The organism is Micromonospora alfalfae (assembly GCF_022230925.1).
In the GTDB taxonomy this organism is placed as follows: Bacteria; Actinomycetota; Actinomycetes; order Mycobacteriales; family Micromonosporaceae; genus Micromonospora; species Micromonospora alfalfae.
In genome coordinates this window covers 1-57,671 of sequence record NZ_JAKKFH010000013.1, presented here as the reverse complement: position 1 = coordinate 57,671, position 57,671 = coordinate 1, and the positions used below count along the sequence as shown (strand labels likewise).

47 protein-coding genes and 2 tRNA genes (1 of these 49 running past the window's edge) are annotated in these 57,671 nt (G+C 69.0%); 17 read left to right on the top strand and 32 right to left on the bottom strand.

The features are described 5' to 3' along the window. Together MED01_RS13725 and MED01_RS13720 are read right to left on the bottom strand one after the other, a co-directional pair. Positions 1-1,279 carry the 5' portion of a purple acid phosphatase family protein gene (locus tag MED01_RS13725; RefSeq protein ID WP_238668955.1) on the bottom strand. Its footprint begins 695 nt before the window's first position, so 1,279 of the gene's 1,974 nt are visible here — the first part of the coding sequence; it begins with the start codon at positions 1,277-1,279; its stop codon lies beyond the left edge, outside the window. Between the two features lie 144 nt (positions 1,280-1,423). Then, the gene (locus MED01_RS13720) at positions 1,424-2,482 is read right to left on the bottom strand and encodes a HupE/UreJ family protein (protein ID WP_238668954.1); all 1,059 of its coding nucleotides are present in this window, start codon (positions 2,480-2,482) and stop codon (positions 1,424-1,426) included. Positions 2,483-2,822: 340 nt separating this feature from the next. Here MED01_RS13720 and MED01_RS13715 point away from each other — a divergent pair, with 340 nt between their 5' ends. Next, the gene (locus tag MED01_RS13715; protein ID WP_238668953.1) at positions 2,823-3,485 is read left to right on the top strand and encodes a type 1 periplasmic-binding domain-containing protein; all 663 of its coding nucleotides are present in this window, start codon (positions 2,823-2,825) and stop codon (positions 3,483-3,485) included. Positions 3,486-3,555: 70 nt separating this feature from the next. Here the strand turns inward: MED01_RS13715 and MED01_RS13710 are convergent, their stop codons facing one another. From MED01_RS13710 to MED01_RS13700, 3 genes are all read right to left on the bottom strand, one after another. Further along, positions 3,556-5,205: a glucuronyl esterase domain-containing protein gene (locus MED01_RS13710; protein ID WP_238668952.1), complete on the bottom strand. Its 1,650-nt coding sequence runs from the start codon at positions 5,203-5,205 to the stop codon at positions 3,556-3,558. A 228-nt stretch (positions 5,206-5,433) separates the two neighbouring features. Further along, positions 5,434-6,123, bottom strand: a complete 690-nt coding sequence (locus MED01_RS13705) for an RICIN domain-containing protein (RefSeq protein ID WP_238668951.1) — start codon at positions 6,121-6,123, stop codon at positions 5,434-5,436. After that, a complete protein-coding gene (locus tag MED01_RS13700; RefSeq protein WP_091396991.1) occupies positions 6,116-6,616 on the bottom strand; it encodes a sigma-70 family RNA polymerase sigma factor in 501 nt (166 codons plus the stop codon). Before MED01_RS13700 ends, MED01_RS13705 begins: the two co-directional genes overlap by 8 nt. A 181-nt stretch (positions 6,617-6,797) precedes the next feature. Here MED01_RS13700 and MED01_RS13695 point away from each other — a divergent pair, with 181 nt between their 5' ends. Next, positions 6,798-10,028 (top strand): S8 family peptidase, encoded by a 3,231-nt coding sequence (locus MED01_RS13695; RefSeq protein ID WP_238668950.1) that lies wholly within the window; start codon positions 6,798-6,800, stop codon positions 10,026-10,028. Positions 10,029-10,106: 78 nt separating this feature from the next. Here the strand turns inward: MED01_RS13695 and MED01_RS13690 are convergent, their stop codons facing one another. Beyond that, a complete protein-coding gene (locus MED01_RS13690) occupies positions 10,107-10,862 on the bottom strand; it encodes an SDR family NAD(P)-dependent oxidoreductase (RefSeq protein ID WP_238668949.1) in 756 nt (251 codons plus the stop codon). A 302-nt stretch (positions 10,863-11,164) separates the two neighbouring features. Between MED01_RS13690 and MED01_RS13685 the strand changes: the two genes are divergently transcribed. Then, entirely contained in the window at positions 11,165-12,652 is a 1,488-nt protein-coding gene (locus tag MED01_RS13685; protein WP_238668948.1) for an MFS transporter, read from the top strand. Between the two features lie 110 nt (positions 12,653-12,762). Beyond that, complete coding sequence (locus MED01_RS13680) at positions 12,763-13,362, top strand: class I SAM-dependent methyltransferase (protein ID WP_238668947.1); 600 nt, start codon at positions 12,763-12,765, stop codon at positions 13,360-13,362. A 93-nt stretch (positions 13,363-13,455) separates the two neighbouring features. Here the strand turns inward: MED01_RS13680 and MED01_RS13675 are convergent, their stop codons facing one another. The 3 genes from MED01_RS13675 to MED01_RS13665 form a co-directional block, all read right to left on the bottom strand. Beyond that, on the bottom strand, positions 13,456-15,000 hold the full coding sequence (locus MED01_RS13675) for a non-reducing end alpha-L-arabinofuranosidase family hydrolase (RefSeq protein ID WP_238668946.1): 1,545 nt from the start codon (positions 14,998-15,000) through the stop codon (positions 13,456-13,458). 522 nt (positions 15,001-15,522) lie between these two features. Then, positions 15,523-17,139, bottom strand: a complete 1,617-nt coding sequence (locus MED01_RS13670; RefSeq protein WP_238668945.1) for a serine/threonine protein kinase — start codon at positions 17,137-17,139, stop codon at positions 15,523-15,525. A gap of 199 nt (positions 17,140-17,338) precedes the next feature. Next, entirely contained in the window at positions 17,339-18,451 is a 1,113-nt protein-coding gene (locus tag MED01_RS13665; RefSeq protein WP_238668944.1) for a ricin-type beta-trefoil lectin domain protein, read from the bottom strand. 530 nt (positions 18,452-18,981) lie between these two features. On the opposite strand from MED01_RS13665, the gene MED01_RS13660 reads away from it, so the two are divergent. After that, positions 18,982-20,535, top strand: coding sequence for a hypothetical protein (locus tag MED01_RS13660; RefSeq protein WP_238668943.1), 1,554 nt, complete (start codon positions 18,982-18,984; stop codon positions 20,533-20,535). A 127-nt stretch (positions 20,536-20,662) separates the two neighbouring features. On the opposite strand, the gene MED01_RS13655 is transcribed toward MED01_RS13660, so the two are convergent. The 15 genes from MED01_RS13655 to MED01_RS13585 all read right to left on the bottom strand — a co-directional run bounded on the left by MED01_RS13655 (position 20,663) and on the right by MED01_RS13585 (position 35,782). After that, on the bottom strand, positions 20,663-21,289 hold the full coding sequence (locus MED01_RS13655) for a LysE family translocator (protein WP_238668942.1): 627 nt from the start codon (positions 21,287-21,289) through the stop codon (positions 20,663-20,665). Positions 21,290-21,293: 4 nt separating this feature from the next. Then, the gene (locus tag MED01_RS13650; protein ID WP_238668941.1) at positions 21,294-22,943 is read right to left on the bottom strand and encodes an amino acid adenylation domain-containing protein; all 1,650 of its coding nucleotides are present in this window, start codon (positions 22,941-22,943) and stop codon (positions 21,294-21,296) included. Then, the gene (locus MED01_RS13645; protein WP_238668940.1) at positions 22,940-23,809 is read right to left on the bottom strand and encodes a hypothetical protein; all 870 of its coding nucleotides are present in this window, start codon (positions 23,807-23,809) and stop codon (positions 22,940-22,942) included. Before MED01_RS13645 ends, MED01_RS13650 begins: the two co-directional genes overlap by 4 nt. A gap of 23 nt (positions 23,810-23,832) precedes the next feature. Further along, positions 23,833-24,918: an acyl-CoA dehydrogenase family protein gene (locus MED01_RS13640; RefSeq protein WP_238668939.1), complete on the bottom strand. Its 1,086-nt coding sequence runs from the start codon at positions 24,916-24,918 to the stop codon at positions 23,833-23,835. After that, positions 24,905-26,083, bottom strand: coding sequence for an acyl-CoA dehydrogenase family protein (locus MED01_RS13635; protein WP_238668938.1), 1,179 nt, complete (start codon positions 26,081-26,083; stop codon positions 24,905-24,907). The genes MED01_RS13640 and MED01_RS13635 overlap by 14 nt, the downstream gene beginning before the upstream one ends. Further along, on the bottom strand, positions 26,083-26,322 hold the full coding sequence (locus MED01_RS13630; RefSeq protein WP_238668937.1) for a phosphopantetheine-binding protein: 240 nt from the start codon (positions 26,320-26,322) through the stop codon (positions 26,083-26,085). Before MED01_RS13630 ends, MED01_RS13635 begins: the two co-directional genes overlap by 1 nt. After that, positions 26,319-27,593 (bottom strand): alanine racemase, encoded by a 1,275-nt coding sequence (locus tag MED01_RS13625; RefSeq protein WP_238668936.1) that lies wholly within the window; start codon positions 27,591-27,593, stop codon positions 26,319-26,321. Before MED01_RS13625 ends, MED01_RS13630 begins: the two co-directional genes overlap by 4 nt. Next, positions 27,586-29,061, bottom strand: a complete 1,476-nt coding sequence (locus MED01_RS13620) for a class I adenylate-forming enzyme family protein (protein ID WP_238668935.1) — start codon at positions 29,059-29,061, stop codon at positions 27,586-27,588. The genes MED01_RS13625 and MED01_RS13620 overlap by 8 nt, the downstream gene beginning before the upstream one ends. Continuing rightward, positions 29,058-30,164, bottom strand: coding sequence for a hypothetical protein (locus MED01_RS13615; protein WP_238668934.1), 1,107 nt, complete (start codon positions 30,162-30,164; stop codon positions 29,058-29,060). Before MED01_RS13615 ends, MED01_RS13620 begins: the two co-directional genes overlap by 4 nt. Next, positions 30,161-30,433: an acyl carrier protein gene (locus MED01_RS13610; RefSeq protein WP_238668933.1), complete on the bottom strand. Its 273-nt coding sequence runs from the start codon at positions 30,431-30,433 to the stop codon at positions 30,161-30,163. Before MED01_RS13610 ends, MED01_RS13615 begins: the two co-directional genes overlap by 4 nt. Positions 30,434-30,540: 107 nt before the next feature. Continuing rightward, entirely contained in the window at positions 30,541-31,779 is a 1,239-nt protein-coding gene (locus tag MED01_RS13605; RefSeq protein WP_238668932.1) for an ATP-grasp domain-containing protein, read from the bottom strand. Further along, positions 31,776-32,765, bottom strand: a complete 990-nt coding sequence (locus MED01_RS13600) for an EamA family transporter (protein ID WP_238668931.1) — start codon at positions 32,763-32,765, stop codon at positions 31,776-31,778. The genes MED01_RS13605 and MED01_RS13600 overlap by 4 nt, the downstream gene beginning before the upstream one ends. Before the next feature lie 109 nt (positions 32,766-32,874). Next, positions 32,875-34,026 (bottom strand): saccharopine dehydrogenase family protein, encoded by a 1,152-nt coding sequence (locus MED01_RS13595; RefSeq protein WP_238668930.1) that lies wholly within the window; start codon positions 34,024-34,026, stop codon positions 32,875-32,877. Further along, positions 34,023-35,072: a saccharopine dehydrogenase gene (locus MED01_RS13590; RefSeq protein WP_238668929.1), complete on the bottom strand. Its 1,050-nt coding sequence runs from the start codon at positions 35,070-35,072 to the stop codon at positions 34,023-34,025. The genes MED01_RS13595 and MED01_RS13590 overlap by 4 nt, the downstream gene beginning before the upstream one ends. A 14-nt stretch (positions 35,073-35,086) precedes the next feature. After that, a complete protein-coding gene (locus tag MED01_RS13585) occupies positions 35,087-35,782 on the bottom strand; it encodes a class I SAM-dependent methyltransferase (RefSeq protein WP_238668928.1) in 696 nt (231 codons plus the stop codon). A gap of 653 nt (positions 35,783-36,435) precedes the next feature. Here MED01_RS13585 and MED01_RS13580 point away from each other — a divergent pair. The 5 genes from MED01_RS13580 (at position 36,436) to MED01_RS13560 (ending at position 41,742) form a co-directional block, all read left to right on the top strand. Beyond that, on the top strand, positions 36,436-36,816 hold the full coding sequence (locus MED01_RS13580; protein ID WP_238668927.1) for a nuclear transport factor 2 family protein: 381 nt from the start codon (positions 36,436-36,438) through the stop codon (positions 36,814-36,816). 20 nt (positions 36,817-36,836) lie between these two features. Then, complete coding sequence (locus MED01_RS13575; protein ID WP_238668926.1) at positions 36,837-38,570, top strand: thiamine pyrophosphate-binding protein; 1,734 nt, start codon at positions 36,837-36,839, stop codon at positions 38,568-38,570. A gap of 62 nt (positions 38,571-38,632) precedes the next feature. Further along, positions 38,633-39,826: a methionine adenosyltransferase gene (gene metK, locus MED01_RS13570; protein ID WP_238668925.1), complete on the top strand. Its 1,194-nt coding sequence runs from the start codon at positions 38,633-38,635 to the stop codon at positions 39,824-39,826. Between the two features lies 1 nt (position 39,827). After that, positions 39,828-40,820 (top strand): carbohydrate kinase family protein, encoded by a 993-nt coding sequence (locus tag MED01_RS13565; RefSeq protein WP_308193467.1) that lies wholly within the window; start codon positions 39,828-39,830, stop codon positions 40,818-40,820. 49 nt (positions 40,821-40,869) lie between these two features. Continuing rightward, on the top strand, positions 40,870-41,742 hold the full coding sequence (locus MED01_RS13560; protein ID WP_238668923.1) for an alanyl-tRNA editing protein: 873 nt from the start codon (positions 40,870-40,872) through the stop codon (positions 41,740-41,742). A gap of 10 nt (positions 41,743-41,752) precedes the next feature. Here MED01_RS13560 and MED01_RS13555 read toward each other — a convergent pair whose 3' ends face one another. Together MED01_RS13555 and MED01_RS13550 are read right to left on the bottom strand one after the other, a co-directional pair. Continuing rightward, on the bottom strand, positions 41,753-42,775 hold the full coding sequence (locus MED01_RS13555; protein WP_238668922.1) for a 3-oxoacyl-ACP synthase III family protein: 1,023 nt from the start codon (positions 42,773-42,775) through the stop codon (positions 41,753-41,755). 37 nt (positions 42,776-42,812) lie between these two features. Beyond that, on the bottom strand, positions 42,813-44,129 hold the full coding sequence (locus tag MED01_RS13550) for an MFS transporter (RefSeq protein ID WP_238668921.1): 1,317 nt from the start codon (positions 44,127-44,129) through the stop codon (positions 42,813-42,815). 1,049 nt (positions 44,130-45,178) lie between these two features. On the opposite strand from MED01_RS13550, the gene MED01_RS13545 reads away from it, so the two are divergent. Next, positions 45,179-45,610, top strand: coding sequence for a carboxymuconolactone decarboxylase family protein (locus tag MED01_RS13545; protein WP_238668920.1), 432 nt, complete (start codon positions 45,179-45,181; stop codon positions 45,608-45,610). A 184-nt stretch (positions 45,611-45,794) separates the two neighbouring features. Here the strand turns inward: MED01_RS13545 and MED01_RS13540 are convergent, their stop codons facing one another. Next, positions 45,795-46,676 carry a helix-turn-helix transcriptional regulator gene (locus tag MED01_RS13540; RefSeq protein ID WP_238668919.1) on the bottom strand — a complete coding sequence of 294 codons (882 nt, stop codon included), beginning with the start codon at positions 46,674-46,676 and terminating at the stop codon, positions 45,795-45,797. Positions 46,677-46,882: 206 nt separating this feature from the next. Between MED01_RS13540 and MED01_RS13535 the strand changes: the two genes are divergently transcribed. Both MED01_RS13535 and MED01_RS36345 read left to right on the top strand, forming a co-directional pair. Continuing rightward, complete coding sequence (locus tag MED01_RS13535; RefSeq protein WP_238668918.1) at positions 46,883-47,755, top strand: SDR family NAD(P)-dependent oxidoreductase; 873 nt, start codon at positions 46,883-46,885, stop codon at positions 47,753-47,755. A gap of 177 nt (positions 47,756-47,932) precedes the next feature. Continuing rightward, positions 47,933-48,349: a transposase gene (locus MED01_RS36345; protein ID WP_372493660.1), complete on the top strand. Its 417-nt coding sequence runs from the start codon at positions 47,933-47,935 to the stop codon at positions 48,347-48,349. Here the strand turns inward: MED01_RS36345 and MED01_RS13530 are convergent. Beyond that, positions 48,315-48,387: transfer RNA gene (locus tag MED01_RS13530), tRNA-Arg, on the bottom strand. The two genes, MED01_RS36345 and MED01_RS13530, sit on opposite strands and share 35 nt — an antisense overlap. Positions 48,388-48,422: 35 nt before the next feature. Then, a tRNA-Ser gene (locus tag MED01_RS13525) sits at positions 48,423-48,513 on the bottom strand. A gap of 561 nt (positions 48,514-49,074) precedes the next feature. On the opposite strand from MED01_RS13525, the gene MED01_RS13520 reads away from it, so the two are divergent. After that, the gene (locus MED01_RS13520) at positions 49,075-49,923 is read left to right on the top strand and encodes a hypothetical protein (protein WP_238668917.1); all 849 of its coding nucleotides are present in this window, start codon (positions 49,075-49,077) and stop codon (positions 49,921-49,923) included. 4 nt (positions 49,924-49,927) lie between these two features. Here MED01_RS13520 and MED01_RS13515 read toward each other — a convergent pair whose 3' ends face one another. Then, positions 49,928-50,698, bottom strand: coding sequence for a CPBP family intramembrane glutamic endopeptidase (locus tag MED01_RS13515; RefSeq protein WP_238668916.1), 771 nt, complete (start codon positions 50,696-50,698; stop codon positions 49,928-49,930). 144 nt (positions 50,699-50,842) lie between these two features. Between MED01_RS13515 and MED01_RS13510 the strand changes: the two genes are divergently transcribed. Further along, positions 50,843-51,958, top strand: a complete 1,116-nt coding sequence (locus MED01_RS13510; RefSeq protein WP_238668915.1) for a globin domain-containing protein — start codon at positions 50,843-50,845, stop codon at positions 51,956-51,958. A 67-nt stretch (positions 51,959-52,025) separates the two neighbouring features. On the opposite strand, the gene MED01_RS13505 is transcribed toward MED01_RS13510, so the two are convergent. After that, positions 52,026-53,555, bottom strand: a complete 1,530-nt coding sequence (locus tag MED01_RS13505) for a peptide deformylase (protein WP_238668914.1) — start codon at positions 53,553-53,555, stop codon at positions 52,026-52,028. A 326-nt stretch (positions 53,556-53,881) separates the two neighbouring features. Here MED01_RS13505 and MED01_RS13500 point away from each other — a divergent pair, with 326 nt between their 5' ends. Then, positions 53,882-54,658 (top strand): IucA/IucC family C-terminal-domain containing protein, encoded by a 777-nt coding sequence (locus MED01_RS13500; protein ID WP_238668965.1) that lies wholly within the window; start codon positions 53,882-53,884, stop codon positions 54,656-54,658. A 189-nt stretch (positions 54,659-54,847) separates the two neighbouring features. Here the strand turns inward: MED01_RS13500 and MED01_RS13495 are convergent, their stop codons facing one another. Then, complete coding sequence (locus tag MED01_RS13495) at positions 54,848-56,683, bottom strand: DUF6311 domain-containing protein (RefSeq protein WP_372493659.1); 1,836 nt, start codon at positions 56,681-56,683, stop codon at positions 54,848-54,850. A gap of 212 nt (positions 56,684-56,895) precedes the next feature. On the opposite strand from MED01_RS13495, the gene MED01_RS13490 reads away from it, so the two are divergent. After that, a complete protein-coding gene (locus MED01_RS13490; RefSeq protein WP_238668913.1) occupies positions 56,896-57,606 on the top strand; it encodes a class I SAM-dependent methyltransferase in 711 nt (236 codons plus the stop codon). The last annotated feature ends 65 nt before the right edge of the window (positions 57,607-57,671 follow it).

Below are 57,671 nucleotides of genomic sequence, written 5' to 3'. Positions count from 1 at the left end.
AGTACTTGTTCGGGTCCAGCGGGTCCGGGCCGTTGCCACGGATGCCGGTGCCGGTGGTGTCCGGCTTCTTGATGTCGTAGTACTTCGAGCCGGAGGCCGAGTTGGCTGTCACGTAGATGACGCCGCCCGGGCCGGGGAACACGTCGGCAGCACCCGGCTGCTCGGCCGGGTTCTCCTTCTGGCCGTTCTTGATGGAGTAGCTGCGGGTGTAGCTGTGGTCGTGGCCCTGCAGGACCATGTCGACGCCGAGGTTGGAGAACGCGGTGGTGAAGTCTTCCCGCCGCTGCTTGTTGTCGGTGTCGGTCGCGTGGCTGGCCGGCGAGTAGATGGAGTGGTGGTAGACCAGCACCTTCCACTTGGCCTCGGAGCCGTGCTTGTTGATGACGTCGGTGACGTACGCGACGTGCGCCGCGTCGCCGCCGGCCGAGCCGTCCGCCGGGTTGACGTAGCTGTTGCTGTTCAGGTCGATGAACAGCACATCCTTGTGGATGAACCAGTAGTCGCCGCCGGACCGGGTCGCCTGGTCCCCGTTGTAGTACTGGGACGAACGGTCGGTGTTCGGGGTGAAGTGGTGCTGCTCGTAGGACTTGCCGCCGACGTCGTGGTTGCCGATGGTCGCGACGAGGGGAATCTGACGCAGCTGCTCGGGGGCCAGGAACGAGGTCCACTGACCCTCGTCGTTGGCGCTCTCGACGTGGTCGCCGGCGGAGACGAGCAGCTCGGCGTTCGGGTTGGCCGCGGTGGCGACCTTCAGGGTGTCCTCCCAGCCGGCCTGGTCCTTCAGCCGGTCCCCGGAGGAGCCGATCTGCGGGTCGCCGAAGAACAGGAAGTCGTAGTCGCCCTCGAAGTCCTGCGTCTTGAAGGCGTACGCCGGGGACCAGCTGCCCTCGGCGCCGACCCGGTACGAGTACGCCGTCTTCTCACGCAGGTTGCTGATCGTGGCGTGCCGGTTGAAGCCGGTGGTCGAGGTGTTCGCGGCACCGACGGCGTCGAAGCTGACCGCGCCGGCCGGGAACTCGCCGTTGACGATCTCGGCGGTCGGGGCGAGCTGGATCTTCTGCGCGGTGTCGGCGGAGGAGTACCAGCTCACGATGCGCTGGGTCTCGTTGGCGCCGACGCCGAGGACCACACCGGTGATCGTGGTGGACTCGGCCGCGCTCGCGGTGGCCATCAGGCCACTGCCGAGGGCCGCGCCCATTCCGAGGAAACCGGCTGCGACCCCGGCGACCAGGCGCCGCCGCACGAGCGCGGAGGCCCGTGTCGAGGTGCTCAATGTCATCGACATTGTTCCCTTTTCAAATAGAGAAATGGATTGTGCCTTCACCCGACGCTGGGGAAGCAGTTCCACGGTTTCGTCGCCCGATGAACCGATCATGAACGTGATCTTGCGAAAGACTGCACTTCACGAACTACTTAGCCCTGCTCATGATCCAGAAATGCGCTGCACAAACCAGATCAACCCCATAATGGACACCCCCGCAGAAACGGCCCCGGTCGCCCAGAGGCCGGCTTTCGGCGCACGACGGCGCAGCACGAACAGCAGCGGAAAGACGAGAGCGATAATCGTCAACTGAACGACCTCGATGCCGACGTTGAACACCAGCAACGACCACAGCAGGGTCCACGACCACGCCTCGTCGATACCCAACGCGCCCGCGAATCCGAGGCCGTGCACGAGGCCGAAGCAGAACACCACGCCGAGGCGGATCCAGCCGGCCTGATCCAGGCCGAAGTGGCCGCGCCCGGCCGTCTCCAGGTCGGTCGCGTGCTCACCGCGCCGCCAGATGCCCCACAGGTGCCAACCGGCGACGACGGCGATCGACAACGCGATGATCGGCTCCACGATCGCCCCCGGCACCTCGACCAGGCCGAGCGCGGCGAGCAGGAACGTCACCGAGTGCGCCAGTGTGAAGCTGGTGGCCGCGAGCACGATCTCCCGAAGCCGCCGAGACCCGGCGATGAGCGCCAGCAGGAACAGGATGTGGTCGATCCCGGTCAGCAGATGCTCGGCACCCAGGAGGAAGAACTCGCCGAACCGCTCGTACCAGGCCTGTGCGGTCGAGAAGGACGTGTTGGCGGCGTCCAGCGCCGCACTGCCCGAACGGCCGTCGATCTCGTAGGTGACGATCGTCTTCGTGCCCTTGACGTAGCCCTCGCCATCGGGAAAGAGGCCACTGCGCACCACGTGCTCGTCGACCCGCTCCGGGCAGGTCCAGTCGAGCAGCAGGTTCGCGTACGGCACGCCCTCGCGCTCACCGATCGTCGCGTCACCCACCTGCGTCGGCAGGCAGGCCGCACCCCGGGAACTCACCGCGAACCGGTCGGAGACGTACCGGAGAACCGCCGACGCGTGACCCTTCAGTGCGGCGGCCTGGGCGGCGGTGTCGCCCGCCTCGAACGCGGCGGTTCCCGCCCGGAAGAGCGGGTCGTCGTCGCCGGCATCCGCGGCGGAGACGACGAGGAGGTCGTATTCGAGCTCCACGCCGGTCCGAATGTGACCCTCATCTCCCGCTGCAATTTTCGCGTACACAGTCGACGAGAAGCCGTGCGCGGACGCCGGTGAGGTGCCCAGAAACGGAACAACCGCTGCGGCGAACCCGACAGCGGCGACGATAACGGTACGACGGATGCGGCCTGACATTCGACTCCCTCGGTTGGCCAGTGCACGTTGCATGTCGTGGGTGAACACCAACCCGCGCACCGACGAACCGCCGGAGAACAACTTCCCCGAACGACCGCCCACCGATTACCGGTGACCGGAATTGAGATAGGAATACGAAGAAGTACGTGCACTTTCCGCCACCACCCGGAGGACGATCACCTTGCGCCCCCCGCTTCGGGCCGTTGCCATGCTGGCCGCGACCGCCGCGCTGGTCACCGCCTGCAACTCCAGCGACGACTGGTCCGAGCCACGTCCGGCGCCCAGCGCCATCGGCACTCTCGGCAGCGGGTTCGTCGACCCCTCGACGAAGCCCGCGCCGGAGGCGACCATCACCCCGCAGCCCGGCTCGTGGGCCGACGTCCACCCGCCGAAGGACTACCGGGTCGTCCTGCTGACCAGCGGTGCGGACAACCCGACCAAGGCCCTCGTGACGGCGGTGAAGGAGTGGGCCGACGACGAGCACGTCGATCTGAGGACCATCGTCGTCGGCAATGCGCACGACGCCGTTCCCAGCATCGCCAAGGCGATGGAGATGGGCCCGGACCTCATCGTCAGCGCGGGCAACGACCTCATCGACGGGCTCGCGCTGGTCACCCCGAACCACCTGGACGAGAAGTTCCTCGTGGTCGGCGCAGAACTCGCCGAGCCCACCCACAACGTCACAGCTGTCGACTGGGACGGCGCGTCGTTCCGTGGCGAAGGGCTCGGGATGTCCTCGACGTACGACCCGAACTCGTTCACAGCGGACCGGTGCGCGGCGGCCATCCGGGCGGGCGTCGCCGCGGTCCTCAACGATCTGACCGGGCTCGTGGTCTGGCTCTGACGCTCGGGCTCCGCCGCACGGCCGCGCGGCCCGGTGCGGAGGCTGCGCACCTCCGCACCGGGCCTGCGGGTCACCCTGTCGAACAGGTGGGAGTCATCCCCGCACCGGTGCCGTTGCCCTGGTAACCGAACTCGGTCGACTGCCCGGCCGCGATGGAGCCGTTGTAGTCGACATTGGTGAACTGAACGGTCCCGGTGCTGCCGCTCCGGTTGGCGCTCCAGATGCTGGTGATGCTGGCACCCGACGGCAGAGTCATGGTGACCGTCCAACCGTTCACTGGCGCGGTGCCGGCGCTCACCCGCACCGTGGCGACGAAACCGCCAGTCCACTGGTTGACCGACACCGTCGCCGCACAGCCACCACCGGTCGGCGGCGGCGTGGTCGGGGGCGGCGTGGTCGGCGGCGGCGTGGTCGGCGGCGGCGTGGTCGGCGGCGGGGTGGTCGGGCCGTCAGCCAGGACCGGGGTCGGCCAGTCCCGCCAGTCGGCCAGCCGGCCGAGCGCCTTGCTGGAAATCCGGATCACACCCGGCTCGTTGCCCGTCTTCAGCAGGAACTTGCGGATGTTGTTCTGCAACGGGGTACGCCACTCGGGGCGGTTGGCGCAGTGGCTGCCGTCCTGCACGTCGGACCAGTAGGTGATGTTGTCACCGGCGCCGAGCGCCTTGTAGACCTCGGCACCGCCGAGGGCCGCGACACTCGCCGACCGGGGGCCGAGGTTGGCGATGTGCGGGTTGTCCATGATGAACAGTCCGCGCGGCGCCACCATGGCGACCATCTCGTGGGTGTCCACCGGGAGCCGGTTCGGACTGCTGGTGAAGGAGCCGAACGCGTCACCCAGCCAGGGTTGCTCTCCGTACGCGCTGCTCAGGCTCTGCGCGCCCTCACCCGGGATACCCCGGAAGATGGGGACGCCAGCGCTGCCCGACTCGATCGGCATGGTCAGGGCGATGCGCTGGTCGAACACACCGATCGCGAAGGCACCCTTGCCATAACGGGAGCAACCGGTGACGCCCATCGCGTCCGCCTTGAGGATCCTGCCGTCGGACTGCTCGATGACGTCGATGATCCGGCTGACGCCCCACCCCCAGGCGGCGAGCAGCCCGGTGCTGCTCGATGCGCCGTAGATGCTGTAGAACGCGCCCTGCTTGTTGTTCCGGGGAGTGCCCTCGCGGCCAACTGCCAATGGGTCGTAGCTGATCACGGCAGCGCCGGCGGCCTTGATGGTGGCCGTGTCGGCGCCGAACCCGCCGACCACCACGACGGCCGGGAAGGGACCGGTGCCGCTCGGCAGGTCGACCCGCGCCGAGAAGCTGCTGCTCCTACCGTTGTGTGCCACGTTGACAGTGACGGTGCTGTTGGACACCGTCCCGGTGACCGTCGCGGGTTTGGCGGGCTTCTCGCCGAAGACGAACTTCTCGGCAAGCTCCTTGATCTCCGCCCGCCGGCAGCGCCAGTCGGACCTGGTGGTGATGGTCGTCCCGTTCAGCTTCTTGAAGGGATCGGGAAGCTTGGCGTTGGTGGGCAGCGAGCCCAGGTCAGGCAGACCGGACACGGCGCAGTCGACGCCCTCGTCCTCCACTGCCGCGGCCAGCGTGCCTGCTGCGGCTTGAGCATTGGTCGTTCGTGTCACTACCGATACCGATCCGGCGACAGTGAGCGCTGCCAGCGCCAGCACGACGACCAGGAACCGGGTTCTGGAACGGCCCGAGGGGATGGTCACTAGAGGTCTCCTTCCGAGGTGATGGTTACGGAAAGGGACGAAGCGAGATCGATGATCACGATTGCCAGCCACGTCAAGCCTGAGTCGGCTCATCGCTAAGTGTCAATGTTTTTCCGAAAGTTTCGGCCCTGGCGCATCGAAACCTTTCGACGCCAGCATCCGGCTCGACGGCCGGCATCAGGTTCGCCGCGCACCGACGGCACGATCATGGCCCGCTGGCGGGGCCGCTCACCTCGGCCCGCGGTCCAGGAACTCGTACGTGGTGGTCAGGCCCTCGGGCAGGTCGGGGACCAGCGCGTTGGTGCCGTCGACCACCTGGACGTAACGCTTGCCCTGGAAGATCGAGTAGCTGCCGTCCGGAACCTGATCGATCCGGAAGAGCTGCGTCGAGGCGGCGGCATCACACGCCCGGCCGCGCACGCTGCCCGGCGCGGCGTCGTGCACGACTGTCAGGCAGATCGCGTCGGCACCGGACGCCAGGAGGATCCGGTACCTGTCGCCCTCGGGACGCAGCACCCACAGCGCCCGATCGTCGATGCCCTGTTCGGTGGTGGCCCGCACCTGATCGCCGTCGCTGTCGATCGCCAACGCTGCCCCACGCATGCCGGGCAGCACGATCTGGACCTGCCGCCGTCCGCCGAGGATCTCCTGCGGTCCCGCCGAAGCGGTCGCGGAAGGGACCACTGGCGGTGCGGCCTGGGAGGCCGGACCGCCGCCAGGCGTCTCGACGGTGTCGCGCACCTGCACCACAGCGGTGCCGGCGGCGAGGGCCACCACGGCCAGTCCAACTGCACCGACGGCCGCCCGACGCCGCCGACGCCTGTCGCTGCGGTGCCGCAACGCCTGTGCCCCCGGCAGCGTGGTGACTCGCCGGACCTCGTCCACGATCGCGGTGAGATCGTCGCGCGGATCAGCCATGGGAGGTCTCCTCCTGGTGCGCATCGGTCAGCAACCCGGCCATCGCTCTCCGACCACGGGCGAGGTACGTCTTCACGGTTCCGACGGGGGCCTGCATCTCGGCTGCCACCTCCGCGACGCTGAGGTCGTTGAGATGGTGCAGCACGACAGCCCGCCGCTCGTTGGCGCTCAGCCGTTGCAGCGCCTGCAACAGCGCGACGTGGTCCTCGTTCAGCCCGGGCACGCCCTGGTCGACCGCTGCCCGGCGGTGCGCGCGTACCCGGTTGAACGCCTTGCGCCAGCTGCTCACAGCGATCCGGGAGGCCACCCGACGGACCCACGCCTCCGGACTGTCCGTCTCCCGCACCGTCGCCCATCGCTGCCAGGCCCGCATGAACGCCTCGGCGACGGCGTCCTCCGCCTCGGCGCGGTTGCCGGTGAGCGCGTACACGTGACCCACGACCCGACCCGCACAGGCCGCGTAGAGGGCGTCGAACTCTTCGGCGTCACGCATCCGACCGGTGCCCTCCCATGCCTCGTCCCCTGGTCACCGCCGCATGGAACTCGCCAGGGTGGACCGGTCACGTCGGCGCGGGGCGCGATTGTGGCCTCTGTCACATCACTGTGATCAACCTGACGACCCGGCCGGGCGTCATCGTGCCGACCCGGGAGACGCCCGTGGCGGAGAGGACGATGTGCGACGACGGCAACGACGCGCCCTGACAGCCGGCGTACTCGCGACAGCGCTGGTTGCGGCGGGCCTGATCGCCCAACCGGCGAACGCGCAGGAAACGCCGACGCCCACGGCCCCTGGCACCCACGGAACATTCACCCTGATCACCGGTGACCGGGTTTCGCTGGACGCGGCGGGACGACCACAGATCCAGCGCGGGCCGGGTCGGGCCGGAATGCGGTTCGTGAGCAGCCGGGAGGACGGTCACCAGTACGTCATCCCGGTGGACGCGATGCCGCTGGTGCGGGACGGACGGCTCGATCGACGCCTGTTCGACCTCAGCACGCTCGGCAAGTTCGGCTACGACGACCGGGCAGCCGAACTGCCGCTGCTGGTCGCGTACCCCGAGAACATGGCGGCGCGGGCACGGACCGCGACCACCGGGGGTGCCGGGCGGGTGCGGGCCGACCTCCCGGCCGCGCACGCGCTCGCGGTCCGGGCGGACCGGGACGACCGGGTGACCCTCTGGACGTCACTCACCCGAGGTACGCCGTCCGCGCGCACCCTCACCGCGGGGGTCACCCACATCTGGCTGGACGGTAAGCGCACTGTCTCCCTCGATCGCAGCGTGCCGCAGATCGGTGCCCCGGCGGCGTGGCAGGCCGGTTTCGACGGCACCGGCGTCACCGTCGGAGTGCTGGACACCGGGATCGACGCCAGCCACCCCGACTTCGCCGGCCACCTCGCCGAGGTCCGGGACTTCACCGGCGGCAACGACCCCGCCGACTCGGTCGGCCACGGCACCCACGTGGCGTCGACGATCGTCGGCAGCGGCGCCGCCTCCGAAGGCAGGTACCGCGGTGTGGCACCGGGGGCGAAGCTGCTCGTCGGCAAGGTCTGCGCCACCACCGAGTGCCAGGACTCGGACATCATCACCGGCATGCAGTGGCTCGCGCCGCAGACCCGGGTTGTCAACCTGAGCGTGGGCGGCGACGACGCACCCGGCCTCGACCCGCTGGAGACCGCGGTCCAGGAGCTGAGCCACCGGTACGGCACCCTCTTCGTTGTCGCGGCCGGTAACGAGGGGAAGCCGAAGTCGGTCTCCTCGCCGGCCTCCGCCGACGACGCTCTCGCCGTCGCCGCCGTGGACGCCGACGACCAGCGGGCCTACTTCTCCAGCCGGGGTCCGCGCGTCGGCGACAACCACATCAAGCCCGAGATCAGCGCGCCGGGCGTCGACATCGTGGCCGCCGCCCCCGGCGGCGACTACGCCACCATGTCGGGTACGTCGATGGCGACCCCGCACGTGGCCGGCACCGCAGCGATTCTCGCCGGGCAGCATCCGGACTGGACCGGCCCGCAGCTCAAGGCCGCCCTGATGGACTCGGCAAAGCCGACCGGCGAGGACACCATCTACGAGCAGGGCGCCGGCCGGGTGGACATCGCCCGCGCTGTCGCCCAGCCGGTCGCCGCCGACGTCGCCGCCATCGACTTTCCGGTGCAGCGTTGGCCGCACGCCGACGACAGCCCGATCACCCAGGTCGTCGGCTACCGCAACACGGGGACCGTGCCGGTCACACTGACGCTGGCCATCGCTCCGGCCCCGGCCGGCATGCTCACCGTCAGCCCGGCCACGCTTGTGGTGCCGGCCGGTGGCCGCGCCGAGGCGACGATCACGGTGGACACCAGGGTGGACGCCCCGGACGGCGTCTACCAGGGCGCGCTGACCGCTACCGCCCCCGGCGACCTGCGGGTACGGACGCCATTCGTGCTGAACCGTGAGATCGAGAGCTACGGCGTGCGGCTCAACCACACCGGACGCGACGGCAAGCCGGCCACCGAGTACACGACAGTGGCGGCGAACCTGGCCACCGGCGAGTTCAGCACCCTCCCCACCACACCGGGCGGCGGCGTCCTGCGGCTGCCCAAGGGGCGGTACGCGTTGTACAGCACCATCCACGAGGGTGGCGTGTCGACCCTGCTCGCGCAGCCGGTCCTCGACGTACGCGGCCCGGTCACCGAGGCTGTCGACGCCCGCAACGCCAAGCCTGTCGCGGTGACAGTGCCGCAGCGCGACGCCGCGCCGATCTCGATCAACGTGAGCGCCAACTGGGACGACGGCATGCGCTACCCGGGCGTCCAGCTCAGCGGAGTCTCCTTCACCGACGTCTTCTTCGGCCGACTCGGGCCCGCCGTCGCGGCACCCGAGTTCACCGCGACGCTGGGCGTCGGGCTCGCCCGACCGGGCAGGGACGGCACCTTCCGGAACAGCCCCTACACCTACGACCTGGCGTACGTCGCCAATGGCGACATGTTCACCGGCCTGACCAGGAAGCTGTCACCGAAGAACCTCGCCACGGTCAGGACGACCTACCGCAGCCAGTCCACGACGGCGACGGCCACCCGGTTCCACCGCGCGTCGGCGCCCGGAGGCGCGGGCCCGATCGGGTCGAACACGCCTGTCGACCTGCCGTTCAAGGGCACCGAGTACTACAACACCGACGGCGGCATCGTCTGGACGTCCACGTTCGTCGAGGGGGACAACCTCACGACGCAGGATTCGACCTTCAGGTCGGGGCGTACGTACACCCAGACCTGGAACGCGGCCCCCTTCGGGCCCTCCGTGACCCAGGCGCCGACCCTGTCACCCCTGGGGTACGCGGGCCGCGACGGCGACACCATCTCGATCGCGTCGGTGCCCCTGTTCGGCGACGCGACCGGTCGCCCCGCGAGCCGTGACGACCAGCCGGTGCGGTTCCGGCTGCTGCGCGACGGTAAGGAGATCGGCACCTCGGACAGCCCGTGGGCCGAGTTCGCGGTGCCCGCCGGGAAGGCCACCTACCGGCTGGAGGCGACGGCCACCCGCAGCGCACCGGACACCCTGTCGACGTCGGTCTCGGTGGCCTGGACCTTCACCTCGGCGCACACCACGTCGCCGGAGCGGGTGCCTCTGACCACGGCTCGCGCGACGCCAGTGCTCGACGACAGCAACACGGCACGGGCCGGCCGGGTCATGAAGATCCCGGTGGCGCTGGATCGGCAGGCCGGCTCGAAGGCCGCACCCAACCGGATGCTCGCCGTGTCCGCGTCGTTCGACGACGGCCGGACGTGGGTCGCCTTGCCGGTGATCCGGAACGTCGCGCTGATCAGTCATCCGCGACGGGCCGGATTCGTCTCGCTGCGACTGACCGCCACCGACACCGCCGGCAACACCGTCACGCAGACGATCCAGCGGGCCTACCGGATCGCCTGACGCATTGCCCGGTCCGGGGTGGCGGCTGCTGGAGCCGCCACCCCGGACCGGACCTCGGTGCCTCGGTGCCTCGACGCCTCAGGCGGTGAGGGCGCCGTCGATGGCGATGGACGCGCCGCTGATGAAGGTGGCCTCGTCGCTGAGCAGGAACGCGGTGAGCGCGGCGACCTCGTCGGAGGTGCCGGCTCGTCCGGTCGGCTGCGCCGACAGGTGGCGCTCGGCGATCTCCGGGGCCTGGCTGACCACGCCCTGCCAGAGCGGGGTGTCGATCAGACCGGTGACCAGGGCGTTGACCCGCACACCGGAGCGCGCCACGTCCAGAGCCGCCGAGCGCGTCAGACCGATGACCCCGTGCTTCGCCGCGTTGTAGGCGGCCTGGGTCCCGTCGCCCTTCACGCCGGAGACCGAGGCGTTGTTGACGACCGCGCCACCGCCGGAGGCGATGATCGCCGGCAGCTCGTACTTGAGGCCGTAGAAGACGCTTGTCAGGTTGAGGGCGAGCGACCGGTGCCAGTTGTCGCTGTCGGTCTCGCGCACGCTGGCCATCGGGCCACCGCCGGCGTTGTTGAACGCGCCGTCCAGCCGCCCGTACTCCGTCACGGCGGCGTCGACGAGCCGCGCCATGTCCTCTTCGACAGTCACGTCGGTGGGCACGAAGAGGGCGCTGCCGCCCGCGTTCCTGATCCGCGCGGCGACCTCCTCGCCCCGGTCCTTGTCCCGGGCGCCGATGACGACGCGGGCCCCTTCCGTGGCCGCCCGCTGGGCGAACGCCAGGCCCATGCCCTGCGTGCCACCGGTCACGATCAGCACCTTTGCTTCCAACCGTCCAGACATCTCGTCTCACATCCACTTCGACTGGTGAGCCGCCACGGGGGGCCCGTGGGGCTCTTCGTGAGACGGAACGCTAGCCTTTTCTGGAACGTTCGACAAAGTAACGGCACTCACAGGTGACGCCTCTGCCGGCCCTGTTTCCTCCCGATTTGTCGGCTCTAGCCGACAAATCCGGCCGTAAGGACCGGTGAGTCACCTCGCGGCGGCCCTGTAATCGCCGGCACATTCTTTGGCGACCGTTCCACAACGTGGTTAACGTTGGGCGAGTCGCTCGAATCCTCACAAAACTCTCTTAAGGATCACTCATGCCCACAGGTCGCGCCGCCCCGGAGTCCCAGCGGTGGAAGGCTCTGTTGTTCATCTCCATCGCTCAACTGATGGTGGTGCTCGACGGGGCGGTCATGAACATCGCGCTCCCCTCGGCGCAACAGGCGCTGCACTTCACCGACGGAAGCAGGCAGTGGGTGGTGACCGCGTACGGTCTGGCCTTCGGCGGTCTGCTGCTTGTCGGCGGCCGGATCGGCGACATGGTCGGGCGCAAGCGCACCTTCCTGATCGCGCTGGCCGGCTTCGCGATCGCCTCGGCCATCGGCGGCCTGGCCGTCAACGCCGCGATGCTGCTGCTCGCCCGAGCACTCCAGGGTGTGTTCGCGGCTCTGCTCGCGCCGGCCGCGCTCTCGTTGCTGTCCCTGTCCTTCACCCAACCGAGGGAACGCGCGAAGGCGTTCGGCGTGTTCAGCGCGGTCTCGATCGCCGGCGGCGCTGTCGGCCTGATCGTGGGAGGGCTGCTCACCCAGTACCTGAACTGGCGCTTCGCGATGTTCGTCCTCGTGCCGATCGCGGTCATCGGGATACTGGGCGCCAGTCGCACCGTCCACGACGACGGCGAGCGGCACCGCGCCCGACTCGACCTGCCCGGCGTGCTGCTGGCCAGCTCCGGACTCGTCGGCCTGGTCTACGGGTTCGGTGTCGCCGAGAGCCACGGATGGTCGGCCGGGGTGACCATCGGGTCGTTCACCGCCGGGGTGCTGCTGCTGGCGACCTTCGTCGTGGTGCAGGCGCGGGTCAAGTCCCCGCTGTTGCCACTGCGCGTCCTGACCGAACGCAACCGGGCCGCCGCGTACCTCTCGGTTGGACTTGCGATCGTCAGCATGTTCGGGATGTTCCTCCTGCTCAGTTACTACTTCCAGCAGGTCAAGGGATGGTCGCCGGTGCTGGCCGGTCTGGCGTTCATGCCGATGGCAGTGCCGCAGGCGATCGGGGCCACGCAGATCGGCGCTCGACTCGCGCACCGGATCGCCCCCCGGCCGATCATGGTCAGTGGGTATCTCGTCACAGCGGTGGGTCTGGTGCTGCTGGCAGTGCTCGACGCGGACAGTGGCTTCCTGGAGATCGCGTTCGCCGAAGCCGTGATCGGGCTCGGCATCGGCACCGCCTTCATGCCCGCGATGAGCATCTCCACCCACGGCGTCGAGCCCAAGGACGCCGGTGTCGCCTCCGCGATGATCAGCTCATCGCAGCAGGTCGGCGGGTCGATCGGCACCGCCCTGCTGAACACCATCGCGACCAACTCGGCAGCCACCTACCTGGTTTCACACGGTGGCCCGGCGGCGCAGGCCCAGCAGCGGAACGAGGCTCTGATGCACGGCTACTCGGTCGCGTACTGGGTCGCCGTCGGCTTCGTGCTCGCGGCGGCCCTCGTCTCCGTGGCCATGGTGAACGCCGACGCCCCGAAGCACGTCCCGGCCCCGACGGACGCCCTCGGGGACGTCAGCCCGGTGCCCGTGCACTGACAGCTGTCGCACGTGTCGATCCGGTCCGGTGACCGAGGACACGGTGCACTGACTCCGCCGAGAGGGTGGAATCAGTGATGTGAGCAGAGAAGGCACCGGCGAGTGACGTCGTGAGGTCCACCCTTTCGACCCGCGATCCGGGTTCGTCCAGCGGTGACGCGACGCCGGCGGCAAACGAATCGATCCGGGTGACGCCCGCCCACCGGCAGCGCTGGGCGGTGCAGATTATGGCTGTCGCGCCCGACGACCAGGTGCTGGAGATCGGCTGCGGTCGGGGAGCCGCCGTCTCCCTGGTCGCCGACCAACTCACCACCGGTCGAATCGTCGCCATCGACCGTGCCGCGACGATGGTGCGGCTCGCTACCGAACGGAACCTGAGCCACATCGATGCCGGCAGGGCCGAGATCCGGCGAGCAGGGTTCGAGTCTGCCGACCTGCCTACCGACCACTTCACCAAGATCTTCGCGGTGAACGTCAGCCTCTTCTGGTTGGGCGACGCGGCGCAGCAGATCGCTCGGGTGCGCAGCCTGCTGGCGCCGGGAGGACGGCTCTACGTCGTTGGCGAGCGCCCTACCGAAGCGCACGCCACCGCGAACCTCGCCGCGACCGAACTACTGCTCGAAACCCACGGTTTCGCCACGTCCACGTCGAGCGCCACCCGTGGTCAGGGCCAGGTGCTGACCTGTGTCACCGGCACGCTGATCCGGTGAGCCTGGGCCTGTCGCAGCGTTGACATGAGCCGGGCGGGCTCGGCGTGACGCCGAGCCCGCCCGTTCCGGGTCAGTCGAGCTTGTTCAAATCGGTCAGCGTTGCAGGGTCAGCAGGCCCGGCCGGTACGGCAGCAGGCCGTAGTCGACGCCGTCGGAGCTGGGGGAACGACCCTGGTAGAGCAGTTGCAGGTTGCAGGCGTCGACGGTCATCGTCTGGTCGGCGTTGGTGCGCAGCAGCTCACCGTGGCTGATGTCGTTGGTCCAGGTCGCACCGCTGTTGACCTTGCCCGCGAACGGGTTGCTCTGGGACGCGGCCTGCGGCGTCCACGAACCGTTCAGGCTGGTCGCCGTGAACGAACGGAAGTAGCGGCCCGTCGAGCCGATCGCCTCGACGATCATGAGGTACTTGTTCAGACCCTGCAGCTTGTAGACCTGAACGGCCTCGAACAGGTTGTTGGTGGTGTCGCTCATGATGGTCGTGTAGCTACTGCCGAAGTTGCCCGGGAAGTTCCCGATCGGCATGCTGGCCCGGTAGATCTTGCCGTTGTCGCCGGCGAAGAAGAGGTACATGTTCGTACCGTCACCGATGATCGTCTGATCGATCGGACCGGTACCGGAGCCGGTGATGCTCCCGGTGAACAGCGGCTGCGCCGCGGACCAACCGTTCGCGTTGGTGGGGTTGGTCGAGGTCCGGTAGGAGAACGCCGTGCCACCCCACTGGTAGGTGAGCACCCAGATGTTCTTCGGCGCGAAGTAGAACAGCGACGGCGCGACAGTCCCGGAGTTCATCGTGTTCTGGGTGGCCGAGGCCATCTGTGAGTAGTTCGAGAAGAGGCTGAAGTTCATCGAGCCCCAGCTGCTACCGAAGTCGTGCGTGGTGGCGTAGACCAGCTGCTGGCCGTTGTACGGGGCGACCGTGAAGTCCTTCAGCGACACCCAACCCGACTTCGGGTTCGCCAACACCCCGGTGGAGGACCACCGGTACGTCGAGGGCAGGTCACACGTGCCGCCCGGCGGCGGGGTGGTCGGCGGCGGCGTGGTGGGGTCGGTCCCACCGCCGACGCGGACGAACTGCCACTGCTGGTTCGCGCCGTTCCAGTCGTCGTACTGCACGATGTTTCCGCCGTCGGCGGTCGAGGCGCCCTGCACCTCCATCACCTTGTTGCTGTTCCGGTTGATCAACCGGACGTAGCCGCTGTCCGAGTCGGCCAGCCGGAACTGCTGGTTGGTGCCGTTGAGATCACTCCACTGCACGATGCTGCCACCGTTGGCGGTCGAGAAGCCCGAGACGTCCAGCACCTTGCCGGACAGCCGCGACTTCACCCGGTAGTAGCCACCACCGGAGTCGACGAACTGCCACTGTTGCTGGTTGCCGTTGTTGCGGGCCCACTGGGTGATCCGGGCACCGTCATTCGTGGCCAGGTTGTAGACGTCCAGGGCCTTGCCGCTGTTGCGGTTGACCAACACGTACCACGCGTTCGTGTCGACCGTCGCCGCGGCGGCGGGTGACGACACCACAGTTACGGCGGCACCACCGACCATCAACGCCGCAGCGCTGGCGGCGAGGATGCGGGGCAACCACCACCGTCGCCGCCGTGACGGCGTTGCGATCGATGGAGACCTATCGAGGGCAGACATGATCCTCCTCCAGTGACCAAGAGCCGAACGGCCTGCCCGAGGATGGGCGTACCGCGACGCGTGGCCGAGCGCGCAGACGTCAGATAGTTAGCGTTAACAAGACGCCGGCGAGCTGTGGCGCACGCCTGATTCGAGATCGACGAAGCAGGGCTTGCCCGGAAAGCCGAGGTCTCGTCGTCCTTAGGCATCGACTGTGAGCGATAACATGCCGTTCGTCAAGACGTAATGCGCTGGGAACATCTGCCGCTGCCGGGCCGCGGATCTTGGGGTGAAACGACTTGAACCGCATTCCCGCAGGCATCGACCCAGATCCCCCGCAGGGACCACCGACGAGCCCTTGAGGAGGCCCCACGAGCGCGTTAACATCGACGGCTGCCCATCGCCCGCAGCTTGCTGGCGGTGCCGATGAACGCAGCCTGACGGGACGACCGGCAGGAGCGCTGGCGCGGCGACGGTCAGAAAGCGATCACCTGCGAATCAGAGCCGGCGGTGGCTGGCCCGCAGGGGCCGGGTACGTCCGAGTCAGACAGCGCCTCGATCGACAAGGCTGAACGTGGTGTTCAGCGGCGCGTCGCCGAGAAACTCGACGAAGATCTCCTTCTTGGTCGGGCTCCACTGCACCGGGCCGTACTCTTCGCTGATGATGGCGTAGGAGGGGCGCCCCTTGTCGTCCCTGCCCTCACGGCTCATCGCGAACAGAGTTGCCTTGGTCGGCCGACAGTCGGCTCCCACCAGCGCCGAGTACCCTTCTGAATCGACCTTGACGCCAAGACAGGGTCGGTGGGCGATCTCCGGGTTCACCGATTTGATCATGTAGTCGACACCGACTGGTTCAAGCACGAAGAGCGCGTCCTTGCCGGTTCCGTTGCCGACCTCGAGCTCGCCGTGAGACGGCAGCGACAGGTCACGGTCGATCTCCACCACGTGCAGCAGGATTCGCCGCTGACCAGCCAGCATGGCGTGGGTCGGGTCCGTGCTGGCCGACGCTGAGGCGGACGGCTTGCCCGACGCGGGCGTGGACGCCGTGGCCGCCGGACCGCTCGTCTCCGGGCCACCGCTCGGCGGCGAGCCGGCCAGGTCCGCTTTGGACTGCCCGTCGAACAGTTTCGGACCGAACAGGACAGCGGGCACCAGCACGGCGATCACCGCAGCGGTCGCGCCCAGAGCGATGAGCCAGCCACGCCCGCGTGAACCCCCGCGACCGCCAGTGGCCAGACCCGATGGCATCGACCCCGCGCCCTGATCATCACCACCGGGAGCGGGCGGCACATTCGACGGCGTCGCGCCCGGGAGCTCGGCCGGCCCGCCGGCGCCCACCGGAGACGCTGCCGTCAACAACCCGTCGAGCAACTCCCGGGCGGTGGGCCGGGCAGCGGGGTCCTTCTCCAACGCGCGGGAGACCAACTCCCGCAACGGCCCATCGAGCCCGGTCAGGTCCGGTGGTTGAGTGAGGATTCGCATGGCGGTGGCGGTAGGTGAGTCGCCCCCGAACGGGCTGCGCCCGGTCGCGGCGTAGGCGACCAGGGCACCCCAGGCGAAGATGTCCGCGGCCGGGCCCGCCGGACGGCCGGAAGTCGTGTCGAACCGCTCCGGAGCCATGTACGAGAGGGTCCCGACCATCTGGTTGGTCCGGGTGTGCTGGCTCGTCGCCTCGAACGCTCGGGCGATGCCGAAGTCGATGACCTTGATCCCACCCGGTGCGACCAGGACGTTCGCCGGCTTCAGGTCGCGATGGATCACCGCAGCGCCGTGGATGGCGGTGAGCGCGGTGGCCACCCCAACCGCGATGCTGTGCAGCCGCGCCGCCTCCAGCGGGCCCTGCGTTCGAACCACCTCGGCCAGGCTGGGGCCATCGACGTACTCCACCACCAGATACGGCGGGTCATGGTCCGGGTCGGCGTCCAGGACCTCGGCTGTGCAGAACGGTGGAACCTGGCGGGCGCGGTTCACCTCACTACGGAACCGACCCCGGAACTCCTCGTCGTGGGAGAGTTCGGCACGGACGACCTTGACCGCCACCAGCCGACCCTGCGGTGAACGGGCCAGGAAGACACTGCCCATGCCCCCGTCGCCGAGCCGGTCGAGCACCTCGTACCCACCAAGGCGTGTCGGGTCACCGAGACGCAACCCGTCGCTCACGCCAGATGCCCGCAGAGCGCGACCACCGCGCGAGCCGTTCCGCCCATCACCCGTACCCGTTCCCCTCAGGTCACTCCGATGCCGGCCGCAGCCTATCGTCCGCCCACCGAACCCGGTCGATGCCGTCCGGAGAGTGGGCGGCAGGGGACGACGGTGGTCGGACCGTCAGCGATCCGACCACCCGGCGCCGCCGCACAGGTTATCGGCGGCTCCACTGCTGGTTGGCCTGACCGGTGCAGGTCCAGAGGACGAGCTTCGTGCCGTTGCCGGTACCCACGTTGTACGGGTCCAGGCAGAGGCCGGACTGCACGCCGGTGATGGTGCCGTTGGCGTTGACGTTCCACTGCTGGTTCGTTCCGCCGTGGCAGTCGTAGATGGTGACCAGGGTGCCTGGCGAGGTGCCGTAGCCGGCGGCATCGAGGCACTTGTTGCCGTACACGGTCAGCGTCTTGCTGCTCGTGTAGGTCCACTGCTGGTTGGTGCGGCCGTGACAGTCCCACAACTGCACCTGGGTGCCGTTCGTGGTGGAGGAGCCGGGGACGTCGACGCAGCGACCGGACAAGGTACCCACGATCGCGGTGGTCTGCCCGGTGCCGCTGCCCGGGTTGCCGATGCTGCCGGGCACCGACTGCAACGCGCTGTACCAGCGGGCGGCCATCTTGTCGTAACCGCCGGCGGTGGGGTGGACGCCGTCGATCAGGTCGGCGGTGGTGAGTGCGCTGTGCATGTCGACCAGGCGTACCTTCTTGCCGGCGTTCACCTTGCTCTGCACGATGCCGGGGATCGCCGCGTTGAACGTGCGTGCGGCCGCCTCCTGGTTGCTGTTGGAGAGCGGGATGATCTGCGCGACGAACACCTCTGCGGTGGGAGCCGTTGTGGTGATCCGGTCGATCAGGGTGGACAGCCGGTTCGGCGCGGTGCTCACGTTGTAGTTCTGCAGGATGTCGTTGGTGCCGATGTGCAACAGAACGGTCTGCGGCCGCTGGGTGTTCAGCCAGCCGACGATGTTCGCGTCGATCTGGTCGATGCGCCAGCCGGGATGACCCTGGTGGTCGTGGTCACCCAGGCTGGCAGGCCCGTTGAACTGCGACCCGACGAAGTCCACAGTGTACCGACCGTTGACGAGCCGCTGCCAGAGCCCGATGCGGTACCCGCCCGGCACCTGTGTGCCTTCGGTGATGGAGTCGCCGAGGGGCATGACCCGCACCCCGCCGTTGGATTCCGCGTTGGCCGGTCCGGTCGAGGTCAGCACCCCGGCGAGGACAACACCGAGTGCGGCAGTCGCCGCGAGCCATCTTGCCCTCGTTCGCATAGATTTCTCCCCTGCAGTGGTAGTGCTGACCGAGGAATCAGGCCGTCGCGACCGACGCGACATCGGCATGACGATGCCGTCGCAGCACTGGGACGGGTTGTTAACGCTAACAGCGATTCATGTAAATTCTTGTCGCTGACCTCGCCCACGTCAAGCGTGCCAGCAACCCGGGTCGCGACGCCGAACCAGCGCGATGCCCGCCTCGCTGGGCCGAGCGAGTGATCCACTCCGTTTTCGCGAAGTCGGCGGGTCCCCGACGCCGGGGATGCTCCGGCTTCATGAAGGACGAGTTGGAGGCGGTGATGCACGCCGAGCGGGCCGGCTTCGACACCAGTGGGGCAGGTGGGAGCGCGTGGGGCCAACGGAACGTCTGTGCCGCTTAGGTCGAATGTAGGTCTTTTTCGCATAAGCCCGGTTGATGTGAGCTTCGCTCGACTACCTTCGCCTTGGTGGCGATAACCGATTTGTCGCCTTCTGCACCGACTGCGACGTCCGGAAACATGGTGTACCGAGAAGGGCTGGGTAGCTCGATGTCCAACTATCTACACCCGAAGATGAGCGAAGTGGCGGCCGACCAGGCCCCGCTGCCGAAGAGGCGCCGGGCGCGTTGGCTCGTCGCCGGGGCGGCCGGGTTGACCGGAGTGCTCGGTCTGGCCGCCTTCACCTCGGCGGGAGTGAGCGGGGCAGCCGGGAAGAACGACGGCAGCCCGTCGAACGCCGGAGCGCAGGTCCTCGCCGACGGCAGCCGGGGCAGTGGCGACGACCACGGAGGCCAGGACCCGGGTGGCCGCGACGGCAGGGACCACAAGAAAGAGGACGACCATCGCGACGACTTCCGGTCCGTACCCTGCAACGCCGACGAGCTGATCGCGGCGATCGTCCGCGCGAACGCCGACTCCGGGGCGAAGCTCCGCCTCGCCGAGAAGTGCACCTACACGCTCAACAGGTCGGCACCCCAGCCACCGGTGCCCTTCGGCGCGGTCGGCCTACCGATCATCACCCAGCAGGTCGTGATCGACGGAAACGGATCCACAATCGTCCGCGCGGCCAATGCCACCCCGTTCCGGATCCTCGAAGTCGGAACCGGCGGCGACCTGACGCTGCGCGACGCCACCATCAAGGGCGGCCTGGCCGAGGGTGGGATCGGCCAGGGCGGCGGTGGCATCCGGATCGACATCGGCGGCAGGGCCGTCATCGAGAACACCGAGGTGGTCTACAACCACACCAACGGCCCGGGTGGCGGCATCGCCAACTACGGCGTCACGAAGATCCTCGGCGGGAACGACCACGGCAACGGCAAGGACTGGGACAGCAAGGACAAGGACGGGAAGAAGGACCGCGCCAGCACCATCAGCAACAACAGCGCCGTGTTCGACGGCGGAGGCATCTACAACAACGGCAACCTCACAGTGCAGAACACCCGACTGAGCTACAACAACACGATCGGCACCTTCAACATCGTGCCGATCGGCGGCGCTGGCGGCGGGTTGTCGAACAGCCAGGTCGCGGTGCTCGACAACGTCCACCTGGACAACAACACCGCGGGCTTCCGCGGCGGTGGCATCCGCGGCGGCCTCAACTCCACCACCGAGGCCAGGAACGTCGAGATCAACGACAACCGAGCCGGCAGCGAGGGCGGCGGAATCTTCACCGACGGCGACTTCCGCCTCAAGCACGGCAACGTCCACCACAACGAGGCCGGCCAACGCGGCGGCGGCGTGTTCAACCAGATCAACCAGTTCGTGGCCGAAGAGAGCCGGATCAGCGAGAACGTCGCCAGCACGAACAGCACCATCGAACACGGCGGTGGCGTCTACAACGGCAGCGGCACCGTCGTACTGCGCCGCACGCACGTCGACCGGAACAGGGCCATCGGCTCCAGCTCGCAGGGCGGCGGCATCTACAACAACGCCACGCTCACCCTCACCGAAAGCAAGGTCACCGACAACATCTCCACCCTGGCACCCGGCGGGATCTTCAACGACGGCGGCCAGGTCACGGTGGACCAGAAGACGGCCATCACCGGCAACCGGCCCACCAACTGCACACCCAGCTCACCGCCGGTGCCCAACTGCTTCGGCTGATCACCCGCTCGCCCCGCACCCGGGTAACAGGAGACAGGCATCCGGTCCCGCACTGGTTCGGTCACGCAGACCGGACCCGTTGCGGGACCGGATGCCTTCCAGCGGACGAACGCGCGACGACGCGCTGCTACTCCACCGCCAGCCGCAGTCCCAGCGCGATCAGGATGCCGCCGGTACCGGTGTCGACCCAACGGCGCACGGTACGACGGCGTCTCAGCCAACCTCCGACCCGACCGGCGAAGACGCCCACCCCACCGTCGATCAGGAACTCCAGGCAGATCAGGATGGCGCCGAGCACAGCGAACTGGATCCACACCGACCCCAGCGACGGATCGACGAACTGCGGAAGAAACGCGACCGAGAAGATGATCATCTTCGGGTTGGACAGATTCGTGAGGAAGCCCGTGAGGTAGGCACGGCGAGCCGAGATGGGCGCGCCGTCACCGGTGGACACCACCAGGTCACCGGACTGCCGGATCATCTGGATGCCCAGGTAGGCCAGGTAGACGGCACCAGCGAGGCGCAACGCGGTGAACGCCTCGGGCACCGCCGTGAACAGCGCGCTGAGCCCGGCGGCCGCAGCGATGACGTGGATGGCCTCGCCGGTCGCGATGCCGGCAGTGGCGAGCAGCCCGGTACGTGGGCCACCACGCATCCCGGAACCGAGTACGAACAGCATGTCCGGGCCCGGCGCCAGCGTAGCGACGACAGTGGCGAGCGTGAACGCGGCGAGCAGCCGCGGATCCAGTGGCACCCAGTCAGGTTGGCATGCCGCCCACACTCGGGACAATAGATGCCCGAACCGACAGATCCGCGCCACCGTCCGGGCCGGCGACCGGTCCCCCGCCGTTCGGCAGCTGATGCGACGCGCCACCCGGGCCCTGTCCCGGAAGTTGAACTGACCGCAGGACACGGCCGAGCAGGCCCCGGTCGATCTTGCCGTTGGCGGTGAGCGGCAGAGCCTCGAACCGCGTGAGCCGGCGGGGCACCATGAACGGAGCGAGCGTGGCCCGCAGCATGGCCAGCAGCTGCTCCTCGTCGACCACCGGCCCCTCGTAGGCGAGGTGCAGCTCCACACCGCCCGTCGGCACGGCGAGGGCCAGGGCGACAGCCTGCGCCACCTCCGGGTGTCGCCGGGCGACCGCCTCGATCTCGCCGAGTTCGACGCGGTATCCGGACACCTTCACCTGGTGGTCCAGCCGGCCGAGGTGGATCAACCGGCCGTTCTCGTGGCGGACCCGGTCTCCGGTCCGGTACCAGTCCGATCCGGACGGCGTGCCATGGCGGAGCCGGTAACTGCCGGAGGCTTCGGTGACGAACCGCTCGCTGTCGTCCGCCGGGTCGAGATAACCCGGGAACCGCTGCGGGCCCCTGACGCACAGCTCTCCCTCGGCTGCGGGGCGCAGGTCCTCGTCGAGCAGTAGCCAGGCGACTGCCGGGTAGGGCTCCCCGATGGGCACGGTGCCGTTCGTGGTGGCCGGCCAGTCGGCGGGCGATGCCGGCAGGCGGTAGCCGGTGCAGGTGACCGTGAGTTCGGTGGGTCCGTACATGTTCTCGATGACGCTGTTCGGCGCGGCACCCTGCCAGGCGGCCGCAGCGTCGACGGACAGCGGCTCGCCGCAGAACATGCTCCATCGCAACGTCGGCATCCGGTCCGGGCCCAGCTGCCGTAGCCGCCGCGCGATGGCGATCACCGACGGCACCGAACTCCAATGGGTGATCTCGCGTTGCCGGACGAACCGGACCGCCGCCAACAGGTCGGCCGGTTGCGGCACCACCACCGTCGCTCCGGCGCCCCAGGTGGCGAACAGGTCGAAGATCGACGGGTCGAAGGTGAGGTCGAACATCTGGGACACCCGGGCGTCGCTGGTCAGCTCCGCGCGTCCGGCCACGGCCCGCAGGAAGGCGAGCACGTTGGCATGGGTCACCGGCACGCCTTTCGGCGTCCCGGTCGACCCGGAGGTGAACATGATGTACGCCGGACGGGCCGCGTCCGCCCAATGTGCGGCCACCCCGTTGGCAGGTGGGAGCGCGGCGAGAGCACTGTCGTCGACAGGTAGCACCGGCACCGCACCGGCGCTGCCACCGGCGTCGGCGAGGACCAGGTCCAGCTCGGCCGCCGTGGCGACGGCCGCGGTCCGCGCAGGCGGATACGCCGGATTGAGCGGCACGACCGTGGCATTCAGCCGGTACGCGGCGAGATATCCGGCGTACGCACCGGCGCTGCGAGCCGCGAGCAGCCCCAGCCGGTTCGGGGGCTGTCCGAGCCGGCGCACCACCGCAGCGGCGACCCGGCCGGCGAGATCGTCGAGTTCCCCGTACCGGAGCCGGTTGACGCCCAGGTCCAGCGCGATCCGATCCCGATGCTGGGCGGCGGACTCGGCGAACCAGTCGTACAGCGTGTTCACGCGGTCGCCCCCTCGGTGATGATCCGGTCGAACGCGGCACGGACCACACCCGGCCGGGGCCGCCCACGGTCGGCCGACTCCACGGCGAACCGCAGAGCCCGTGGGAGTTCCTCCCACGCGGAGACAGCGGCAGCGGCGGCCGCCGGGTCGGTCAGCCCGGCGGCCGACCGGACCCGGTGGCGGAAGAGCTGGTGCCGGCTGGCCGCCCACAGGTCGTCGGCCAGAGCGGCGAGCCTTGCCCGGTCCTCGACCACCGCGGCGAGATGCGTCACCGCGTCCGAGCCGGTGAGCCACCCCGGCTCCACGGGAGTACGCACCGCAGCGGTACGGGCCAGCCAGCGGTACTGCGATGGCGGTGGCACCTCGACGGGCTCGCCGAGGGCGTGCCGATCGCGGTTGGCGACCTCACCGGACGCCGTGGTGACCGGCGAGAGCAGCACCTTCAGCTCGTCCTCGGTGACCTGCCCGTGGTACGGCCGATGATCGCCGTGCGGGGTCGTCGCGGCGAAGTGGTCCTCCACCTGCCAGCCGCCTCCGGGCCGGCCGGTCAGCAGCACCCAGTGCGGCGTCGCGCGGCGCTGGTACTCGGGAGACCACTGCAGCTGTTCGGTGTTCGCGACCGCCAGGACCTTGCCGTGGGTCTCCAGCTCAGCGGCGATCCCGGCCGTGGCCTCCGCCCACCGGCCCGTCCCGACATATCCCAGGCTGCCACCGTCGATACGGCTGTGGTGCGACAGTGCCGTCGTCGCGGGGAGGACCGCGAGACGAACCGCGTCGGCCAGTTCGGACCGCAGGTGCGGCCGCCCGGGTGCCAGGTAGGCGGCCAGGTTGCTGGTGTAGCAGCTCAGATCCGCCCAGTTCGTCATCGTTCCCCCTTCCCGGACCACCGTCACCATGCGAGACCGTGCAGGAGGTCGTCGACCCGGTCGGCGAGCAGCTCACGGGCCACCTCGCCGACACCGCCACCGATGCCGAACACCGCCGCCTCCGTACGCAGCCGCTGGACGCCGTCGTCGACGAACCCGTCCGCGCCGTGCAGCCGGGCGCATTCACCGAGCACGTGGTCGACGGTGTCGGCGGTGGCGATCTTCACCCGGGCCGCGGCTGCGGGATCGTGCCGCGTGGCGACCAGCGGGCCGGCGGTCACGCACACCGCGCGGAGTTCGTGGACGCGGGCCAGGCATCCGGCCACGTGCCGCCGTACGCCCGGGTCGTGCCAGAGAGAGGTGCCGCCGTCGTCGGGCCGGCGCAGGCGTTCCACGGTGTCGGTCAGCACACGCCGGCACAGGGCGACCGCCCACAGACCACCGGCCAGCCGTTCGGTGGCGATGTGCCGGGCGAACAGTGCCATCCCCCGGCCACGGCCGCCGACGACGGCGGTGGCGGGGAGCTGTACGCCGGTGAACGTCACGTCGCCGAGCCCGGCCCCGTCGAACAACTCGGTGCGGGCCGGGGTCACAGTTACACCGGGAGCGCCGGCCGGGACCAGCACGAAGCTGAAGCTGGTGAAGTGCCTGCCCTCCTCGTGCCGGGCCAGCACGAGGAACGCGTCGGCGGTACGCGCGTTGGTGATCCACCGTTTCGTGCCGGTCAGGGTGAGCCGGTCGCCGTCGATCCGGTAGCCGCTGCCCAGCGAGCTCAGCTGCGAACCACGGCCGCTGTCGGTGGCGGCAAGCGCCAGCACCGCCCGCCCGGCGGTCACCTCGGCGGTCAGCGGATGATCCGGCAGGGCTGTACGCAGCAGCGGAAGTGCCGCCGCGACCTGCACACAGACGCCCAGTGTGACCCCGATCGGCTGGGACGCGTCCACCGCGGCCAGCAGCCGGCCGAGCCGTTCCGGACTGACGCGTCCGTCCGGCTCGTAGAGGGACGCGATGACGCCGGACGCCCCCAGAGCGGGCCACACCGGACGGTCACCGGTGAGGGCCCGGGCCAGCGCGTCGCCGGACCCTGTCGTCCGCTCACCCACCAACATGGGTGACTTTCCGGTCGAGCAGCACGTGCCGTCCGTCGGCGAGGTCGAGCCGGTCGTTGTGGTAGTTGAGCGACGCCGACCGCAGATCCCGCAGGACCCGTTCGAGGTAGGTGTCCGAGTCCTTGAAGTAGCCGTGCCGCAACCCGACCGCGTCGACGAGTTCCTCGACGGCCTGCCGGCACGACTCCGCCGCGGTCACCTTCAGGCCGTTGAGCAGCATCTGCACCGGCGCGGTCGACAGGTCACCGCCGTCCTCGACGATGCGCTGGGTGTGCCGCAGCAGCGCGTGGACGGCGTCGATCCGATGGCGGGCCCGACCCAGACGGGTCAGGAGCAACTCGGACTGATGGTCGAATCGGCGCCGGCCGTCGGGGCTGCGCAGCAGGGTCGCCACCCGCGACAGCGCCCCGGCGGCGGCACCCAGCCAGCAGGCGGCCCAACCGAGGTGGGCCAGCGGCGAGAAGAGGGCCAACGAGATCTCCCGGAACCCGTGCTCCGCGCCGATCAGCTGGTGGCGGGGGACCGTACCGGTGAGCCGTAGCGCCACACTGTGGCTGGCCCGCATGCCCATCGGTTGCCACTGGCCCGACTCGGTGATCTCCAACTGCTCGCGCTCGGCATAGACGAGGCAGACCTGTCCGGGTACGTCGGCGCCGGGGCTGCCCATGGTGATGAGGAAGCCGTCGGCGTGGGCACCGCCGGTGACGATCGGCGCGAACCGCTCGATCAGCAGTCCCTCCTCCGTGTCCCGCAGCGGCGCGCTCGCGGACAACAGGTGACCACCGGTGCCCGCGGCGGTGGTCACCGACGCCAGATAGCGTTCGCCAGCGGCGATGCGCGGCAGAAGAGTCGCCCGCAGCTCATCGCCGCCATACCTGGCGACGGTGGCGACCTGCTGGCAGTGCATCGCGAAGATCAGAGCCACCGACAGATCGGCGCGGGCCAGCGACTCGGCGCAGTCGATCAGTTCCGCCGGGCCGCCGCCCAGCCCGCCGTACGCGGCCGGCACGACCAGCGCCAGCAGCCCGGATGCGCGCAGTTCGGCCAGCGCCTCGGTGGGGAAGACCGCCTCGTCGTCGGTACGCCGGGCATGTTCCCGGGCCACCGCCGCGACCCGTTCCACCCGCCCGGCCAGGTCGACGACCGTAGCCGCCACCGCCGTCATCAGGCGTCACCGCGAGCGTTGCGCACGGCCGCCCAGAGGCTTCCGGCAGTGGCGAACGTGCTCTCGGTCAACGCCTCGTCGGGAAGGCTGACACCACAGTCGTCCTCGATGGCGAAGAGCAGTTCGATCGACTGCATCGAGTCCAGGCCCAGATCGTGCAGTGAGGCGTCGGCGGTGATCTGGTCGGGGGTGGCGTACTTGAGGAAACGCGACAGCAGCGCGACGAACTCCGGATTCACAGCGGCTCTCCCAGGGAGATCGGGGTACGGACCAGGTCCATCCGGGACACGTGCCAGGTGGCCGGTTCCGGGGCGGTGGAGTCGAGAACCACCTCGGCCGGCAGCGGGTGGCCCAGGAAGGCGAGCAGGCTCGCGTCCAGGCCATAGGCGCCGACGTTTGGTACAGCCAGCAGGTCGCCGGGTTCGAGCCGGGGCAGTTCGACGCCCCGCGCCCATACGTCCAGCGGAGTGCACAGCGGGCCGCACACGGTGGTCGGCACCGTGACCGCTGTGGGTGCCGCAGCGTCGACCGGGATCAGGCTCGGCACCAGCGGTGGGAGGCGGCGCAGCCCCGACAGGCCGCCGAGGTGGTTGATGCCTGACTCGAGGACGACCAGGTAGCTGCCGTGCGACGATTTCGCGTCGAGGACCCGGGTGAGCAGGGTGCCGGCGGTACCGACGAGGTAGCGGCCCGATTCAAAGGCAATCCGGGGTCGGCCGTCCCGCCAGTCCGGTACCTCCGCGTCCAGCAGGGCGGTGAGCGGCTCACGCAGCCCGGACAGGTCGAGGCGACCGCCGGCCCGGCCGAACGGCGCACCGAACCCGCCGCCGAGGTCGAGCACGTCCAGGCGTACCCCTTGGGCGCGCAGCACCTCGCGCAGGTCGGCGGCGGTGCGCAGGCTGCTGGTGAACTGGGCGAGCAGATCGTCGACGGTGGTCAGGTTGGTGCCCATGTAGAGGTGCAGCCCGGTCACTGTCACGTGCGGCCGGTGCCCGAACCGCTCCGGGGCGGTCGCCACCCAGCGGGCGTCGGCACCGAACGGCGACGACACCCCGGTCATGGTCAGGCCGGGCCGGGACGCGGGCGCGTCGGCGTTGATCCGCAGCAGGCACCACACCGGCACGCCAGCCGCTTCCGCACACCGGTTCAGCTGGTCCAGGGCGTTCGGCGAGTCCACCGAGAAGTGCCGCACGCCCCCGGCAAGCGCGGTGCGCAGGTCGACGTCACGTTTGCCGGGACCGGCGTACAGGATGGTGCCGGGATCCCAGCCGGCCGCCAGAGCGGCGCTGAGTTCGCCCGGCGAGCAGACCTCGGCACGACTGCCGGCGTCGCGCAGCGCGCGCAGCATTTCCGGGTGCCGGTTGGCCTTCACCGAGTAGTACGTGTCGGTCCCCTCGGGCAGGGCGATGCGCAGGGCGGCGAGGTTGTCCCGCGCGGCTGCCAGGTCGTACACGTAAGCCGGGGTTCCGGCAGTGGCCGCGACGTGGCGGGCCAGCTCGTGGTCAAGCACTCTCGGCCACCAGGGTGGTCAGGGCCTTGCGGTCGATCTTGCCGTTGTGGGTAAGCGGCAGACCGTCGACCACCACGCACCGTTGCGGGATCTTGAAGACCTCGAGATGGTCGCGCAGCTGGTCCAGCACCGTCTCCGCCGCCAGCTCCGTGACGGCGACCAGCACCGACCGCACGCCGTCGCGCGGTGGCAGGACCGCGACGGACGTGACCCGCGGTATCCGGCGAGCCGCGGCCTCCACCTCGGTGGCGCTCACCCGGTATCCGCGTTCCTTGTAGATGTCGTCGGTACGACCGTCGACGTAGACCCATCCCCCGGTCTCCACCCGGCCCTGGTCGCCGGTGCGCAGCTGGGTGGTGAGGCCCTCCTCCACCCGGAACCGGTCGGCGGTCAGCTCCGGACGCCGCCAATAGCCGGACATCACATGCGGGCCGCGGACCACCAGCTCACCGACGGCACCGTCGGGCAGACGACGTCCCTTACTGTCGATGGCGAACACTTCCGTCCCGGCCAGCGGCCGGCCGCTCGACCCGGGCCGCTCCCGATCACCGTCCGGGGGCATGATGGCGACCCGCTTGCATTCGGTCAGGCCGTACATCACCTGGGTCCGCAGATTCGGCATCCGGGCCCGCAGCGTCTGCAGCAGGTCCACGGGCATCGCCGCGCCGGTGGTGGTGAGCAGCCGCAGTTCCGGCGGCTCACCGCCACGGCCCAGCAGCCGGGCCAGCATCTCGGCCGTCGACGGGACTGCCGCGAGCACTGTCGCGCCGGTCGCGGTGAGCGCCGCCGTCAGGCCGGGCCCGGTGACGGTCAGACCGGCCAGGTGTATCCGAGCGCCGCTGAGCGCACAGAGGAAGAGCTGGTACAGCCCGTAGTCGAAGGAGACCGGTGACGGGCAGAACACCACGTCGTCGCGGCGATAGCCAACGGCATCCTGAATGGCCGCGACAGCGAACAGCATCTGCTGGTGGGTGGAGACCACCGCGTTGGGTCGAGCCGTGGAACCGGAGGTGTAGACAAGACACACCGGGTCCACTGTCAGCGGCTCACCACCCGGCGGCAGGCCGTCCAGCGGTGCCCGCGCCACCAGTCCGCTGAGGTCGCCCGCTGCGGACCCGGACTCGGCCGCCAGGACTCTGACCTCCGCGTCATCGCTGAGGACCAGGGCCGGCTCACAGTCATCGAGCACATGTCGCAACGGATCGCCGCGGAGCTGTTCGTGCAGGACGACGAAGATGACGCCGACGCGGGCCGCGGCGTACAGGACGGCGGGCAGGACCACCGACGGCGGTGACACGATCACCAGCCGGTCACCGCGGCGCAGCCCCGCCCCGAGCAGCCCGGCCGCGATCCGGCGACCCGATGTCACCACCTCGGCGAAGGTGGTCCGGTCCGGGCCCGCGGTGACGGCCACGTCGTCGGGGGCACGCCGGGCCGCCGTGTCGAAGAGCTCGTGCAGAAGGGTCATCGGGCGCCGGTCCCGGCGCGGGCGACGATCCGGCACAGGCCGTCGAGGTCCTGCAGGTTCTCCGGCACGAGATCGTCGGCGGACAACTCCACACCGACCACCCGTTCCACCAGCTCGACGATCTCGACGATCCGCAACGAGCCGTACTCGGGGGAGGTGTCGAACCGGGCGCCGCCCAGCACCACTGGCACGGGCAGGCGGAGGACGGACGCGGCAGCCTCGGCGACGTGCTGCCGCCACTGCTGCCCGCCGGCCGCCGGTACGGCGAAGAGCGCCTGGTCCCGGTGCAGCAGCTCACCAAGTCGCCGCAGCGGGGCCTCCGACGCCGGCCGGCCGCGCTGCGCCATCCGCCACGCGACGTAGGTCTGCTGAACCAGCCCCTGCCAGGCCCCGAGATGTTCCTGGAGTTCCATTCCGCGGCTGGTGGCGTGCAGCAGCCGGGACCGTGCGAGCAGCCAGGTCTGCAGGGTCAGGCGGGCGAGCGCGGCAGCGGGGTCCGGGGCGTCGGCGTACGCGGCCAGGTATTCGGTCGGGTCGTCGAGCTCGACCGTCGGCCGCGGGTCGGGCAGCGCCGCCGCGCCGAAGCTGATCACGTCGGCGGTGTCGCCGAGTGCCGTGACCAGGTCCTTCACGTTCAGGTCCCAGTGTCCCGGTACTGCCGGCCCCCATCGGGTGTCGTTGCGGTAGGCGTCCCAGACACGTACGCCGTCATCGTGGGAGTGCACAAGGAAGCTGTGCCGCATGTGCTCCTGCCCGGCGTAGGGAAGCCACGGCAGGTGGTAGGCGTCGGCGACGACGTAGAGCGGCTCGCGCCCGGCGATCAACTCGGGCACCCGGTCCGCCGGGCAGGCGTCCCAGCGCTCGGCGACTGCGAGGCCGAGGAGCCCGGCCGAGTGATCCACCTGGTCGGCAGGAACGGGTTCGACTGTCCACCAACCGTCGTCGAGCCGGGGCCGGAAGGCGAGCCGCGCGCCGAGGCGCAGATGGGTGCCGGGTCCGTGCCGCACGTCGGCCAGCAGCGCGAGGTTGACCTGCACGCAGTCGAACAGGTCGGCGGGCAGCGCATCGAGGGCCGCGCCGAATCCGGCGGCGGGGCCGCTCATCGGGCGGCCCGCTGCACGAGGTCGACCAGGTCGCCCACGGTGCGCGGCAGGGGGGCGGAGAACAGATCGTCGGGCAGCGTGACACCGAGCTCTTCTTCGATCTTGAGCATTACGGCGAGCAGGCCCAGCGAGGTCACGTCCAGCAGCGGCCCGGTGAGCGGCTCTGTCTCGGTGATCCGACCGGCGCTGATCGTCAGCTGGGACTGTGCGATGACGACCCGCTTGACGGTGGCCGCAACTGCGGCGCGGTCGGCGGTTCCGGTGGGCACTCTGTCGCTCCTTCCCGAGTGGACGGCGGTGCCGGATCAGGCCAGCGGGCACCCCCGTACCTCACCGCGGCGTCGTGCTGTGCCGCGGCGAGGCGAAGACGTGTTGATCAGTTGCCGTAGAGGCCGGCGAGTTCCAGCGAGCGCAGCCGGTCGTAGTCGGCGATGACCTGCTGCCGGTCGGGGGCACACAGGTAGAGCGTGCCCGGGCAGGTGGCCATGTCGGTGGTGGGCGACAGGAGGGTGCCCTCCGGGATGTTGAGCACCAGGCTGTCGAAGGACGGGAGCGCCCGGACGGCCGCCCAGGCGTCGGCACCCGGCATGACGCCGTCGCGCTCGGTGATCAGGTTGACGCAGCGCAAATTGGCGTCGAGCCGATAACCGCTGGTCCCCTGACGCGTGAAGACCTCAGGGTCGGCGATCGCCAGGGCGAGGCTGTCGACCTGGTTGGTGCCGGTGCACCGGGTCAACAGCTCAGGCATCTGGCCGCCGCCGAGGCGGGCGCCGCACTCGACCAGAACCGGTCCGGACGCGGTCAGCATGACCTCCGTGTGCCCTGCGCCGGTACGGATCTCAAGCGCGTCCAGCACCGCCAGGGTGTAGTCGGCGATCTGCCGGGCCGCACTGTCATCCCAGGCCAGCAGGTCCTCGTAGTCGTAGATGGTCCGACCGCCGGTGGAGCGCTTGTGATAGCGCCAAACCTCCACGATCCGGTGCACACCGGCCCGGCTGACCGAGTTGACGTAGTACTCGGTGCCGGCCAGGAACTGTTGCACCAGAACGAGGCGGTTCTGGCGGCCGTACCGGTCGATGTTGCCGGTGATCCGCGCGTACGCGTCCCTGATCTCGTCAGGGGAGTGGCAGACGTAGACGTTGTCCCCGCCCGCACTGGACGGCGGCTTGAGAACCACCGGCCATTGCCCCCGGTCACCCGCCCAGCCGAGGATCTCGTCGACCGACTCGGCCCGGAAGCCGTCGGCGGCGGCCAGGCCGGCGTCGCGGATCGACTCGTGCATGGCGAACTTGTCGCGCCGCGCCAGGGGATTCCGCATGCCGTTGCCCGATGTGCCCAGGGCGGCGGACATCTGGTCGGCCAGCAACACCCCGGACTCGGCGCCGGCCACGACGATGCCGACGTCGTGCTCCCGGAGCCGGGCGACTGTGGCGTCGAGGTCACCCTCGTGCTTCAGGTCGACTGTGAATTCCTCGGGCCGGTAGCTGAGCCGCCAGTCGGGAGCGTCAGAGCGGATGTGGATGAATTCAATGCCGCGACGCCGCAGCGCTGCCGGCAGGTGCCGGCCCGCGCCGTACGCGTCGACGATGGCGCATTTCATGGAGGACTCCTTCATCGGCGGACTCCGTCGGTGTCGTACGCCGACGGCACGGTCGCAGTTACCAATCGGCCGTCGTGGCGGGCCCGGGCCAGGGTCCCGGCGGTCGCGAGTGCCACGATGCCCACGATTCCCACGATGGTCAGTGGTGAGGGTTGCAGCCGGCCGTCCAGGAACTGCATGAAGTAGGCGAAGATCGGTGACAGCGAGACGATCAGTGCCGTGGTGATGGGCTCGGTGTGCCTGATCCCGATCTGCAGTACGTAGATCGGGAGCCCGATGCCGATGACGGCCACCACGGCGCCGGGCACGAGCGCGGCCCGCACCTCGTCCAGCGAACTCGTCGCGGTCATCGCCCACCCGATCGCGATCATCAGGAAGAACCGCACCGCCAGCACCTCCTGCGGGCTGCGACCGCGATCGCTGAGCCGCTTCATGTAGGTGATGTTGGCCGCCGATCCGATCGCGCACACCACCGAGAAGAAGAGTCCCCAGGCGGCGGTGCTCTCACCGATTTCCCCGACGGCGGTCTCACCGGTGAAGGAGCCCCACACCAGGACGCTGAGGAACACGCAGATCCCCAACGCGACCACGACCTCCGCAGCGATGACGGACGCCCCCCGGCGCAGGATCGCGCCGGTCACGAGGATGAACACCGGACCGAGGGCCAGGCCGACCACGTTCACTACCGCCGGCTCCAGGTTGCGGAGGGCGTAGAAGGTGGCGAGCCACGTCACGGCGGTGGTGATGTTGATGGCGATGACGTCGTGACGTGAATCACGCAGCATGGTCAGGAACGCTGTGCCGTTACGCACGACCTCCAGGACGAGGAAGAAGACCGCCGTCAGCGTAAAGGAGACCGCGGTGAGGCTTTCCGGGCTGACCACCTGCAGTCGGTTGCTGCCGTACACGTCCATCGCGGCGGTCAACGCGGCGAAGATCAGCAGCGGCAGAATGCCACGCCGAATCGTCGCCGATTGCCCGGTCTCCGACTGCTGCGCCATGTCCTGGCCTCCCCGTAACTGGCTGTGAACCGCGCCAGACCGTCCGAAGTGTACTTACTTCGGAACACCATGAGGCGATCGAATTCCAACCATGTACCAGATCATCGGCCTATGGCAGATATTCCTGGCAGGCGACGCCGTTGGCGGACAGGAAGTCCAACCAGCTGTCGATCGACCCGGGGTCGGAGGTCGCCTGGTGCAGACCGGGAGACATCCGTCCGGCCAGCAACTCGGCGAGCCCGCCGGCGAGGGCCACGGAGACCAGGCGAGGTGTCGCGTTCTCGGTGGCATCCCCCTGGACGTCCATCGTGTATTCGCCGGCCCAGCGCGCTCCGTCGCCGGCAACCGCCTCCAGCCGTACGAACATGACCACCCGGTCATGGTCCTCGCTGGTGGCCGGGTACTGCTCGGCCAGCCGCGCGGCCAGAGCGGTGATCTCGTCGGCGGTGCCGTTCTCCAGCTGAGCGAAGACCGGCTGCCAGGCGTCGGTCCATCCGTCGAGCCGGACCGTGCCGCGAACGAAGGTGTCAACCTCCCAGGACTTAGGGAACTGATATGTGGTGATGTAGGGGATACTGTCCCTGTTCGCGTAGACCTCGAATGGTTCGCCACCCAGGACAAGCTTCTCCGCAGCGCGGTACGGCCGGTCGACGGTCAGCTCGCGGCCACCCTCCACGAAGCGGGCGGGGGTGCCGAGGGCGGTCAGGACACCCCGCGGCGCCCAGCTGAACCGGTAGCGGAAGTCGTTCGGCACCGCGGGGAAGCTCCCGCAGTACGACGTGAACGACACAGTCGCCGGAGTATCGCCGAGGGCCTTCTCTGCGGCCTGAACGAGCCGATGAGCCAGCAGATGATCGATTCCGGGGTCGAGCCCCGCGTCGGTCAGCACCACGAGCCCGGCTCGTCGCGCGTCGGCGGCCAGCTCGGCGACCTCCGCGGAGACGTAACTGGAACTGGCGAAGTGCGCCGACTGGCGCAGGCAGAGCCGCAGCACTGTCGGGTGCTCCGCGGCCGGCAGCATGGAGACCACGAGATCACCAGGGCGTACGGCGTCGGCGAGGGCTTCCCAGCCGAGTTCCCGCGCGTCGGCCTGGCCGGTGAGCCCGAGCCGGTCGAGACAGGCCTGCGCCTTCTCGCGGCTGCGTCCCCAGACCGTGGTGCCGGTAGCGGTGGCGCAGACCAGGGCGAGCCCGCTCCCGGTCGACAGACCGGTGCCGAGCCAGTGAACCCGTCCGGTCGGCTCAGTGAGGGTGGATGTCACGACGGGCTTCCCATCAGGTCGAGTTCAGATGTCGCGGCGGCGAACCGGTCGTACGCCCGTCGCCAGACCGGCGTGTCGTCCGGCAGGGTGCGCAGGTGCGGCAGCAGGTCGGCGGAGAAGGCCGCACTCGCCTCACGCGGCAGCAACGAAGGCAGGTTGTCGATGGCGAGCAGGTCGAGCGCGGGCTCGGCACGCAGGTGGTGCACCGGCCGGGCCCAGTCGGTCGGGTTCCGGTAGATCGGCAGCAGGTTGAACTCGGACGTCACGTCGCAGGTCACATCGCTGATCACTGACAACTTGCGAGCCGGGTCGTCGAGATCCTCCGGGCGCACGAACGGAGGCGCGAGTTCGTTCGACAGCACGGTGTTGACCAGCACATCGTGGTCGAGGATCGCCCGGCGGTCGAGATCGCGGGTCTCGGCGACGTCCCACGCCGTTGGCTCGACTCCGCCCACTGACAGCGCGTCTCGCGCGCCCCGGCCGCACCGGCCCAGCGCACCGATCACCAAGGCCCGTACACGGGCGTTCCCGGACGCGACGAGAGCCTCGTCCAGTTCCGGGCGGCTCATCGTCCGTAGGGGCGGGACGAGCCGGCCCCGGAAATGCAGGAGCGCCAACGCCGCGCCCACGTAACCGGCCCAGTAGCCGAACGCGGCGACCCGACGGCCCGTGTCGTCGGTCAGGTATTCCAGGTCCAGCAGAGTTCCACCGGCCCGGAAGCGGCGCAGCAGCGCCGCCCCGTCGCGCTGACCCTTGTAGGCGTGCCCGAAGAAGATGTGCCGGTGGCGCAGCGGCTCCGGCTCGTCGGCAGGGGCCTTGAGCCCCACGATGACGGTCTCGGCCGACGCCTCCGGCCAGGTGCCGGCCGCGACGATCCGGGCACCGGCCGCCGCGTACTCCCCGGTGTCGAAGATTCGGTGCGCCGACTCCTCGACGGTCAGCCGCACGCCGTCGGCGATCAGCACCCGGGCGTCATCAGGGGTCAGGACGGTACGGTGCTCGTCCGGGTTGATCTCTTCGCGTAACCACAGCTCAAGAACGCTCATCACACGCTTCCCGATCAGGCGTGCAGCTGTGCTACGACCACGGACCGCCGGCGCGGACCCGACTGCGGGCGCTGGTAGTGGAAGTGCTGGATCTCGACTCGGTCGAAGCCCGCAGCGAGCGCCTGCTCACCGAGGTAGCCGGTGGACAGCCAGTAGAAGCCCTTGACGTTCGAGGCCGCCTGCACCCAGGAGTCGTTCTGGGTGTCGTCGTTGGACGCCACGAACGACGCCACGCCGGCAGGTCCCGGTTCGAGCCACGAGTGGATGCGCTTCAGGATCGGCTGAAGTCCGTTCTCGGGGTCGTACAGATGCCCGAGCACGCCGTCCATGTAGATGACCGACCACTTCTCGTCAGGCGTCCAGGTGTTCAGGTCCGCCTGCTGCGCCTCAAGGCCCTTGGCCCGAGCGAGATCGACCGCCTCCTCCAACGCGTCCACCGCATACACGCGGAAGCCGGCCTTGGCGGTGTCCGCCTCCACCACGGCGTTTCCGCAGCCGAGGCTGAGCAGGCCGGTGGCCTTGTTGCTCCGCAACTGGTTCACCAGGACGCCCGTCATCCAGCGGCGGTACTCGCTGGAGTAGGTCGACGGCGTCACCGAGTCGCCACGGGCTCCGCCCTTCTCCCAGATCTCGAAGAGATTCGGCTCTCCGTCGCCCTGCGGGCGATAAAAATCCAGAAGTTCCGTGTTCTGCCGACTTTCCGTGCTCATTTTCCCCCCGTTTGCTACCGGTTGTTCACAGAATCACGTGACGAGTACGACCGCGTGCACAATGGCACACATCGACGCGTCGTATCGTCTTGGCGGTTCAAGTGATTAGTCAGAATCCCCGTATGCATCGAGACGACCAGGAAGCACCAGGCCACTCTCGCCAGTTCGGACCCCAGCCCGACAGAGATCGATGCAAGCACATGCACCCCTAGCTGTGCAAGCAATGTTTCCTAAGATGTGGGAACGGCGACTCGACGCCCAGGCTAAATGCCGATCAGCGACTGGAGAACGCTCCACGTACCCCACACCGGACGCGCGATGAGCTATCGTGCCGAAGGTCCGGCGGGTGACATTCCTGCAAAGTCGCAGCTCCTTGGCCGCCGCGTACACATGTCGTCCCAGCACACGAAACGCCACCTTTTAAGATCACTTGCATCGATGCCAATGGAGGCACCGCGTCACCTCGCCCCACGCCACCGCCGCCCCCGACGAGCACCGTCTGTGACGAGCGCCACACGTAGCGGGGCAACGAATGTGAGGATGATGTCGGATCATGCATTTCGTCCACTAACGCGTCAGCCCGTCACCCCTCCCTGACCGGTGATCACCACGACCGGAGCCGCTCTGTGGTGAGCCGCGAATAATTGCCGGAGATGTCCGTGCCGCAAATGATGAATCGGATTCACCTCGACGACGTGGTGCGCACCTACTACCGTCGGGTCGACGCCGATGACATCGATGGGATGATGCTTCTCTTCGAACCGGACTCCATTTACGACAGGCCAGGCCAGAAGTCCATTATCGGGCGATCGGCCATATCTGCGTTCTACCGTTCCCAGCCACCTATTCGTAGCCGCCGGCACAACCTTTCCTCCTTGATCATAGAAGGGCCGGAGGTGGCAGTGCACGGCACTGCGGACCGGATCACCCTGGACGGGCAGCACTCGACAATCGGCTTCGCCGACTTCTTCACCGTTTCCGGATCCGGCCGGTTCTCTTACCGCCGGACCTTCTTCTTCGTCCCATTCGCCTAGCGACTCCCATGGAGAGATCAATGAGCGCAGCTGAGGGTGCGGCGCGCGCCGGCGCGGAACTTCTGGTCGAAGCGCTGGTGCGGCACGGTGTCAACACGATCTTCGGCTTCCCCGGAGACACCAGCATCCACTTCTACGACGTCATCGCGAGGCGCCCGCAGGACGTCCGGCACGTGCTGGCCCGCGACGAACGCCACGCGGCGTACATGGCTGACGGCTACGCCCGTACCCTCCGCCGCCTCGGGGTCTGCGAAGCGCCCAGCGGCGCGGGCGCCGTCTATCTGGCCAGCGGTCTGGGCGAGGCCTTCGCTTCCGGCATCCCGATCCTGGCGATCAGCACCGACAACCCGCATGGCAGCCGGGGCACCAGCGCCATCAGTGAGATCGACCAGATGGCACTGTTCAGCGGCGTGACCAAGTGGCGGCGAACCGTGGACCAGGCAGCTGACCTGCCCGGCGCGGTCGCGGAGGCCGTCGCCGCAGCGACGAGCGGCCGTCCCGGCCCGGTAGTGCTGATCATCCCGGAGAACGTTCTGGAGGAGACCGCCGACCTGCCCGTCGGCACCGGCAGCAGCACGGTTCCCGCCGCACGCCCCCTCGCCCCGACCGAGGCAGTGAACACGGTGGCCGGACAGATCGCACAGGCCGCACGCCCCGCGATCGTCGTCGGCGGCGGCGTACACCTGTCCGGTGCCTGGCGCGCCCTCACCGACCTCGCGGAGCACGCGGCCATTCCGGTCGGCACCTCCATCCACGGCAAGGGCGCCCTCGCCGAGGACCACCCACTCGCCCTCGGCGTCGTCGGCGCCAACGGCGCCCGGGAGTACGCCAACGACTATCTACGCAACTCCGACTTCGTCCTCTTCGCGGGAACCCGCGCGAACGCCACCGATACGGCCAGTTTCACGGCACCCCCACGCTCCGGCACCCGGATCGCGCACATCGACCTCTCTCCGCAGCGGGCCGGACGCAACTACCCCGGAAGCACGCCCCTGATCGCGGACGTCGGGACGGCTCTCGACCAGCTCCGCCAGGCGCTACCCGCCGCCGACGAGCAGACGCGCGACGATCGGATCCAGGCTCTCGCCACCGCCCGGCAACTGTGGGTCACGGCGAACTCGTCGCCACTGCCGGACCCCGGTGACCAGCGGCTTCAGCCGCGGGACGTGGTTCGTGCGCTGCATGCCGAATTCGGCGGGTTCACCTGGGTCGTGGCGGACGCCGGAACTCCCACGCCGTTCCTCGCCTCGTTCTGGGAATCGTCCGGCGACGGGTGGCGAGTCGTCATTCCTCGCGGGCACGGGCCACTGGGCTTCGCCATCTCGGCCGCGATCGGCGTTGCCGTGGCGCACCCCGGCGAGCGGATCCTCTGCCTCACCACAGAGGGCAGCGTGGCGATGGGTCTCGGCGACTGGGAGACGGCCGGCCGGCTCGGGCTGCCGATCACCTACGTGGTCCTGGACAACACCTCCCTCGGCTGGATCAAGATGATCCAGCACCTTTACGCCGGCGGGCGCTATTTCGCGGTCGACCCCGGACGTATCGACCCCGTCCTGCTCGCCAACGGCATGGGACTGCCCGCGGCACGAGCGTTCGACCCGGAACAGCTCAGCGTGATGATCAAGGAGGCGGCCACCGGGAGTGGTCCGTCCGTCATCCACGTCCGGGTTCCCGAGCACATGGACAATCCGCCGCCGGTGGAGGCGTGGCAGGCAGCAATCGCCGGCACCGCCACGCAGCGCCCGATCCACTGAGGACCTTCGCCCCTCCGCCGGCGCGCCTGACCTGGAACGCGCCGATATCGAAAGGACACGTCGTGGCACGCCGCCTGTTCACCTCCGAGTCGGTCACGGAAGGCCACCCGGACAAGATCGCTGACCAGATCAGCGACGGAATTCTCGACGCCCTGCTCGCACAGGACCCGCGGAGCCGCGTCGCGGTGGAGACCCTGATCACCACGGGCCAGGTGCACGTGGCGGGCGAGGTCACCACGCAGGCCTACGCCAACATTCCCGGCATCGTTCGCGACACGATCCTGCGGATCGGTTACGACTCGTCGAAGAAGGGCTTCGACGGCGCCTCCTGCGGCGTGAGCGTCTCCATCGGCTCGCAGTCGCCCGACATCGCGCAGGGTGTCGATGCCGCCATCGAGAAGCGCGAGGGTGGGACCGGCGACTCGCTGGACAGCCAGGGCGCCGGGGACCAGGGCATGATGTTCGGGTTCGCCTGCTCGGAGACGCCGGAGCTGATGCCGCTGCCGATCGCGCTGGCGCACCGCCTGGCCCGCCGGCTGTCTGCCGCCCGTAAGGACGGGACGATCCCCTACCTGCGTCCCGACGGCAAGACGCAGGTCACCATCGAGTACGACGGTCTGCGTCCGGTGCGTCTGGACACGGTGGTGGTGTCGTCGCAGCACGCCGCCGACATCTCGTTGGAGTCGCTGCTGACGCCGGACGTCAGCGACCACGTCATCGCTCCCGAGCTGGAGGCCCTCGGCCTGGACGTCGAGGGCTACCGGCTGCTGGTGAACCCCACGGGGCGATTCGAGATCGGCGGTCCGATGGGTGACGCGGGCCTGACCGGCCGGAAGATCATTGTCGACACGTACGGCGGTTACGCCCGTCACGGTGGTGGTGCGTTCTCCGGCAAGGACCCGTCGAAGGTGGATCGTTCGGCGGCGTACGCGACCCGCTGGGTCGCCAAGAACGTGGTTGCGGCCGGCTTGGCCGAGCGGTGCGAGGTGCAGGTGGCCTACGCGATCGGCAAGGCCCACCCGGTGAGCTTGTTCGTGGAGACGTTCGGGACCGAGAACGTGCCGGCCGAGCGGATCGAAAAGGCGATCAAGGAGGTGTTCGACCTGCGTCCGGCCGCGATCATCCGCGACCTGGACCTGCTGCGTCCGATCTACCAGCAGACCGCAGCGTACGGCCACTTCGGCCGTGAGCTGCCGGACCTGACGTGGGAGCGCACTGACCGCGCCGCCGACCTGAAGAGCGCGGCGACCAACTGACATGGGGCGGCTCTACGTCACCGGATCGATCGCCACGGATCACCTGATGCGTTTCCCCGGCCGCTTCTCCGATCAGTTCATCGCGGACCGCCTGCACGCGGTGTCGCTGTCCTTCCTGGTCGATGAACTGGTGATCCGTCGTGGTGGCGTTGCCGCCAACATCGCGTACGGCATGAGCAGGCTCGGTCTACGACCGAGCCTGGTCGGCGCGGTCGGGCGCGACTTCGCCGACTACCGATCGTTCCTGGAACGGCACGGCGTCGATTGCTCGCCAGTGCTCGTCGTCGATGGCGAGCACACGGCCCGTTTCATCTGCACCACTGACGAGCAGCAGTGCCAGATCGCGTCCTTCTATCCCGGCGCGATGGCCGAGGCCCATCGCCTGGACCTGGCCGCCGTCGTCGGTGCCGACCGAGCCGCACCGGACCTGGTGATCATCTCGCCCGACTCGCCGGTCGCCATGCTGAGACACGCAGCCTGCTGCCGGCAGGCCGGCTGGCCCTTCGCGGCCGACCCGTCGCAGCAGATCGCCGGGATGCCGGGTGAGCAACTGCGTGCCTTCATCACGGGGGCCCGCTACCTGTTGACCAACGAATACGAGTTCGACCTGCTTCTGGAGAAGTGCGAACTGACCAAGAAGGGTCTGCTCGGGCTGGTCGGCACCGTGGTGACCACACTCGGCCCGCGAGGCGTACGGATCCGCGACGAAAACGGCGACGCCACGGTGCCCGCCGCGTCGGTCCCGGTGGTGGTCGACCCCACCGGCGGTGGCGACGCCTTCCGAGCCGGATTCTTCGCCGGCATCGACTGGGGCCTGTCGCACATCGACGCCGCCGCGATCGGATGTCAGCTCGCCTGGTACGCCCTGCAACACGAAGGTGGTCAACAATACGACGTGACTGTCGAACAGCTCTGCGCCGAGCTCGCCAAGCATTACCGTATCGACCTGGCCGATGCCGTGCGTACGGCCGTCGGCCGCACCAACGCCAGCTGAACGCCCCACTGTCGAAGGCACTGCGCACATGTTGCTCGATGGAGAAGCCTTGTACGAGATCACCGAGACCCGGATCTCCTATCACCGGGGTGACATTGCCGCTGAAGCGCAGATCGAGGCGGTCCTGCCGGCCGGCTCCGGGCGCTGGGCCGTCGTCACCGACGAGACCCCGTTCCACCCGGTCGACGCCGCCTGGCCGGACCAACCGGGAGATCACGGCAACCTGACCGTGGGCGATCAGGTCACCCCGGTCGTCGACACCCAGATCGTCACGTTCCGGCCGGCCGACGGTGCCGTGTCCATCGGGCCTGAGGTGACCGCACGCCGTGGCGACACCGAGCACGTGTTCGCTGTCGCTCACCTCATCGTCAAGCAACCGGAGGAGTCCTGGGTGGGTCGGACCGCCCAGCTGACGGTGGACGATCATCGGCGTCGGTGGTTGAGCGCCGCCCACACCGGGTGCCATCTGGTGGCGTACGCGTTCAACGAGGCCACCGAAGAACTGTGGAGCAAGGACGCGCCCCGGGATTCCCGGGGAAGCCGCAACTTCGACGCCGCCGCGCTGATCGACAGCCGGCACGACCTGGGCAGCAGCGTGGACCGCTACCGCCTGGGCAAGTCTTTACGACGCAAGGGTTTCGACCACGCCCGGATGCTCGCCGGCCTCGACACGTACCTCGCTCGCGCCAACGATCTGCTGGCCTCCTGGGTCGCCGCCGATGCCCCGGTTCATCTCGTCGGATCGTCGGACAGCTTCACTGCGGAACGGGTCTGGCGCTGTGAGATCTCGCCGGTGGCGACGATGCCGTGTGGCGGCACACATGTCAGCAGCCTCGGGCAGCTGCGTTCCATCGAGATTCGGGCCGAGTACCTGGAGCCGGAGAAGGAGATGCACCTCATCGCGGCCTCTCTGCCGCGATGAGCGGAGGCGGTCAGACCTCCAGGAGGGTACAGAACCAGTGCATGCCGTACCCGATGCCGGCCAGTGCCACCACGTCGCCCTTCTGCAGATCGCCGCGCTCGACATAGGTGTCCAGGCAGATCAGCTGGTCAGCGGCGCCACAGTGGCCGATTGACGCCCCCAGCTCGAAGTTGGTCCGATCGAGCGGCAAGCCGACCGCCTCGGCCACGTCGACCATCGCCTTGTAGTTGTCGTTGAGGTAGATCAGCCGGGTCAGCCGGGCCCGGTCGACACCGGAGCGCGCGAAGGCGTTGTCCACGACCAGAGCGACCCGCTGGTTCAACTCGCGGGTGAACCGTGTGAAGTGGTCGGGGTCGCGGCGGAACTGCCGGTAGACGGCGGCGAGCCGGTCAAATTCGAGGTTGCCGAGGCCCTCCGGGGCGATCGGTGCCGCCGCCCCGCCGTACTCCACCCGGAAGAAGTCGACGCATTCGGGATCAGTGAACTGGTCGGTCGCCAGCCACCGCAACGTCGCGTGGTTCCGCCTCAACACCGCGGCGGCGGCCCCGTCGCTGGAGACACACGTGTTGGTGTTCATCCGGTTGGCGTGCCCCTCACTGACCTGGTTGATCGCGACGAGGAGGACGGTCCGCACGTCGTCACGGACGGCGAAGGTCCCGGCGATCTGCTGGAACGCCGTCACCGTGGCGGCGCAGGCCTGAGTGAGCAGCAGGGTCGGCGTCCCGACCATCCCCAGCTCCCGGGCCACCGCCGAGGAGACGTCCCACTGCAGGTAGTCAGGGACGTCGCTGGCGGCCACCACGAGCAGATCGACCTCGCCGACCTCGATCCGCGCACGCTCCAACGCCTGGGCGGCCGCTCGGGCGCCGAGGTGCGCCGACGTGGTTCCGTCGACGACCCGATGGAACGTGCGATAGCCCCACGCCATCACACGCTCGGGATCCTTCACGTAGCTCGGTGCCACCTCAGCGACATCCTGCGGTTCCCCCAACGCGGCACCCAGCGAGACGACACCGAATTGCACGGGCGGCATGGCACTTCCTTCCTTGTGGCGGTACTCCACGCTCGGGTCAGGCCCCTCCGGCCCGACTGGGCACCCCGGCGTCACCGGGTTCCCGGGAACGCGGCGGACGCTGTGTGAGCACCGATGTGAGCACCCCGGCGACGAGAAGGACGGCTCCCAGGACCAGCCAGCCGACCGGCCCGCGTCCGACGACGGCAACGGTGAGCAGCCCCGGGCCGATGACCGCGAAGCCACCCGCGCCAAGGTTGTAGAGACCGAGATAGAAATTGCGTCGATCAACCGGGGACAGCCCGAAGGACACGCCCCATCCTCCGGCCGACTGCCACAGCTCCCCGAAGGTCAACGCCACCGCGGCGAGTAGCAGAACAACCGTCGCGCCCACGTCGCCCAACCCGCCCGACACCGCGGCCAGGACGCAGAACACCGCGAGGGCCACACCCGCGCGGCGCTGGAGCCGACCGGCATGACCGAGGTCGTCACCACCACGGCTGAATCGGACCTGCAGCGCAACGGCAAGGACGGTGTTGATGAGCAACACGACTCCGACGACCGGCTTGGGCGCCGACGTCTGCGTCACGATCCACAGCGGCAGCGCGACACCCAGGATCGCAGCGTGCAGGAACAGAATGCCGTTGAGCAGGGTCAGCGACACGAAACGCAGGTCCCGCCAGGGGAGTGCCCCGACACTGGCACCGCGCTCGCGTACCGCGACACCCCGCGGTAGCTCCGAGCGCACCCGCAGCAGCAAGAATGCGGTGATCAAGAAAGCCGCTGCGTTGACCAGTACAAATCCGATGTACGCCGACGCGTCGGCCAGGGTGATAAAGAGTGTGGCTGCCAGCGTAGCGAGGGAGTAGGCCGTGTTGCGCACCACCGAAACGGCTGCCATCGTCCCGACCGGCGTATCGTCCTCGGCGATCGAACCGGCAATGGATTGCAGCAGGGGGGTGGCCGCGTTCTCGGCCATGCCGATGAAACACGCCGCTATCAGGAATCCGCTGAAATCGTCGACCAGCGGATAGGCGAAGAAGCCGGCAGCGCGCCACAACTGGAGCACGATGAGCATCCGGGGCGCTCCGACCCGATCGGCGAGCCGGCTGATGGGTACGACGCAGACCAGCCCGCAGAGCGCCGCGATCGACAGGCCGGTGCCCACCTGCGTGCTGGTCAGTCCGATGACCTGCGTGTAGAAGAGGATCGACCCGGTGAGGAAGATCCCCCGACCCGCCGCGTCGATGAAGACCGCCAGCAGGAAGGCCCGGGCGGCTCTGCCACGGGACAGCCGGCGGATCAGATGCAGGTCGAGTCCGAGTAACCGGTTCAACGCCGTTGGCCGCGAACAATCGTGGCGGGCATATTCCATTGGGCCGCCATATCGGCGTTACCCCGAATGAAGCCCGCATGGCGATCCTCACGGGCGCCCATTCGCATCGTCAAGTGCGCATGTCGAATCATTCGCCGACCCTTCCCCCGATGTTCGGCACCACAACGCTCGCGGGAAACAGTCCAAGGCAACGGTCTGATTGACCCACAGCGATCCGTGTTCGGATCCTAGATCGACGGCGCAGCGGCGACAATGGATGTCCCACAGCGCGGCTGTGAAGTAGCTCTCACCATCTGCAACGGTCGGTGGCACACGCTGGGCGGCCACGCGTCCGTCGGCCGGCCGAGGCGCCGTAGGCCACCTCGTTGGCATCGGCGGTCCCCGTCCGGGGGAACGGGGGCTGCTGGCACACACCCCACCAGTTGTTCACTGCCGATGCGGCACGGTTGCGCGGCGCGCAGATGCAAGGATCCGGGGCGTCATTGATGCTGGCTCAGTGCCGTTTGGCTGGTCGGGGGCTTTCCCTGCTCTGTGCGCCCGAAGGGACTCGAACCCCTAACCTTCTGATCCGTAGTCCGAAGTGAACGCGCCCACTTCCCACGCTCGGCTCTATCGCAAGATCTGTCCGACCGCAACCACTTCAGTCCGGCCGCATCCCACCGCGTCCGTGCAGGTCCAAAGCCCGCAAGCGTCACGCATGGAGGTTGATCGATAATTTGGCCCGCCTCGTAAGCGGCCAGAAGTCCGGCCCCGTCCCCAGAGCGTCCGTGTCAGTTCCCCGACGTCCGTGCACCCACCGAGCACCCACAGCCCCACCTCAACCTGGGCCGATTGCCGGGGTTGACGTGGCAGAGAGGGCAGCGGCGCCCGTGGTAGCGGGATTCTGATCCGTGCTGGTTCCACCATCTGGGCAAGTGCTGCTGTCGACATGAGTGGTCCGCTGACGGCTGAGTTCGAGGCCAGCTACGTCGGGGGTGATGGGCCCAGGCTCGCTCTTCCTTGATCAGCTTGACTAGGTGCGACCCTCAGTCACGTTCGAAATGCCGGATTTCGCCTGCTTCGTCCTTGCACATGGAAGAGTGAACATCATGACGATGAGCGATCCGGCATCTGCGGCGACAGACCCGGGGTACGCCGCCGCGCTGGACACGGCTGAGCGTCTGCTGGGCTTCCGCTTGGAGCGCTTTCTTGGCGCCACCCCTGGTGAGCCAGCTAACGGCGCAGACTTCAAACGGATCGCGACGATGCACGCCTTCGGCGACGTCTGGCCGCGCACCGAGCACCTAGATACACGGACGCGGGCACTGGTGTCCGTCACCATCGCGGCGACACTCGGCGTCCTGGAGCCCCTCCGTGGTCAGCTCCGCATCGCGCTCAACGCCGGCGCCACCAAGGAAGAGATCGCCGAAGTCTTTCTTCAGGTCGCGGCCTACGCTGGCGTAGCGCGCGCGTTCGACGGCTACCAGGTCGCGGCCCAGGTCTTCGCAGAGAACCCGGATCGTTCAGACCCTGGTAAGTAAGGGGATCAAGGGTTTTGGTGGCGGGCGAGGCGGCTGCCCTGCGCCGACAGCCGCCGAGGACATGCTGGAAAAACGGCGCGAAACTCGTCGCGGTCCTGCGCGACGCGATCCCGCCCGAGTCAGACTTGAGCAGCGTGGTGGGTTGACCAGCGCGGCACGGGACTGTCCGACCTTCGGCTCTGTCTCACATTCGGCTCTGTCCCATCGCCACCGGCGTGTTCGTCCACTGGGCGAGCAACTTCAGTGCCTCGTGGGATGAGCTGTCTGGTTCGGCGGTGAACACCACGAGGTGCTGGTCGGACTTGCCGCTGACGTCGAATTGCTGCGAATCGAGGATGAGCGGACCGACCAGTGGATGCTGGTAGATCTTGCGGCGCAGCGTGGCGCCGGTCACGAGGTGGCCGCCCCACCAGGTGCGAAAGTCCGCGTCTTTGACGGAGAGAGTCCCGACAAGTTCGGCCAGGCGCTGATCGCTCGGGTAGTTCCGGGCCTCCATACGTAGATAGGCGACGCATTCCTGGGCGGCCCTGGCCCAGTCGGTGTTCAATTCCCGGTAACCCGGATCGAGAAAAGTGAGCCAGAGAAGGTTCCGGTGCCGCTCCGGCAGTGCCCCATAATCGGTGAACAAGGCAGCGGCCAGGGGATTCCAGGCGAGGATGTCCAGTCTCCGGCCGAATACGTAGGCGGGAACTTCGTACAGGCTATCGAGCAATCGCTGGGTCTGCGGGTCAACCCGCGACGTGGTCTGAGTACGGGATCCTGGGCGCTGTTTCGGCCCTGCGATCGAGTGCAAGTACTCCCGGCCGTCGCGGTCGAGACCAAGCGCGTCCGCGAGGGCGTCGAGGACCTCGGGTGACGCAGTGGTGACGCGTCCCTGCTCGAGCCGGGCCAGATAGTCCGCGCTGACATTGGCCAGCTGGGCGACCTCTTCACGGCGCAGCCCGGGAACGCGGCGCCGCCGTCCGCCGTCGGGTAGGCCGACGTCGTCCGGCCGGATACGTGCACGACTGGCCCGCAGAAACTCAGCAAGCGGATTGCTCACGCTGGACTCCGGGCGCTTGGACATGAAACCCAATCTACCCCCGGGCCTCGGCGGATACCTGGGACTGTCTTTCCCATGAAGAACTTTCCCATGAAGAACCGAACCTGGCCGACCCGATAAACCACGATGACACTTGGACGCATCAGCAAGCCACCACTTGCCCGGACAGCAGCAAAGCCAATAGAGGGCACGGATGTCCGGGCCGGGACTAATGGGAGAGGAAGCCCTCCATGTCGAAAACGATCGTGGTGACCGGTACCGCAACTGGAATGGGCCGGGCCATCGTCGAAAAGTTCGCCTCCGAAGGCTGGAACGTGGTCGCGACGGTCCGCAAGGAGGCCGACCTGACGGTGCACGATGGATTGGAGCGGGTCAGGACGCTGCTGCTGGACGTCGATGACGAGCAGGCGGCAGGGCCCTTCGCGCAGACCGCCGTGGAGCAGTTCGGACAGGTCGACGTCTTGGTCAACAATGCGGGTTTCTACCAGATGGGGCCGGTGGAGGTGAGCAGCATGGACCAGATCCACCGGCAGTTCCAGACCAACGTGTTCGGACTGATCGCGCTCAGCCAGGCCTTCCTGCCGATCTTCCGCGCCCAGCGCTCCGGAACGATCATCAACATCTCCTCGTTGACCGCCGAGCAGGGTTATCCGTACAGCGCCGTCTACGCCGCCTCCAAGGCAGCCGTGGCGGCGCTCAGCGAGGGGATGAGCCTGGAGGTGGCCGCCTTCGGCATCGCGGTCAAGGCCGTCCTGCCCGGACAGCACTCCACCCGCATTTTCACGAAGATCGACATTGCGCAGGACGTCCCTGCGGACTATCAGGCTGGAATCGATGCGTTCTTCTCCAAGAACGCGCCAACCGGCTCCGACCCGTCGATCACCGCCGACGTCGTATACCGAGCCGCCGTCGACGGGGACAACACCAAGGTACGTTACTACTCCGCACCGGACTCGGCAGCCATTCCCAGGGCCAAGCAGATCCTGGGCGCCGACGGCTACTGGGCGGAGTTCCGTAACGCCGTCCTCGCAAAGCCCAGTCCGCTGTTCACCGCGCTGATCCCGGCTCCGGGCGAGCACCCGATCGAGTGGCAGATCTCCTGACCAAGCGCTGACGGCCATGGCTCCCACAGAGTTGACAAGGAGTCGTTGCCTGGTCCGTGTACAACGACTACGACCGGGCGGCGACCTGGATCGCCTGCAGCGAGCCACAAAGGTGAATGACTCCCTGAGACCGGACACCTCCTGACTTGGCATCCTGCCGAGGAGGAGGAAACCGCTGTGGCTCGACAGAGCAAGTACCCCGAGGAGTTCCGCCGCCAGGCCGCTGCGCTGGTGCTCGACTCAGGTCGCACGATCCGTGACGTAGGCCGGGAGTTGGGCGTCAACCACGAGACGCTGCGCAACTGGGTCGATCGTTTGCGGCAGGAGCGCGATGGCGACCGGCCCAGCGACCTGGCCGCTGACGAGCGGGCCGGTTGCGGCGTCAGGTTGCCCAGCTGGAGCTGGAGAAATTGGGACTGGGCCGGCAGGCACCGGACAGGGCGGGACGCAAGGGATGCTCGTCGCACGAGCACCCACCGAGCACCCAACTGTCCACAAGGGATGGAACAAGCAAGGGGCCTGACCGCCATTCTGGCAGGTCAGGCCCCTTGTGATCTTGTGCGCCCGAAGGGACTCGAACCCCTAACCTTCTGATCCGTAGTCAGATGCTCTATCCATTGAGCTACGGGCGCTTGTGCTCAGCCAGTCTACACACCCGGCTTTCGCGCGGAGACTCCGGGATTCGAACCCGGGAGGGGCTTTAAGACCCCAACCGCATTAGCAGTGCGGCGCCATAGACCAGACTAGGCGAAGTCTCCCTGGTGATCCTCAGACCACCGCGCCCGAGGATACAGGTCGCCACCCACCGGGAGCAAAACGACTTCCGGGGTACGCCCACCGCGACCCGTCCACCCTCCGTGTTTCCACGCTGTGCGCCGGCGTGATCGGGACTACGCTCCATCGATATGCAGGAGCAGCCGCCCAGCGAGTCGACCCGTCGAGAGCCTGCTGAACGAGCACGTCAGCGCTCCCCACGGGCCACCTTCCGGCCGCCGACGGTGGCCGAGGAGCCCACCGAAACGGTGGAGCCGGCTGAGACGCCGGCACCGCGTTCAGCCGCGCCGGCGGGCCAGCGTCCTCGACGGGCCAAGGCCGCCCCGCCGGTGCTCTTTCAGCCTCCGGAACCGGACAGCCCCCTGCCTCGACAGCCTCGGCGCGCACCGACCGAGCTGACCACCGAGGCGGGCGCGGAACAGCCGCAACAGCCGGACGGCGATCAAGCAGGCCCCGCAACAGGCGTCGCGCGGACACCGCCGAAGGCCCGGACCGCCCCCGTTCGCAAGGCTGCCCCTCGGACGGCAGCCGAGACGCCCGCAGAGGTGACCCCGACCACGCCGGCGCCGCGCAAGCGCGCCGCGAAGACCACCAAACGCGCGGTCACCCCACGCAGGAGCACCACGCCGACAGAGCCCACCCCCGAACCCGTGCACGCACAGCAGGCGGCACCATCCGAGCAGCAGACGGCACCCGCCGAGCCCCAGCTGGCACCGGCAGCACCCGCCGTGCGACAGGCTGAGCCGGCTCTGGGGCGTACCCCGGAATCGGAGCTGCGCGCGGTCGCCGCGCGCGTGCTCGACCACCCTGGCTTCGCACCGGAGCTGTTGGCTCTGGCTGCGGTGCGGACGTTCGGGCCCGGCGCGGCCGGGTGGGCCGCTGGGTTGCGCGACCGGTATCCGGACGCCTCGGCGGACGGCCTGGCCCGGTTGGCGGCCCGGCGGTTCGTCCGCTCGGCGGGTGCGGGTGGGGCGGCCGCCGCGCTGGCTGGCTTCTTCGCGCCGCTGGCCGAGTTGGTGGCGGTGCTGTGGACGCACTCGGAGCTGGTGCTGCACCTGGCCGCGGCGTACGGCAAGGATCCGACGCATCCCGACCGGGCCGTCGACCTGTTGGTGCTGACCCAGGTGCACCCGGATCGGGCGAGCGCGGCGGCGGCTCTGGCCGCCGCCGAGACGGCTGGTGACCCGGTCGAGGGGGCGTGGCCGCGGGCGGTGGAGGCGGCTTGGCGGTTGGCCGCGCCGCTCACGGCGCAGGCCGGTGGTTGGGTGGCGTTGCGGCTGGTGGCCCGATTGCTGCCGGGTGCGGCGGTGCTCGCAGCGGCGTTGGGTGACGCGGCGGCGGCCGACCGGCTCGCGGCCCGAACGGTGGCGGTTTACCGACCTGACCGGCGCTGACGGGTCAGAGCCAGTCGAACCACTCCCGGGGCAGCAGCGCGTAGCCGACGAAGGCGAACACGTCGAGCACCGTGTGCGCGATGATCAGCGGCATCACCCGCCGGGTGCGCAGGTAGAAGAGGCTGAACACGACGCCCATGATCGCGTTGCCGACGAACGCGCCGAAGCCCTGGTAGAGGTGGTACGAGCCGCGCAGCAGCGCACTGGCCGCGATGATCGCAGCCAGCCGCCACTGGAGCTGACGCAGCCGGGTGACCAGGTAACCGACCACGATCACCTCTTCCAGCACGGCGTTCTGCACGGCGGCGAGGATCAGCACCGGAACCGTCCACCAGACGTCCGGCAGCGCGGCTGGCACCAGCGTGGCGTTGAGGCCCAGGTGGGCCGCCACCCAGAACAGCGCCAGCCCGGGTAGGCCGATGAGCGCCGCCAGGCCGGCGCCGCGCGCCATGTCCTGACCGGGCCGCCGGGCGTCCAGGCCGAGGGTCCGCGCCGGGTCGCCGGGGTCACGGCTGAGCAGGTGTACGGCGAGCAGCACCGGCAGCAGCGCGAACACGATGCCGAGCAGTTGGTACGTGAGGTCCAGCCAGGGGCGGGCCGACGCCGAGGTGTTCAGCGAGGCGGTCTGCTTGGAGAGCGGACCGTCGGCGGTCAACTTCGCGATGATCGAGACCACCGCGTATATCGCGGACTGGCCGAGGGACAGGCCGAGGACCAGCAGCGTCTCGGTGCCCAGCAGTCGGCGGGACACCGGGCGGGTCAGCTCAACTGTCACCGCACCACTCTGCCCGACGTACGGCACCGGCGGCATGGCCGACCGGCCACCATGAGCCGATCGCACATTCTGTGCGACCAGTCGACACGCTCCGTGGAGATTCTATGGGCGCCCGATCCGTTGCCGTCTGGAGAAGGAGCGTCAGTGGACAACCTCGCGCGGTTGCTGAAGGAAAGCTGGACCCTGGTTGAGGACGACCGGGTCCGGCTGAGCGGTCACTTCTACGCTCGGCTGTTCCTGCTCGACCCCGCCCTGCGGCAACTCTTCCCGGTACAGATGACCGGCCAGGGCGACCGCCTACTCGAAGCGATCATCACGGCGATCCACACTGTCGACGACCCGGAGAGCTTCGACGAGTTCCTCCGGGCGCTGGGCCGCGACCATCGCAAGTACCACGTCGACGAGGGGCACTACGCCACGATGGGCGTCGCGCTGCTGGACGCGCTGCGCAGCACCGCCGGCGACGGCTGGAACCTGGAGTACGACCAGGCGTGGCGGGAGGCGTACGCGGCGATCGCCGCCCTGATGGTGGCCGGCGCGGCCTCCGACGACGACCCGCCGTTCTGGCACGCCGAGGTGCTGACCCACGAGCGGTACGGCCCGGACACCGCCGTGCTGACCTGCCGGGCGTTGCAGCATCCGCTGCGCTGGCAGGCGGGGCAGTACGTGAGCCTGGAGGTGCCGCGCTTCCACCCCCGGGTGTGGCGCAACTACTCGGTGGCGAACGCCCCGAACGACGACAACGTCCTGGAGTTCCACGTGCGGTCTCCGGGGGCCGGCTGGGTGTCCGGTGCCCTGGTGCGGCGGGTGCGGCCGGGTGACCTGCTCCGACTGGCGGCGCCGATGGGGTCGATGACCCTGGACCGCGCCTCGGAACGGGACATCCTCTGCGTGGCCGGCGGCGTCGGACTGGCGCCGATCAAGGCGCTGGTGGAGGAGCTGGCCACCTTCAACCGGACCCGGTGGGTGCACGTCTTCTACGGTGCCCGGCAGGCGGCCGACCTGTACGGCCTGGACGGGTTGCAGGAGTTGGTGGCCGTACACCCGTGGTTGTCGGTCACCGCCGCGTGCAGCGAGGATCCGGACTTCGACGGCGAGCAGGGCGAGATCCCGGAGGTCGTGGCCCGGTACGGCCCGTGGACCACGCACGACTGCTTCGTCTCCGGTGCCGCCCGGATGGTCCGGTCCACCCTGCGGGTGCTCGCCGCGGACGATGTGCCGCCGCCGCACATCCGTTACGACACCTTCGGTGACCTCTAGACGTTCCTCCCCCCACACCGGGGCGCGTGCCCCTGCCCCCTGGGGCACGCGCCCCGGCCCTTCCTGGTCAGTAGCGCCAGGGGCGCCCGGTCTCGCGGTACTCCTCCACCGGCACCAGTGGCACGCCGGGTGCCATTCGGTCGACGTACAGCCGGCCCTCCAGGTGGTCGATCTCGTGTGCGACCAGCCGGGCCATGCCGAATTCGAACGACGTGATGATCCGGCTGCCGTCCCACTGGGCGTGTTCCACGTCCAGTCGCAGCGGCCGGGGCACCAGACCTCGGTGGTCGAAGAAGGACAGGCAGCCCTCGTACTGCTCGTCGGTCTCCGGGTCGGCGTCGACCACCCGGGGGTTGAGCAGGACGACCGGATCCGCCGACCGGTCGGGGGGCCGCACCACGGCCGCCGCCCGGCCGATGCCGAACTGCGGGGCGGCGACGCCCACCCCCTTGCTGAACGGGTGCAGCTCGTCGAGCCGGGCCAGGGCCATGGTGAGCCGGTCGACGACGTCCCGGGCGACGTGTTCCTCCCCGGGCAGGTCGAATGGGCGGGCCCGCTGGCGGAGCAGGTCGTCCCCGCGTTGCACGATGCCGAGGCCGCGCATCCGGTCGCTGGGTCGGACCCGGGCACCGCCGGGGCCGATGTCCGGTTCGGTGTCCGGTCGGGCACGGAACCGCCACTGCATCCGGTAGCGGGCGTTCAACGGGGGGTCGTCGGTCTGCCAGTCGTAGATCACCCGTTCGCCCTCGTCGTGACGCTGCGGCGCCGTCCGCAGCGGGCCCTCCTCCGCGCTGAGCGAGGTCTCCACGCCCCAGACCTGCGGGTCGAGGGCCACGGGCAGGTCCAGGCGTACGGCGAGCTGCCGGGTGGGCAGTCGGACGGCTCGCTGGAACCAGGGGCCCCACTTCTCGTGCCCGACGCTGTACGCGTACTCGATGGTGGCCCGGTCGCCCGGGTAGAGGGGGAAGCGTCGCTCCCCGTTCTCGAAGAGCAGCCAGATCTCCTTGAACGCGTCCCGATCGTGCTTGGCTCGCCAGTGCATCGGCTCCGGGTCTCCGCCGCCGTCGTCTCGACGGGCCTGTATCTGCAGCTCGGCGAAGGTGAGGGGATGCTCCCGATGGTGCCGGTTGGAGCGGCCGGGGTCGTTCGGGTAGCGGTCGACGGCGACCCGGACCAGGTAGCGGGTGACCGGCTCTGTGCCGGCGTTGTACAGCTCACGGTGGATGACGCACCGGTAGCCGTCGTCGGCGTGGGTGAGGGTGGCCAGTTCCCGTTCCACGACCAGGCCGGTGCCGGGTGGCAGCCACTGGCCCGGCAGGTACGGCTCGCGGTGCGGCTGACCCGCCCGGGCGTGCCGTAGGTCGTCGTACTCCCGGAAACGCTGCCAGATCGCGCCGCTCGCCTCCAGGACGGCCTCCGCGCGGCGGGCGAAGTCCTCGGTTGGGCGGTGCCGGCGCCCCTCGACGTGACTCACGTAGGACGGGTCGAACCCCATCAGGACGGCCAGTTGCTTCTTGGACAGCCCGCGCACGGTCCGTTGCCGGGCAAGTTCGGCCGCGAAGGAGTCGGCAGCCCGTTCGAGGGGTGAGGTAGTCATCAGCTTCCTCGTGGCCGGGGCTATAAGTTTCACGTTCCGTACGCGAGCACACACGCAAGTGGCATGTTTTCGACACACCGCTTGACAATTCACCGACGGCCATCGATTGTGCGGCGGCGTTTCCCAGCACTGACTCCGGGTAGTACGCGAAGCGCTACTCCCGTCGAACACGGGGTGACCTGGGCCTCCGAGATGTGACCAAGGTGAGCCTTCCCTTACGGCCGCGGGCTTGGTTAGGCTAGCCTTAGCTCAGGACGGCACTGGTTCGTCCGCCGGGGCGCACTCCTCGGTCACACAGACAGGGGACGATTCGGGTGACAGCGGTGATGCCACGGCGGGAGGCCGCCACCACGCCGCTCGCCCCCGTCACCGCGGCGCTCCGGGCCATGTTCGGCACCGACGACCTCCCCGGCCTCGCCCGGGGCCTGCTGGTCGACGACGAGCTCGGCTGGGCGCCCGCCACCACCCTGATCGACGGCAGCCGACTGCCGGAGTTGCTGAACGGCGCCGCCGTCCGCTGGGGCGGCACCCCGCACGCCTGCGCGGCGCTGGCCTGGAAGTCCTACAGCTACTGGGCCGCGCTGCCGGTGGTGCTCGGCTGGGCCTCCGCCCGACGGGTGCCGCTGCTCGATCCGGCCGACCTGCTGATCCACTTCGAGGACCATCGGCAGCTGCTCACAATGGGCATGCGCCGGGGCACCACGGTGGCGGTGCTGCCGAACGACCCGCTGGCGCTGGCCGGCCTGCCGGAGGTGCGGGTCGTCGCCGACGAGGCGGAACTGCTGGCCGCGCTACGCGCGTCCCTGCTCGACGCCCACCTGGCCCCGCTCATCACGGCGATCCAGTCCGAGGTCAGGGTGGGCACCCGGACGCTGCTCGGCTCTGTCGCCTCCGGCATCGCGCACGGCATCCTGCGGGCTGCGGACGCCCTGCCCGGCTCCACTGTGCAGAGCATCGACACACTGCTCGGCGCACTCGACCTGGCCGACCTGATCGAGTTGGTGCCGGGGCCGACCGGTGAGCCGACAGTGCAGCGCCGCACCTGCTGCCTCGCCTTCACCCTCCCCCGCCCGAAGGTCTGCCAGGGCTGCTGCGTCCGCTAGGGCATGTCTCATAAGGGCGGTCGAGCCGAGGCGGAGTCCGGGCGGCGATCCGGCAAGACGCGGTTCCGTCCGGATACCGGTGTCGTATCCGGACGAAACCGCAACGCCGCCGGTCGTTGTCCGGGCCCGCCGCAGGCCGGCCAGTTCTTATGAAACAGGCCCTGGGCCAGGCTGGGCGGCACTGCTCGCTCAGTCGGTGAACGACCGGACATCCCACACCCACACGCCGCCGGTGAAGACCGGTTGGATCCCGGTCAGCTCCGTCATGCCCCGGCGCAGCGCTTCCTCGTGCTCGTGTGGCCCGAGGATGACCACCCCGGCCCGCCAGTAGCGCAGGTCGTCGACCGCTCGGACCCGGCTCTGCGGGGTGATCGGCGGCACCGCCCCGGTGCGCCTGATGGTGGCGAAGAAGCTGCTTGTGGGTCGAGGAGTCGCACCGAACAACGCGACCTTCGGCGGATCGGCGTTCGGGCGGGTGTCCGGGCCGAGGAAGTAACCACGGGCCAGCGGCATGTCCAGCCGGGTCGACGCAGACCAGCGCAGCGGCTCGGCGTAGGTGGTGTCCGGCAACGGCAGGGTCACCACACTGCGCCCACCGGCCACGTACGGCCGCCACGCCCCACTGGTCACGAAGCTGGGGACCGGGTCGAGGTGGGCCACGGGCAGCGGGGTGGGGAAGATCGGCAACAGGGCCATCGTGAGCACGGTCGCGGTGACGAAGCGGACCTGCCCCCGAGCGGCCGGGTGCGCTTCGGCCAACTCGCGAGCCCGTTCGGCAGCGTAGGCGAGCAGCAGCCCGATGATCGGGGTGATCGCCAACGCCCAGCGTGTCGGCACCACCGAGTGCAGGATGGGCAGGTTCTCCAGCGCCGCCCACGGGCCCGGCACACCCGTACCCCGGTTGTCGAAGCGGACCTCCCGACCCAGCGAGAGCACCGCGAAGAGCAACCCGAGCGCGGCCAACGCGAGCACCACGATCGAGCGGCGCAGCCACCAGACCACTGCGATCACCAGCACCACCAGCGCCCAACCGAAGAAGCTGTTCTCCTCGGTCGGGTTCTTGGCCAGGCCCGCGGCGGTGCGCGCGCTACCGGCCAACGATTCCCGGGAGTACGCGACGAACGAGGCCACGTCGCTGGAGTAGCCGCGGATCAGGCGGGACAGCCCGGAGTACGCGCCAGGTCCGAAGAACTGGACGTACAGGGGGTACGCGAGCAGGAGCCCGGCGACCCCGGCGGCGACGGCCAGCCCGGCGAGAAAGGATCGGGCCCTCGACCGTAGATCCGCGCGGCTGAGGGCGAGCACCCCGACGATCACGCCGAGCCCGATCGCGGTCATCAGCAGGATCTCCAGGTTGAGGAACGCCTGCCAGACGATGACCAGCGCGAGGAGGACCCCGTTGCGCAGCCAGCGGCCCGGTTCAGCGAGTCGCAGCGTGCGCCAAATGATCAACGGGACGACGAACTGCGACACGATGTTCGGGTGCCCATTGGCGTGCGACACCATGGCCGGCGCGAACGCGCAGAAGCCGGCGCCCAGCCACGCCGGCCCCCGACTGCCGATCAGGACCCGGGAGAGCAGGAAATACCAGGCCGTGGCTGTGGCAATCATGCCGGCGGTGAGAAAGATCAGAAATGACGCCCGCGGCCCAAACAGCACTGTGATCGGCGTCATTGGCAATGAAATGGATAATACGGACGTATTGGCCATCAGATTGACGCCGTCGGGGACGTTCATCTGATTGGAATGGAACGGGTACGCAAAGTGCGTGACGACTCGCGTACCGTGAGCCATCATCCATTCGAACTGCGACTGATCGGACTGGTTGTCCCGCACATCGCTGCCCGGGTCCAGCCAGAGTCGACAGGTGACCCAGAAGCCGAGCAGCACGAAGCTCAGCACGGCGGCCAGATCGGCCCACATCCCCCTGCGGGAAGGCCGAACAGCGCCGGAGGCCCCCTCCGCCGACGACGCGGCGGCCGGGCCGCCACTGTCGCTGGGCACGTCCGGTTCAGGAGTAGTCATGACAATTCATAGGGTAGTCAGCCTATGGCACCGCCGTGACATGTTTCGGGGTACTGCCGTACTATGTGCCGGGTTCGCCGACCGCCGATCACGAACCCACCCCCCGACCACAATTCGGCCACCCCGATGCCTCGATTCTTTCGCCGTCTCAGCGGATGATTCACTCTGTCGGTCCAGGCTCGGGTCGAGTTCATATCGTGAGGAATCGACGCATGGCAGAAATCACTGGGGATCAGCGCGTGCAGTCCGAGGTGCTGGAAGGCCTGGCAACCGCTGTCAACCACCGTCGCTGGTTCATCGAACTGGCCGTGCCGTACCTCGGTGACGACCCGATCGAGATCGGCAGCGGCCTCGGTGACTACGCGCTGGAATGGTCCGAGCGGCTGCCGCGGTTCACCGCGACCGAGGCCGACCCGGACCGGCTGGTGCAGCTCAAGGAGCGCCTCGCCGACCGTCCGAACATCGACGTCCGGCAGATGCTGCTGCCGCACAACGGCCGGGGCGACTACAGCGCGGCCGTCTCGTACAACGTCCTGGAGCACATCGAGGACCACGTGGGCGCGCTTCAGAGCATGCGCGACCTGGTCCGACCCGGCGGCGCCGTGATCATCATCGTGCCCGCGTTCCAGTTCGCGATGGGCCCCGCCGACATCGCCACCGGGCACGTCCGCCGCTACACGAAGAAGACGCTCGGGGCGGCGATGACCGAGGCCGGCCTGACCATCGAGAAGATGCACTACGCCAACGCGCTCGGGCTCATCGGCTACTTCATGGCCACCAAGGTCTTCCGGCTGATGCCGAAGGAGGGCCCCATGGTCAAGGTGTACGACACCCTGGTCCTGCCCGCCACCAAGGCCGCCGAGCAGCTGGTCCTCCCGCCCTTCGGCCAGTCCGTCTTCGCCGTAGCCCGCGTCCCAGCCTGACCCCGCCCCGCCCCGCCCCGCCCCGCCCCGCCCCGGCCCGCCCCGGCCCGGCCCGGCCCGCCCCG

Coding starts and splice junctions, on each gene's coding strand:
- MED01_RS13505 (WP_238668914.1), bottom strand. CDS start 53,555: ATGACTACCTCACCCCTCGAACGGGCTGCCGACTCCTTCGCGGCCGAA.
- MED01_RS13660 (WP_238668943.1), top strand. CDS start 18,982: ATGTCCAACTATCTACACCCGAAGATGAGCGAAGTGGCGGCCGACCAG.
- MED01_RS13635 (WP_238668938.1), bottom strand. CDS start 26,083: ATGACGGCGGTGGCGGCTACGGTCGTCGACCTGGCCGGGCGGGTGGAA.
- MED01_RS13645 (WP_238668940.1), bottom strand. CDS start 23,809: ATGACGAACTGGGCGGATCTGAGCTGCTACACCAGCAACCTGGCCGCC.
- MED01_RS13565 (WP_308193467.1), top strand. CDS start 39,828: ATGGGGCGGCTCTACGTCACCGGATCGATCGCCACGGATCACCTGATG.
- MED01_RS13495 (WP_372493659.1), bottom strand. CDS start 56,683: ATGACTACTCCTGAACCGGACGTGCCCAGCGACAGTGGCGGCCCGGCC.
- MED01_RS13605 (WP_238668932.1), bottom strand. CDS start 31,779: ATGAAGGAGTCCTCCATGAAATGCGCCATCGTCGACGCGTACGGCGCG.
- MED01_RS13550 (WP_238668921.1), bottom strand. CDS start 44,129: ATGGAATATGCCCGCCACGATTGTTCGCGGCCAACGGCGTTGAACCGG.
- MED01_RS13540 (WP_238668919.1), bottom strand. CDS start 46,676: ATGTCCAAGCGCCCGGAGTCCAGCGTGAGCAATCCGCTTGCTGAGTTT.
- MED01_RS13640 (WP_238668939.1), bottom strand. CDS start 24,918: ATGTTGGTGGGTGAGCGGACGACAGGGTCCGGCGACGCGCTGGCCCGG.
- MED01_RS13490 (WP_238668913.1), top strand. CDS start 56,896: ATGGCAGAAATCACTGGGGATCAGCGCGTGCAGTCCGAGGTGCTGGAA.
- MED01_RS13585 (WP_238668928.1), bottom strand. CDS start 35,782: ATGAGCACGGAAAGTCGGCAGAACACGGAACTTCTGGATTTTTATCGC.
- MED01_RS13690 (WP_238668949.1), bottom strand. CDS start 10,862: ATGTCTGGACGGTTGGAAGCAAAGGTGCTGATCGTGACCGGTGGCACG.
- MED01_RS13545 (WP_238668920.1), top strand. CDS start 45,179: ATGACGATGAGCGATCCGGCATCTGCGGCGACAGACCCGGGGTACGCC.
- MED01_RS13700 (WP_091396991.1), bottom strand. CDS start 6,616: ATGCGTGACGCCGAAGAGTTCGACGCCCTCTACGCGGCCTGTGCGGGT.
- MED01_RS13675 (WP_238668946.1), bottom strand. CDS start 15,000: ATGTCTGCCCTCGATAGGTCTCCATCGATCGCAACGCCGTCACGGCGG.
- MED01_RS13580 (WP_238668927.1), top strand. CDS start 36,436: ATGTCCGTGCCGCAAATGATGAATCGGATTCACCTCGACGACGTGGTG.
- MED01_RS13590 (WP_238668929.1), bottom strand. CDS start 35,072: ATGAGCGTTCTTGAGCTGTGGTTACGCGAAGAGATCAACCCGGACGAG.
- MED01_RS13620 (WP_238668935.1), bottom strand. CDS start 29,061: ATGACCCTTCTGCACGAGCTCTTCGACACGGCGGCCCGGCGTGCCCCC.
- MED01_RS13535 (WP_238668918.1), top strand. CDS start 46,883: ATGTCGAAAACGATCGTGGTGACCGGTACCGCAACTGGAATGGGCCGG.
- MED01_RS13685 (WP_238668948.1), top strand. CDS start 11,165: ATGCCCACAGGTCGCGCCGCCCCGGAGTCCCAGCGGTGGAAGGCTCTG.
- MED01_RS13500 (WP_238668965.1), top strand. CDS start 53,882: ATGCCACGGCGGGAGGCCGCCACCACGCCGCTCGCCCCCGTCACCGCG.
- MED01_RS13705 (WP_238668951.1), bottom strand. CDS start 6,123: ATGGCTGATCCGCGCGACGATCTCACCGCGATCGTGGACGAGGTCCGG.
- MED01_RS13575 (WP_238668926.1), top strand. CDS start 36,837: ATGAGCGCAGCTGAGGGTGCGGCGCGCGCCGGCGCGGAACTTCTGGTC.
- MED01_RS13615 (WP_238668934.1), bottom strand. CDS start 30,164: ATGAGCGGCCCCGCCGCCGGATTCGGCGCGGCCCTCGATGCGCTGCCC.
- MED01_RS13665 (WP_238668944.1), bottom strand. CDS start 18,451: ATGCGAACGAGGGCAAGATGGCTCGCGGCGACTGCCGCACTCGGTGTT.
- MED01_RS13555 (WP_238668922.1), bottom strand. CDS start 42,775: ATGCCGCCCGTGCAATTCGGTGTCGTCTCGCTGGGTGCCGCGTTGGGG.
- MED01_RS13600 (WP_238668931.1), bottom strand. CDS start 32,765: ATGGCGCAGCAGTCGGAGACCGGGCAATCGGCGACGATTCGGCGTGGC.